We start from the raw sequence: 57,208 nt of genomic DNA, 5'->3' as shown, positions 1-57,208 counted from the left end.
GGCGCTGCGCACTAGCTTGTGGTTGGCGGCCTGCGCCTGCGGGCGGATGACAATTTCATCCAGATTCACGTGGGCCGGGGCGCTGACCGCATAGCGGATGACTTCGGCAACGTCTTCACCGGTCAAGGGATTCTCCACACCGGCGTAGACGTTGTCGGCGGCGCTCTGGCTTCCCAGGCGACGGAGCGCGAACTCTTCTGTCTGCACCAGGCCGGGCAGGATCTCGATTACCCGCAGCCCGTTCTCGACTTCTTCAAGACGAAGCGCCTGGGTCATGGCACGTTCAGCGGCCTTTGCCGCGTTGTAGCCGCTGCCGCCTTCGTAGCTGGCCAGTGCGGCGGTGGAGGTAACGTTCAAGACGGTGCCTCGCGCCTCGCGAAGCTGGGGCAGCAGTGCACGGGTCAAGCGCATGGTTCCCATGACATTGGCTTGCCACATGAAGTCCCAGTTTTCATCGACCGCGTCGGCCCAGGTTTCGGTTCCACGCGCACCGCCGGCGCAATTGACCAGCGTATCTGCGCCGCCTTGCGCGGTGACCGTTTCTACCAGTGCGTCGACATCTGCCTGCACGCTGACATCTGCTGGCACCGCGATCGCACCGCATTCAGCGGCGAGCTTTTCCAAGCGGTCGGCCCGGCGGGCTACTGCGAAGACGGTCCATCCTTGTGCGCGCAACGCATGGACTGTTGCCTGGCCGATTCCGCTGGAAGCTCCGGTAACAACGGCCGAACGGGAAGAAGTCTTATCTGTAATTGTCATACGTCAACTGTAGAACCAGATCATTACCAGTTGGTAAGGCATGAATTTCTCTTACATTTCATGCGGCAAGATTTTCTTCCGGGCCAGGGCCTGGAATCCAGGGCGGCGAGCGTCGGCGGTGCCGCCAGGGCCATGGCCGATGCTGTCCCGCCTGCGCCTACTGCGCGGCGGCAACGTGCAGCTGGCGCGGCTGCCGGAGGAATGCAATCGGAGGGAATATCTTGCGTAAGCGGAGCCATGCAGGAATGCGCCAACGCCAGACGGCGCTGCTATGCCCGGGTGCACCGTGCCGCTGGTGCGGGCGACAAGGCGATTCGGCGTTCGCGGCAGGACGGCTGAGCCAAGGGCCGCCGGTCCGGCACAGGCTTTTGATCCAGCTGGTCCCGGCTGGACAGCGGCGTGGTGCAAGCCATGGGCAACAATGACTGTGCGCCGGGCAAAACATGGAAGAATAGACGTATGGCAGAAGAAAACTTGGGCACAGACACGCCCGCAACGGTTTCCGTTCCTGACAAGCCCGCTTTGGAAGGCTTGGAAGAACGTCTTTCGTCCCGGTGGCGCACCGAGGGCACCTATCACTTCAATGAGGACACGACTCGCGAAGCCGTGTACTCCATCGACACTCCCCCGCCAACCGCTTCGGGTTCGCTGCACGTAGGACACATGTTCTCGTACACGCAGACCGACGTGTTGGCTCGCTACCAGCGCATGATCGGCAAGAACGTGTTCTACCCACTTGGTTGGGATGACAACGGCTTGCCTACCGAGCGCCGCGTGCAGAACTACTTCGGCGTCCGTTGCGACCCGACCAAGCCGTACATCGAGGGCTACCGTCCACCGGAAAAGCCTGCGAAGAACCAGCGCGACTGGGATGTCATCAGCCGCAAGAACTTCATCGAGATCTGTGAAGAGCTGGCGGTCGAAGACGAAAAGGTCTTCGAGCAGCTGTTCACCACCCTGGGCCTTTCGGTGGACTGGCGCATGACCTACCGCACGATCGACGACAATTCGCGTGCAACTTCGCAGCGCGCCTTCCTGGACAACCTGGCAAAGGGCGACGCCTACATGGCTGAAGCTCCAACCCTGTGGGACGTGACCTTCCGTACCGCAGTGGCCCAGGCCGAACTCGAAGACCGGGAAATGCCCGGCGCCTACTACCGTTATGCATTCGACGCTGAAAACGGCGAGCAGGTCTTCATCGAGACCACCCGCCCGGAACTGCTCGCTGCTTGCGCCGCGCTAGTGGCCCACCCGGATGACGAGCGCTACCAGCACTTGTTCGGCAAGACCGTGACCTCGCCGATCTTCGGAGTTCCCGTCACCGTCCACCCGCACCCATTGGCCCAGGCCGACAAGGGTTCTGGCATTGCCATGGTGTGCACGTTTGGCGACTTGACCGACGTGACCTGGTGGCGCGAACTGCAGCTGCCAACCCGTCCGATCATTGGACGCGACGGCCGCATCCTTGCAGACACCCCCGAGTGGATCACCACCGAGGCCGGCAAGGAAGCGTACGCCCAGATTTCGGCAAAGACCGTGTTCTCCGCCAAGGAAACCGTCGTCGAGATGCTTTCCGACGCGGGCCTGCTTGATGGCGAGCCGAAGAAGATTTCCCGTCCGGTGAACTTCTTCGAAAAGGGCGACAAGCCGCTGGAAATCGTGACCTCGCGCCAGTGGTACATCCGCAACGGCGGCCGTGATGAAGAACGCCGCAACCAGATGATCGCACGCGGCCAGGAAATTGATTTCCACCCGTCGTTCATGCGCTCGCGCTACGAAAACTGGGTTTCGGGCCTGAACGGCGACTGGCTCGTTTCCCGCCAGCGCTTCTTCGGCGTACCAGTGCCAGTGTGGTACCAGGTCAACGAGCACGGCGAACCGAACTACGATGCGCCGCTGTTGCCGACCATCGACCAGCTTCCGGTTGACCCGGCAGCAGACGCGCCGACCGGCTACACCGAGGACCAGCGCGGCTCCGCTAACGGCTTCATTGGCGATGCCGATGTCCTGGACACCTGGGCAACCAGCTCGCTGACCCCGCAAATCGCTGGCCGTTGGGGCCGTGACGACGAGTTCTTCTCGAAGGTCTACCCCTTCGACCTGCGCCCGCAGGGCCACGACATCATCCGTACTTGGCTGTTCTCCACCGCGGTTCGCGCAGATTCCCTGCACGGCAACGCTCCGTGGAAGCACGCTGCGATTTCGGGCTGGATCCTGGATCCGGACCGCAAGAAGATGTCCAAGTCCAAGGGCAACGTGGTTGTACCTAACGAAGTCCTGGATAAGTTCGGCGCGGACGCCGTACGCTACTGGGCGGCCAGTGCCAAGCTGGGTGCCGATACCGCGTATGAAATCAACCAGATGAAGATCGGCCGCCGCCTGGCCATCAAGATCCTCAACGCCTCGAAGTTCGTGCTGAACTTGGGCGCGACCGACGCCAACGTCTTGACCGATGACGCTTCGGTAGTCACCAACGGGCTGGATCGTTCGCTGCTCGCTCGCCTGTCGACCGTTATCGAAGACGCCCAGCGCGCTTTCGACAACTACGACTATGCTCGCGCGCTGGATATCACCGAGTCGTTCTTCTGGTCGTTCACCGACGACTACGTCGAATTGGTCAAGGACCGCGCCTACGGCGGCCACGGCGAAGCCGAGCAGGCGTCGGTTCTGGCTACCCTGGCCACCACCCTTGATTCCGTGCTGCGGCTGTTCGCGCCATTCCTGCCATTCGCTACCGAAGAGGTTTGGGGTTGGTGGCGCACCGGGTCGGTGCACCTGACCCAGTGGCCAAGCACCGGGCACTTGTCCGCTGCAGTGGAGGGCTCCGACCCGGCGGTACTGCCACTGGTTGGCGTCGCTCTCTCGGGCATCCGCAAGGCCAAGTCCGATGCGAAGGTCAAGCAGCGTACCGAAGTGCTCTCGGGCGAGATCCACGCTCCAGCGTCTCAGGTTGCGCAGCTCAAGGCAGGATTCGAGGACTTGAAGTCCGCGGCGAACGCCCGTGAGCTGACCCTGGTTGAAGCCGACGGTGAAATGACTGTCACCAACGTTGAATTGGCTCCGGCTGAAGAAACCGAATAGCAGTTGAACCAGAAAAACCGGTTGCCATCCCGTCATCGGGATGGCAACCGGTTTTGCTATTTCTGCCCTTGCTCCTCCCCCGCATCAGGGTCATCCGTCTCGGGTGGAGACTGGACGGTTTTCTCCATGGGCCGAGCCGCGCGTCGACGTTCGCCGGTGAAGTGTTCCAGTTGGTCTTCCGCGCTGGACTCAAGACGATGCTTCTGGACCGAGTCTTCTGACCCGGCAGCTGGCGAATTTCCGTCGGTCATCTTCTCTTCCCATCTACTTGCAGCCAGCAGCTGGATCCCCATCGATGTCCAGCTGCTGGGTTATTAGTGCTTAGTTCTGCGCGCTCTGGTATGCCTGCTGGATCACCGAGCCCCAGTACGGTCCGAACATGGTGTCGCGCACCGAGCTGTAGCCGAAGCTGTTCACAGAGTTCTGGTAGCCGTTAGATCCACTCCCCAGGAACCATGGGCCACCGGACGAGCCGCCGGTCATGTTGCATGGAATGCCTTGGGACTGGGACTGGCCAAACGGATCGTCGCTGGAGTATCCGCTGCACGATTGCAAGGTCTCGCCGTTGAATGGCGAAGCAGCTGGGTAGCCGTAAGCAGTGTAGTACTCTCCGCGCGCCTGGTTGAAGGCGACCCCCGAAGCGCCAACAGCATCAGTCAAGGACGCACCACCGCTGGAGCTGACCACGGCGAAGCCTGTGTCATAGGTGATGTCCCCGCCATTTGACCATTCAGTTGGTGCCACCAGCTCGGTCGCTGCGAAGGAACCGTAGGGTGCTTTGCCGTTTTCATAGGCTGGAACGAAGACCCAACGGGTTGCGAATGAACCGGGTCCTTCATTCAGGCAGTGGCCAGCGGTGGAGACCGTCGACTCGTTGGCGGAGACGACAGCGTTGCCAGAGCACACGTAGTCTGATCCGCCGAGAGTGAAGAACACCTTGCCGATGTGCGAAACCGGTGTTTCCTGGGTAGCGCGAGTCTTGCCACCCTTCGTTTGGGCCTGCTTTCCGGCTGCCGCCTGCGCGCCATGACCGGCGACCTTGGCCGGCTTGCCGGCTTCAACCTTGGCAGCCGAACCCGACTTGCCAGCTACGAGTGAATCTGCGTTCTTTGCGGCTTTCATCCGATCCGCGGTCCAGTAGGATACCGCTGCGTCAGCCTTCTGTTCCGAGATCGTGATTGACTCGACGTCGCCACCAGTGGTCGTCGGCGCTGCCGAGGCCATCGGTGCCACGCCGAGCATCAGCGCGCCTGCAAGAACCGCGGCGCTTGCCAGCTTGCGGCGCCCCTTGCCCTTGGATGAATCCGTAATTAGAGAACGAATCTGCACGATTTAACTCCTTGTCCAGTGGCTTCTTTGCCACTATCGATGGGGGTGCTGTTGCACTCGTGGGAAACAGTCAAACACACACTTCAAGCATTTTCTACAGGAATATTTTCCTCCGCCCGCCGCGTCACCGACCTGCAACGGCCACCAAGTTGTGAAGCGAAATAGTTTTGAAACAGATACTTTCAATCGATTCCCCGGCGCCACGACTCCCCTTCGAACGAGCCCGTGCATTTCTGGTGATTTCAAACCAGCCCCTGAATACCAGTGAGCCGAATCACACGCCCAGAGTCCGGCCTTGCCGCGCGAGACCGGAGAAGCGTGTCTGAATATATGAAATAGAAGCTTCGGTAACAGATACTTTCCCGGCTCCGCGATGTCTGCCCTGTAGGAAAAAATATGCATTAATTAGGCTTTAAAATTGGACTTATTCGACACCCAATAGAGCCGGTTGCCGATGCCGACGGCCTACCTCCACGACTTGCCTTGCAATCCGATGACGCCTGCGCACTCTGCAAAGGCAGCTTGAACTGTCCGCCCGCCGCGCGCCGTTGCCCTGGATTGATGAGTCATCATCCGAGCCTAAGAAACGGAGGTTCGAACGACGCACCAATTGGACTGCGGAACCGTCCCTGGCCAATATGAACCGCGTGCTCCGCGATCCGACGAGAAGGTGAAGCACCGGTGCAACGAATGGCGGATGCACAGAATACTGGTCCGGCCCATGCGGATCGGCGCCTTGATGGCGCACCTTCCTCCGTCGGCGGATAGCCAATCGTCCCGTGGATTAGTGGCATCGGAGGGCGAACACCCGGCCCTCCATGCCAAGCGCCTTCACTGATTAAAAACCAAGGACGCTGCCTCGCAATGAGACAACGTCCTTGGAACAGAAAATTCCCGCTTAGTCGAAAACCGGGCTTTCGGTACGAGTGCGCTTCATTTCGAAGAAGTACGGGAAGGATGCGAGCTGCGCCGCAGCGTCAAACATCTTTCCTGCATCTTCCCCAGTTGGAATACGGGTAATGACCGGACCGAAGAAAGCAACGCCATCAACGGCGACGATTGGCGTGCCTACATCCTGCCCCACCAAGTTGATGCCTGCCTCGTGGCTCGAGCGCAGCACGTCATCGTTGGCATCGGTATTCGCAGCTTCAGCGAGTTCCGCCGGCAATCCCGCCTTCTTCAGCGCCTTGGCGATGACTTCATCACGATCTTCGATCTTCTCGTAATGGAATAGTTCACCCATGGCGGTGTACAAGCTGTCCTTGACTCCCTCGCCGTGTTCCTGGGCAGCACGCGTGACCACCCGCACCGGACCCCATGAGATGTCCATCTTGGCGCGGTAGTCAGCTGGAAGGTCGCGGCCTTCGTTAAGCATCGAGAGGCTCATGACGTTCCAGTTCACGTCGATGTCGCGGACCTTCTCCACTTCCTTGATCCAGCGGCTCGTCGCCCAAGCGAACGGGCAGATTGGATCGAACCAAAAATCTACTTGCTGACGTTCAGCCATGAACTACCAACTTTCTTCCGAAGAGAATTTTTGAATACGGCTAGGCGGACTTCATATCGCGCTTGGCCACCATCGCGTGAGAGAGCAACGTGGGATCTTCACGGTCAATGACGGTTGCCCGAGTAATGACCACCTCGGCAACATCGTCGCGGCTTGGAAGGTCGAACATTACGCCGCCAAGGGTTTCCTCAAGAATCGACCGCAAACCACGCGCGCCGGTCTCGCGCGCAATAGCCTGTTCTGCGATTGCTTCCAGTGCCGACTGGTCGAAGCTCAAAGCTACGCCATCCATCTGGAACATCTTCTGGTACTGCTTGAGAAGTGCGTTCTTTGGTTCGGTCAGTACGCGCACTAGCGCGTCCTTATCCAGATGCTCCACCGTGGTGATCACCGGCAGGCGACCAATGAATTCTGGAATCAGGCCGAACTTGAGCAAGTCTTCCGGCCGAACATCCGAGTAGGAAGCGGTCTCCGACTTCAGCGCTTTCAGCGGAGCACCGAAACCGATGCCTTTCTGCCCTGCCCGTGAAGAAATAATTTCTTCCAGTCCGGCAAAGGCGCCGGCAACGATGAACAGGATATTGGTGGTGTCGAGCTGAATGAAATCCTGGTGAGGGTGCTTGCGGCCACCCTGGGGCGGCACCGCAGCGACAGTGCCTTCAAGGATCTTCAGAAGCGCCTGCTGGACGCCTTCACCGGAAACGTCCCGGGTGATCGAAGGGTTCTCGCTCTTGCGGGAAATCTTGTCGATCTCGTCAATATAGATGATGCCGGTCTCGGCCTTCTTGACGTCATAGTCGGCAGCTTGAAGCAGCTTGAGAAGAATATTTTCCACATCTTCACCCACGTAGCCTGCTTCAGTCAGGCTTGTAGCGTCGGCGACAGCGAAAGGAACATTCAGCTTCTTCGCCAGCGACTGCGCCAGGTACGTCTTACCGCATCCGGTAGGACCAATAAGCATGATGTTGGACTTCGAGACTTCCACATCATCCAGCGGGTCATCGTTAGTCAGCGCCGCAACAGGACCGTGGTCCTGGTTGCCGTGGATACGCTTGTAGTGGTTATAGACAGCGACCGAGAGAGCACGCTTGGCGTTCTCCTGGCCGATGACGTATTCCTGCAGCGAGTTGAAGATCTCGCGTGGCTTAGCCAAGGAGAACTCTTCGTGCACCTGCTCTTCGGCGAACTCTTCAGCGATGATTTCGTTGCAGAGTTCGATGCATTCAGTACAAATGTAGACACCATGGCCTGCAATTAGCTTCTTAACCTGCTTCTGGCTCTTCCCGCAGAAAGAGCATTTCAACAGATCCGAGCCTTCACCCATGCGTCCCATCGCACCATTCTCCCGTTTACTTGAGTAGCTGTGGACTTACTCAATTCTAGGCTAGTAGTCCCCCAAATTAGATGAATATGGCGGTTTACCTGTGTTGTGCCGTCTGCCTTTGGACAGACCAGCAACTAGGTAAACCGCCATTCATCATGGATTATTCCAAGTATGCGCTAGCTTCCCAGCTGAGCACGGTTCAGCTTACGAGGAGTCAATACCTCGTCTACGATGCCGTACACCTTGGCTTCGCTAGCAGTCATGAACAAGTCACGCTCCACGTCGCCGCGCACCTTCTCAACGTCCTGGCCGGAGTGGGAGGCAATGGTCTCTTCCAGCCAGCTGCGCATGCGCATAACTTCCTCGGCCTGGATCTGCAGGTCAGTCGCGGTGCCGCGTTCGCCGCCACCCATTGCTGGCTGGTGGATCAATACGCGCGCGTTAGGCAGGGCCAAACGCTTGCCCGGGGTACCAGCTGCGAGCAGTACTGCTGCTGCGGACGCCGCCTGGCCAAGGCACACGGTCTGGACCTCTGGGCGGATGAACTGAATCGTGTCGTAGATTGCAGTCATCGCGGTGAAGGAACCACCTGGCGAATTGATGTACAGGGTAACGTCGCGCTCGGGGTCCATGGATTCCAGGACCAGCAGCTGGGCCATCACGTCATCGGCCGATGCGTCATCAACCTGGGCGCCGAGGAAGATGATGCGATCTTCGAATAGCTTTGCGTATGGGTCCTGGCGCTTGAAGCCGTATGGGGTGCGCTCTTCGAACTGTGGCAGGATGTAGCGGGCCGACGGCATTTGACCGCTAACGGCTTCCGGATTGAAGTTCATGGTTTTCTCCTAGGACAAATCTTTGGGTATCAAGCGATGCGTGCGACTATTTGTTGTCGTCGCCTACGAAACCGTTGACCGAGCCTGCGTGGGTTGCGATCTGATCGAAGAAGCCGTACTTCAAGCCATCTTCTGCGGTGAACCACTTATCACGCTGGTTGTCGATGAGGATCTGCTCCACGGTCTGACCGGTCTGTTCTGCAGTCAACTCGCTCATGACCTTCTTCATGTGCATGATCAGTTCAGCCTGGATCTTGATATCCGAGGCGGTACCGCCGATGCCGCCCGATGGCTGGTGCATCAGGATGCGGGCGTTCGGCGTAGCGAAACGCTTGCCCGGGGTGCCCGAGGACAGCAGGAACTGGCCCATCGATGCGGCCAGACCGGTTGCTACGGTCACGACGTCATTCGGGATGAAGTTCATGGTGTCGTAGATGGCCATGCCAGCGGTGATCGATCCACCTGGCGAGTTGATGTACAGGTAGATGTCCTTCTCAGGATCCTCTGCCGAGAGCAGCAGCAACTGCGAGCAAATGGCATTCGCATTGTCGTCGCGGACGTCGGAGCCCAGCCAGATGATGCGCTCCTTGAGCAGGCGGTTGTAGATGTAGTCATCACGGCCGGCCGGCTCTGCGGCTGCCATAGTGGGAGTGCGCGAATCATTTGACATGTTCTCTACCTCTTCCAAACGTGTAGATCAGTTTCTGGAATCTCTGTTTCTAATCCCATAGCTACAACTGGTTACTTTGAGATTACTTACTTCAAGCCATTCTTGGGCCGTTTCATGCCCCTGTTTCGCTCACGGCGCATGATGCACGCCCGCAGCGAACAAAAATGGCCATCGGCGGCTTGTTTTGAACAAGCGGCCGATGGCCATCAGAGTTTAGTGAAGACTACTTGGCCTCTTCGGCCTCAACCTCAGCAGCTTCTTCTTCACCGGCTGGCTTGACGAAGGAGGTCAGGTCAACTGCGGCACCGTTGGAATCGGTAACCTTAGCGAACTCGAGAACCTTTGCAAGTGCCTTGCGGCGGCGAACTTCGCCCATGAGCATTGGAACCTGGCCTGCGCCGTCCAGCATCTGTGCAAACTGGTTTGGCTCCATGCCGTACTGGCCTGCGGTCTGAACGATGTAGTCGATCAGCTCGGACTGCTCGACGCCAACTTCTTCAGCATCTGCAACAGCGTCGAGGATGATCTCGTTCTTGAAAGCACGCTCGGTGTTCTCGCGAACCTCTGCGCGGTGCTCTTCGGTGTCGTGGTCTGCTTCAGCGTCTGGTGCGTTGAAGTGCTGCTCGATCTGCTCATCGATAACCGATACAGGAACAGGAACCTCAACCAGTTCAACCAGCTTGTCCAGAACCAGCTCGCGAGCCTCTACGCCCTGCTCGACAACCTTGCCCTCTGCAGCGTCCTTCGACAGGTTCTCGCGCAGCTCGGCGATGGTGTCGAATTCCGAAGCCAGCTGAGCGAAGTCATCGTTAGCTTCTGGCAGTTCGCGCTGCTTCACAGCGTTGACGACAACCTTGACGGTTGCGGTCTTGCCGGCGTGCTCGCCGCCAGCCAGGGTGGTCTCGAAGGTTGCGTCTTCGCCGGCAGACAGGCCGGTAACAGCCTCGTCCATGCCCTCAAGCATGTTGCCGGAACCGATCTGGTAGGACAGGCCCTGTGCGGAGTCGACTTCTTCGCCTTCTACAGCAGCGGTCAGGTCGATGGTCACGAAGGAGTCTGCAGCTGCTGGAGCTTCAACTTCCTTCAGGGTGCCGAAGCGGCCGCGCAGATCGTCGAGAGCCTTCTCGATGTCCTCGTCAGCAACTTCCTTGGCCTCAACAGAAACTTCGATGCCCTTGTAGTCCGGAAGTTCAACCTTCGGACGTACGTCTACCTCGAGGGTGAAGACCAGCTGGCCTTCGCCTTCCTTTTCGAGGGATGGCAATTCGGTGATGTCTACCTCTGGGCGGGACAGCGGGGTGAGTTCGTTCTCAACCATTGCCTTCTGGTAGTACTCGTTCAGACCTTCGTTGACGGCAGTCTCGATGACATGGCCGCGACCGACGCGCTGGTCGATCATCTTTGCAGGAACTTTGCCCTTGCGGAAGCCTGGGATCTGAATCTGCTGAGCGATGGTCTTGTACGCCTCATCGACGCGGGGCTTCAGTTCCTCGTAAGGAACTTCAACGGTCAGCTTAACCCGGGTCGGGTTGACGTTTTCGACGGCGCTCTTCACAGCGTTGTACTCCTGAGTTGTCTAATATTAGGTCTAATCTGCAAAAAACCCCGCAACATGGTGGCGTTGCGGGGTTGTTCGACAGAGTCGGGGTGACAGGATTCGAACCTGCGACCTCACGCTCCCAAAGCGCGCGCTCTAGCCAAGCTGAGCTACACCCCGATTAGCAGTGAACAGTCTAACCCGAGTTATCCTGTATCCACTAATCGTTTGTGATGCTTACTAGTTACTTTTTACGGTTCTTAGTGATCACAAGATCTAAATTATATTTAGCTCTCAAATTTCACGAGCTGAATCCGAAGATTTTTCACTCGTAAAGTCGGGGTGACAGGATTCGAACCTGCGACCTCACGCTCCCAAAGCGCGCGCTCTAGCCAAGCTGAGCTACACCCCGATTAGCCAGGAAGCCGCATCAAGCGATGCTTTGCTCCAACTAACCGTTTTGCTTGAATACCGAGAATTTTTCAATTTCCGCCACTCACGAGGACTGATCTCTCAGTTCTCAATTCTACGGCTGAATAGCTTCAGCCATAAAGTCGGGGTGACAGGATTCGAACCTGCGACCTCACGCTCCCAAAGCGCGCGCTCTAGCCAAGCTGAGCTACACCCCGGTAAAGTTCAGAAGAAAGCTTGTTTCATCTGGACTAACCGTTTTGCAATCGGTCCGGGAATGTTTTGTTTCCCGTGCTGATCACAAGAAACTAAGTTACACGGGTTCGGACCAAAAGCAAAATCGAGGATTTTGCATGTTGCAGAAAGACATCCGCATGATTTAGCGGTTTTCCTCGTTTCACAAGCCAGAATTTAGCCAAAACTCGCTTTTTCGTGAGTTGAATTACAGGTGGATTTTCGAACGACCGCAACACCAGTGCCGCCGGCCGACTGGAAGACAAGAACCACCCATTCTCCTTTGAAGCATTGACTGGGACCCAGATGCGGCCGATTATTTTTTCCAGGTGTTCAAGCAGCGACTGTTGCTTTGCTCGGCGACCCGGCACATAATCCGTGGCTGCTGGACTAAACCCCGGTCGAAACCAAGCGTCACGCTTGCAAACCTGACGCCATGCCAACAGCTCCCAGGCAGGCGTGAGGAGGGTGCGAGTTTGGCATATTTGAAAGCGGGAAATCGCCAATTCCCGAAGCTGCACCCCGGAACGCGAGGCTCATCGAATCAATTAGCGACGTTCGGCGACGACTCTTCTCCGCCGCTGACGAAGTGAAGGGGCCTGGGAAAAACGCTCCCCGCCGATGCATAAGAATGCGATTTGACGTCCAGGAGCAGAAAAAAATGGAAGCCGCAAACATTATCGGAGCCTCATTTCTGCAGTGACCCGAAATGGCTGCACTACGCAGAGGAGGCCAGGAAAAGAGCGGCCTTCGTCCAGATACGCGAAAAGGCCCCGCACGGCGAGACCTTTTCATTTGGAGGGGATGACGGGAATCGAACCCGCATCATTAGTTTGGAAGACTAAGGCTTTACCACTAAGCTACATCCCCATTTCGAAGCTTCTGCGCTTCGAACAAGATTCAGTCTAGACCATAAAACTCTTGCTTTGCAAATCGGGGATTCCATGTCTCACTTGGCACCTCTCCCTTATCACTGCCGTACGGTGATGGTTAGCAAAACACGCCGACGAGCCTGAACGAAAAGAACTCCGCTCGTCCCATCGACGAATCTGCAGCTTATGCCTTCACATGTTTGCGCGGAAGCTTCTGGCAACGAGGGCACCAGTACAGCTTGCGAGCCGCGATTTCGGCCAGGGAAATCTGCGCCGAACATTTCCGGCACCCCATTCCCTGCCGCTGATAAACGTAGTACGCGTTATCGGGCCAAACCACGCCCTGTGGGTCGCGGTCTTCGGGCAAGGTAGTGATGATCTTGCCATCGCGAACGCCGTCTTCCATTACCGATACGATGTCCCACCAAAGTGATTTGGCCTTTTGAGCACTGAGTTCATTCGCCGGCAATTCCGGAGCGATTCGATTCCGGAATAGGGCTTCCGCTCGGTAGATATTGCCGACACCAGAAATGAGCGCCTGGTTCATGAGCACGATGCCAATGGCTGTCTTGGTCTTCATCAGGTTCGCCCGGAATTCCTTGAAGCCCGCTTCAAGCCGAATATCTGCGTCCGCTAAATCAGCCTGGCCTTTGGCTGCCCTGAAACGCACTGCGGACCCAATCAATGGATCCGGGCCGAGCTTATCCAGATGAATCTGGACCTGTTCGTATTCCAGAACCTCGCATGCAGTTGGCCCGCGCAAATCAGCCCAGCCGTGTTCGGAAACGATCCGCGCTCTAACTGCTCCTACCGGTGCGGGCGGGCCGGTGTACTTCTCAGCATCCGTACTGGCACTGGCTTCGATTTCACCAATCTTCCGAGGGGCGCCAATCGAGGAAGCACCCGTAAAGTAGCTGTCTCCCCCGAAATTGAACGCGCCATAGAGCCCCAGATGCACTCGCAGATAGAGATCGTTGGAAAAGCGGCAGAAGAGCTGCTTGCCCTTGGCAAAGGCCTGTTCCAGCTGATGGCCGTCGATGCGCGCGGCATCGGAGCTGAAACGGCCCTGCGGAGAAGTAACCAGGACCGTTTGCCCGCCAAAGACATCGTCGAACTGGCGGGCAAGTCGGTGAAGGGAATGACCTTCAGGCACGACTAGTCGATGACCTCGCCGGTCGTTTCATACGTGGCGATCTTGCCGATGCGGCGTACGTGGCGCTCCGCTTCGCTAAATGGTTCAGCGAGGAAGGCCTCGATAAGTTCCGCAGCTTCTTCTACTGAGTGCTGGCGCCCGCCAACGGCTATGACGTTGGCGTTGTTGTGCTCACGGGCCAATTTCGCGGTATCCATGTTCCACGCCAGTGCGGCGCGAATCCCTTCGACCTTGTTGGCAGCAATTTGTTCGCCGTTGCCGGAGCCGCCCAAGACGATACCCAGTGCGTCCACGCCCGCGCGCTGGTCATCAACAACAGCTTGTGCCGCGTTGATGCAGAATGCCGGGTAATCATCCTCCGGGTCATAGGACTTCGGGCCGTGGTTGACCATTTCGTAGCCCTTGGCGGTCAGGTGCTTTACCAGGTAGTCGCTGAGCTCAAGTCCTGCATGGTCAGTAGCGATATGCACGCGCATAGTCGATTGCCTCATTTACTAGGGAGGGTTCTTTTACTTTCCTATCTAGGATAGCGACCGCGGCACGCGCTCCGGCTACTTCTCAGCTGCGCATCACGGAGTATGAACCGAATAAGTCTCCGAGGCGTCCCAAAGCGTGCAATTTCGGGACGCTATTGGAAAATTGAGTAAATTGTTCGGCCCGATGACTTGCGCAATGCCCGGTCAAAGGTGACACAATAGACAGATATTCAATATTCATTTCACAACTTCCACCGGTGGATAGCCATCGCCAAGAATTGGAGAACCCATGCCAGGAATGAACCTCACTCGCGCCGAGGCCAGCGAACGCGCAAATCTGCTCAACGTTGACAGCTATGAGGTAAGCCTGGATCTTACTCGCGGTGAGCGCGTCTTCACTTCCAAGACTACGGTGCGGTTCTCCGCCACCGCCGGCGCTTCGACATTCATTGATGCAGTCACCGACTCGGTACGCTCCATCAATCTCAATGGCGTCGAGCTGGACCCAGCGCAGCATTCAGATGGCATCCGTATCCAGTTGCCGAACCTCGCCGCAGAAAACCTACTCGTGATCGACGCGGACGCGCTGTACATGAACACCGGCGAAGGCCTGCATCGATTCGTAGACCCAGTGGACCAGGAAGTCTACTTGTACACCCAGTTCGAGGTCGCGGACTGCCGGCGCATGTTCGCCGTCTTCGAGCAGCCTGATTTGAAGGCCACCTTCCAGTTCTCGGTCACCGCGCCAAAATACTGGAACGTTGTTTCCAACGCCCCGACTCCTGCGCCAGAGGAAAACGGGAATTCAGCAACTTGGGCCTTTGCCCCAACCCAGCGGATCTCGTGCTACATCACTGCCCTGATCGCAGGCCCCTACCAGGTCGCCCGCGATTCGCTGGTTTCCTCCAGCGGCCGCACCATCGAGCTGGGTGTCTTCGCCCGCGCATCCATGATGCAGTACCTGGACGTCGAGAACATCGTCACCGTGACCCGTCAGGGTTTCGAATTCTACGAGAAGAACTTCGGCACCCCATACCCATTCGAGAAGTACGATCAGTTGTTCGTTCCCGAATTCAACGCAGGCGCCATGGAAAACGCTGGAGCGGTGACCTTCCTCGAGGAATACATCTTCCGTTCCCGTCCAACCGGTGCCATGATTGAGCGCCGCGCGATCACCATCCTGCATGAGCTGGCACACATGTGGTTCGGTGACCTGGTCACCATGAAGTGGTGGAACGATCTGTGGCTCAATGAGTCCTTCGCAGAATTCATGTCCACTCTGGCGGCCGCGCAGAACACCGAGTTCACCAGCGCTTGGACCACCTTCAATACGTTGGAGAAGAACTGGGCCTACCGCCAGGACCAGTTGCCTTCCACCCACCCCATTGTCGCGGAGATCAATGACCTTGAAGACGTAGAGGTCAACTTCGATGGAATCACCTATGCCAAGGGGGCCAGCGTTCTGCGCCAGCTGGTAGCTTTCGTAGGCCAGGAAGAATTCATGGCTGGCGTACGCGAGTACTTCGCCAAGCATGCCTGGAAGAACACCGAGCTGCCAGACCTGCTCAAGGAACTGGAAGCCGCCAGCGGCCGCGATCTCAGCGGCTGGGGCGCATCCTGGCTGGAAACCGCTGGTGTGAACACCCTCAAAGCCGAAATTGAAACCGGCAATGACGGTGCTATTACGTCCTTTGCCATTCGCCAGTCCGCCGTTGCCCAGTTCCCGACTTTGCGCCAGCACCGACTTGCTGTTGGCTTCTACTCGCTCGATGAGGCCGGAACGCTGCAGCGCGTGCACCGCGAAGAACTTGATATCGATGGCGAGCTCACCTTCGTTCCCGCGCTGGCCGGCATGAAGCGCCCGGATTTGGTTCTGCTCAATGACGATGACCTGACCTACGCGAAGATCCGCCTGGATGAAGTTTCCTTGGCGACTGCCACCGAGCATCTGAAGGACTTCCAGGAGTCGCTGCCGCGCACTCTTGTTTGGTCAGCCGCGTGGGACTCTGTACGTGATGCCGAAGCCCCTGCAAGCACCTACGTCCAGTTGCTGCTGAACAATATTGGCCACGAGGTGGATTCCACGGTGATCATGGTGCTGTTGCGCCAGCTGAACACCTCGCTGGATCTTTTTGTTGCTGCAGAACGCAGCGAAGAACTTTCGGTGCAGGCTGCCGACCAGCTGTGGCAGCTGGCTTCCAATGCTGAAGCAGGCTCCGACGCGCAGCTGCAGTTCGTCAAGGCCTTCGCGCACCGCTCGCGCGCCGCCGCCCAGTTGGATCGCGTCAGGAACTTGTTCGACGGCTCGGCAAGCTTGCCAGGCCTGGCCGTTGACACCGATTTGCGCTGGTCCTTCGCAATCGCGCTGAGTGCCGGCGGCTACCTGAGCGATGCTGATCTCGACGCAGTTCTGGCCAGCGACGACACGGCCAAGGGCAAGGCGTCGTGGTACACCGCGCGAGCTTCCCGCCCAACTGCAGAAGCAAAGGCAGAGGCATTCGGGGCGGCAACCGCTGCTACCTTGTCCAACGATCAGCAAAGCGCCGTCATTTCCGGTTTCAACAACGTGCACCAGAACGCGTTGATCTCCGGATACGCCGAGGACTACTTCGGGCTGCTCGTCAACGCGTGGGAATCCTACTCGCATGAGATGGCCAAGCAGATTGTGATCGGCTTCTACCCCAGCTCCAACGTCTCGCAGGAAACTTTGGACCAGACGGATGCATTCCTGGAATCCCTGGGATCCAAGCACGCGGCGATGCGCCGTCTGCTGGTGGAATCGCGTGCCGACGTGGTCCGGGCTCTCGCTGCGCGTCGGGCGGACGCCGAGGCACTAGAAATCTAGGGTCGCTCGGATGGTGGCGGCGGCTTCTGCTCAATGCGGAAGCCGCCGCCACCTTTCGGTTAAAAGTGGGAGAATAGACCTATGGACCTCTCGCAACATGAATATCGGGTAGGGCTCGAATGGACAGGCAATCGTGGAACCGGAACGGAAAGCTACCGCAGCTACGGCCGGGACCATGTATTGCGCGCATCGGGCTTGCCAGATTTGCCGGGCACCGCGGATCCAACATTCCATGGGGATCGCGATCGCTGGAATCCAGAACAACTCCTGCTTGCTGCCCTGAGCCAATGCCACATGCTCTCGTATCTGCATGTAGCAGTTACCCACGGCGTGAATATCACGGGTTATACGGACGATGCTTCTGGAACACTGCGTCTCAATCGGGATAACAGCGGTGAATTCACCCAAGCCATCTTGCGGCCCGTCGTTTACCTTGCCGATGAATCCCAACGAGAACTTGCCGATTCGCTCCACTCCCAGGCGAACAAGGTTTGCTTCATCGCCCGGTCCGTCAACTTCCCGGTTCTCCACGAGCCGGTATCCCCTAGCTCCTCCTGAGGATTTTTACGAATGACTGAAAACCTGCCACTTGCACATGACCCGAAAAAGGATCCCTTCAGCAATCCCCTGGTTCTAGGCCGATCCAGCCAAGAATTCTTGGATGCCGCCGAAACGCCGATCGACGTTGCCAACTATCCCGGTACCTTCTACGCAGAGGTTGGCGGTCGCGAGATTTTCGCTCAGCTGACCAAGAATTTCTACAGTTCCGTTGCCGAAGACGAGGATTTCCGTCGGATGTATCCAGAGAAGGAGCTTCGGGCTGCCCAAGTTCGCCTCCAGCTGTTCCTGGAACAATACTGGGGTGGTCCGACAACGTTCTCCGAGCATCGTGGCCACCCTCGGCTCCGCATGCGTCATGCAAATTACCCGGTGAACGGCCACTACCGTGATGTCTGGCTGGGCCATATGAACAAGGCTATCGACCAGCTAGAGCTGCCAATGCTGCAGGCCGAAACCCTTCGGGACTACTTTGAGCGTGCGGCTCACTCGTTGCTGAACACTCCGGATGAACACCGGAATCTGCTCTAAGAATTTATGGACTAGAACCGCCACGGGCGAGTTCTAGTCCATATCCTTATTACTGCTTAGCCGAGCAAAGAGGCTTTGCGGACAAGGACATGCCCTCGCTCGTTACTCAGTCGAGTCCAACTGCCATTGCGGAATACTCGGCTTTGCCCGCCAGGCGCCAGGAAACCCAAGGCATGCATGGCAAATGCGGAGCCCATAGGAATCTTCAAATCTTCTCCTTGCACATCCGCAGCCCAAATTCGCTGCCGTATCTGCACAAGCACAGGCAATCCCGGGTTTTCCGGCAATGCTTGGGCGACGGCGTCGATGCCGTTTTGAGCTGAGGAAGTTAGCATGTCGTTCGCTACGGCTCCTGCATCTTCCCAGCCTGAGACCGGCACGGAGATCCCAGCCCATTTAGGATTCTCTTCAACCGGTGGGAGCGCGAAGTCGACGGTTGACTCCCCCATGCGAGCAAGGCGATCCTGGATCGATGCCAAGGAATAGCTGGCCTTGAGATCTGCAGGCTGCGCCAAGCGATGAACTCGCATTCCGAGGATGGTATAGCCGCCTTGACCGAGGTCGGAAGGGACCAAAACAGGTACATAGACAGCCAAGGCCGTATTTCGAGCGACGAATTGGGCCGCATCATCTTCAATTGTTTTCGCCCGGCTAATAAAGTTCGCTAAGTCGCTTACTGAATTACTGTCGTCGAAAATCACCGCATCACTAGCCATATATTTATCGTCTCACGGAGCGGCAACTACGCGTGGCGACTTTGCTCATGGCGTGATGCTGCTCCGTGAAACGTATAGTTTTCCTATGAGCCCGAATCTCAACTGAAAATATTACTTTCGAGTAGCATTAAATTTGGTTTTGTTCCGCTATCGCATTCCAAGGAGCCCGCACAGTGACCGAAGACCTAGGCACCACCCAGATCCTGCTGGATCTGTTGAATCTGGATGGAGAAGACCAGGCGCGCACGGATGAGGATATCTTCATCGGCCATACCCCTGGGCAGACTCGACCTCGCGTCTTTGGCGGGCAGGTTCTGGCCCAATCGATCATGGCCGCCACGCGTACAGTTGAAGCGACCCGTGCGATCCATTCCCTGCACGGTTACTTCCTGCGTCCGGGAGACCCGAACCAGAACATCACTTTCGGCGTACAGCGCCTGCGCGATGGCCGCTCATTTTCCGCACGTCGAGTGCACGCCTACCAAAATGGCGAACCGATCCTGTCAATGATCACCTCATTCCAGGAACCGGCAAACGGCCTCGAACACCATGATCCAATGCCTGCCGGAATCCCGGATCCCGAGTCGCTTCCGACTACCGCAGATCTCGTGGGGCACCTGGACCATCCAGTGGCAAAGGAATGGGCTTTCGAACGGCCTTTCGACGTCCGGCATGTTTCGGAACCGATCTACCTTCCAGGAAATTCGGCCAAGCTTGCCGATAGTGCGGTTTGGCTGCGCACCACCTCGGCAATGCCCAATGAGCCCGCCCTGCACCGAGCTGCCTTGGCTTACGCGAGCGACTACATGCTACTTGAGCCTGCCCTGCGAGCCCATGGAGTGCCATGGGTACATCGCGGCTTGAGCATCGCCAGCCTCGATCACGCAATGTGGTGGCACCGGGATTTCCGAGTCGATGAATGGCTGCTCTACGTACTTCATTCGCCATCGGCCTCGTCGGCCCGCGGACTTGGTGCGGGAAAGTTCTACAACAAGGCAGGCGAGCTCGTCGCGACCGTCGCCCAGGAAGGCATGATCCGCCTGCCTGAGTTCGCAGAGGGGCACTAGCCCTCAATCGATAGCGCACCGCCCGCGTGGTTCATGCGTCCAGTTCAATATCGCCTGCTGGTACGGCCATACAGGCGAGGATCTGGCCCGGTGCTACGCGGGCGCTCGGCTCCAACGGGTAGGAAATCCTGCCCCTGAGCAGGCTAACGGCGCATTCGCCGCAAGAACCCGAGCGGCAAAGACTAGCCGGTTCAAGCCCTTGCTCTTCCAGCGCATCAAGCAACACTCCATTCTCCGCACTCCAGGTGAAATTCTTTTCGCTCCCACGACAAGAGACTTCTGCGGGCGGATAGTTCTCAAAAAGGCGTTCCAGATCGGTCGCTGGTGATGCGAAGGTTTCGCTGTAAATCTGCGAAGCAGAAATTCCCGCTTGCTCGCACGCCTCGAATACCATCTTGGTGAACTCTTCAGGCCCGCACACCACCACCCTGCTGCAACCGCGTAGTCGTGCTGCGATCGCAGCAGCCGCTGGCCGCCCCTCGGAGGTGTCGATGCGATCCAAGCTGATTGGCGCCTTCAGCCCGGCAGCCATCTGTTCCAGCCGGCAGTACAAGGCACTGGCTCCGCCACGTTCGACATGGATGAACCTCAGATCTTGGCTGCCATTCACCGCTGCAGCATCCCCGAGCAGCCCCAAAGCAGGAGTGATGCCAATTCCAGCGCTGACGATGGCAGTGCTGGAGCCTAGTACATTAGCCGAGGTCAGCACACCGTACGGCCCTGAGACAAGAAGTTGCTCGTCCTCCTGCAGCTGTGCTATTTTCGCTGAAGCTTCACCTTGGATGCGAACGGCGATACTAATGCCCCGGTCGCTCACCGAGGTGATGGTGTAATTTCTCCACAGCGGATCTGGCAAGTGAACCCTTAGATGCATGCCCGGTTCATACTCAGACTTAATCCATCCGTAAGGATCGTGAAGCAGCAGTTCGACTACTCCTGAGCCCAAGTCCTCGTTTCGAAGTATGGTCATGAACCGTGGAGAGATCTTCACTGGAACCAGTTCTTCGGCTTCTGTTGCTTCGTTTTCTATTTCAATTGAGGCGCCAGTCTCCAAGACCCCGGATTCCAGAACGGTTCCATAAATGCCACAGTGAACGTGGCCAAAGTGCGTTGCCAGCAAACGGGGTCCGTTGGTATCGACTTCGGTAGTATCCGGATTTACCGAGGTTGCTGAGCAACGGGCGATTGATTTGGTAATGGCAATACGGGTTTCGCCTATGCGCAGCACTTTGCCAATAAGCCCATATTCCGAGTATGCGGGCAGGCCTTCCACCACAAGGTTGCCTCGATACCGCCGGGGATCCAAGTGCACCCCGGATACTCGCGACAGCTCCGCAACCGTATTGGGGTTAATAATCGAAATGCCCGACAGTCGCGAATCGAACATTCCTTGCGGTGCAGACACCAATCTTCGCGGTTTTGGCCCCTGCGCCGGCAAGTGATTCGACAGATAGGCGCTGGCGGCATCCCTGCCATGCTGGCTACTGGCATCAAAGGTCAATGGTGCCGCACCTGTAGATGCTGGCGCGGTCATGGTGATAAGTGGAAAACTGGATTCAACTTGCCACTTTTGCAGGCTCTTGTTGTTCTTGAGAATAGTGAAGCTTAGGCAGCTCTGCCACTGCCCGTCTTGGTGCTCAATTGTGCCGTTTCCGAAGGCGACACAGCGATCGCCCTCTAGCCCGCTTCCCTTTTTGGCTGCGACCGAACTGACTGCTTCGCCTGGTAGCCCTTTAACAGGAAAGCGATATATTTGAGCAATTTTCATGATTACATTCTAGTAAGTGCCGAGTTCAGTACGGGAGTTCCAGGCGGCGCCAATCGAAGGCGCCAGAGGATATCGGAATTTCAAAACAGGTAATGTTCTGCCCCTCCGGCTACATGGACTGCTCCCCGGCATCTGCGGGTGCTTCCAATCGCCGCGCGCCCACACCTTCACGCGCCAATTGGTCTTCCGGATTCAGGAGGCTGCAGGCCTGCATCGACAGGCAGCCGCATCCAATGCATCCCATAAGCCGATCTTCTAATTCCTCGATGGCACGCCGCCTCGCTTCGAGTACTTTCTTCCATTCCTCTGTCGCGCGAAGCCAGTCTCTTTCCTCGGGGATTTTTCCCATCGGCACTGGTGCCAAAGCACGCTTGATGTCGCTGAGTGGGATGCCCAACTTCCGGCCGACACTGATCAACGAGATACGACGCAGCAAGTGGCGAGGATAGCGTCGCTGATTCCCCGCTGTCCGCATGGAAACGATCAGCCCAATATCTTCGTAATAATGCAGTGCAGATCTGGCCACACCAGTGCGTTCGCTAACCTGCCCGATGCTTAGCAGCTCACGCCCGGGAAAATCTTTTTCGCAATCCCCAGATTCCGCTGTGTGAAGCATCACCACCCCTTTCCTTGACCTCAAGTTTACTTGAGGTCTTAGGGTGGAAGTATTCAAAGTTGTTGGCAAAAGCTCGGGCTTTTGCATCAGTTACTGGAGTTTTATTCCAACTCCAGGCAAAGGAGCGGCTCAGTGAGCGAATTATCAGATGGATTCCGTACAGCCTTCCGTCACCATCCTGCTGGAGTAGCAGTGATTACTGCAGCGGTCGACGGGGCATTCTACGGTTTAACTATCTCTTCCCTCGCTTCACTTTCCATTGATCCCGTTGCCGTTTCGTTCTCGCTGGCCAAAGAATCCGGCGCTGCCGGCGCTGTGCTAGCAGCACCGAGTTTCGTGATCCATATGCTCGGCGAAGACCAGCACGAGCTGGCAAATAATTTCGCGCGCCCGGGTGCCCCACGATTTACCAGCGATCAACATTTCCGGGTCTTGCCCACCGGCGAGCCACATTTCATCGAGGCTCCCGTTGCTTTCCGCGCCAGTATCCACTCCTCCATCAGCGTTGGAGGCTCCCGCCTGATTGCTGCTGAAGTCCATGCGGTACTCTTCGGGCATGCGCAACAGCAACACCTGCTTTACCAGGATCGCGAGTATCTGAAATTGTCCGGATTGCGTGCCGATTCGACGACGAGCTAATTGAACGATGCCTCCTGCGGCATAAAAATAGCCGCCACAAATGTGGCGGCTATTTTCATGCCCGTGGATTAGTCGCGGGTCAGGCGACGGTGGGTAACACGGTGCGGCTTAGCCGCGTCGGCACCCAATCGTTCAACCTTGTTGCTCTCGTAAGAGTCGAAGTTGCCTTCGAACCAGTACCAGTTCGATGGGTTCTCCTCAGTGCCCTCGTACGACAAGATGTGGGTCGCGACTCGGTCCAGGAACCAACGGTCGTGGGAGACCACTACAGCGCAACCCGGGAACTCAAGCAGCGCGTTTTCCAACGACGACAGGGTTTCAACGTCCAAGTCGTTAGTAGGCTCATCGAGCAGCAACAGGTTGCCACCCTGCTTGAGGGTCAGTGCCAGGTTCAGACGGTTGCGCTCACCACCGGAGAGAACACCTGCCTTCTTCTGCTGGTCTGGGCCCTTGAACCCGAACGCCGAAACGTAGGCACGCGATGGCATCTCAACTTGACCGACGTTGATGTAATCGAGGCCGTCAGAAACGACCTCCCACAACGACTTCTCTGGGTCGATATTTTCGCGATTCTGGTCGACATAGGAAATCTTGACCGTGTCGCCGACCTTCAGGGTGCCACCGTCAAGCTCTTCCATGCCAACGATGGTCTTGAACAGGGTCGACTTGCCGACGCCGTTGGGACCAATGACACCCACGATGCCGTTGCGCGGTAGCGAGAAGGACAGACCATCGATCAATACACGATCGCCGAATCCCTTCTTCAAGTTTTCGGCTTCGATTACCAGCTGGCCCAGGCGCGGGCCTGGCGGAATCTGGATTTCTTCGAAGTCCAGCTTGCGGGTGCGCTCGGCTTCCGCAGCCATTTCCTCGTAGCGCGCCAGACGAGCCTTCGACTTAGTCTGACGGCCCTTGGCGTTCGAACGAACCCACTCGAGTTCTTCTGCCAGACGCTTAGCAAGCTTCTGGTCTTTCTTGCCCTGAACTTCCATGCGCTCGCGCTTCTTCTCCAGGTAAGTGGAGTAGTTGCCCTCGTATGGGTGCAGGCGACCGCGGTCAACTTCACAGATCCATTCGGCGACATGGTCCAGGAAGTAGCGGTCGTGGGTTACGGCCAGCACGGCGCCCGGGTAAGATGCCAGGTGCTGTTCCAGCCACAGTACGGACTCTGCGTCCAAGTGGTTAGTAGGCTCATCGAGCAGCAGCAAGTCCGGCTTCTGCAGGAGAAGCTTGCACAGTGCTACACGTCGACGTTCACCACCGGAGAGGTGGGTAACTTTCTCGTCGCCTGGTGGGCAGCGCAGCGCGTCCATTGCCTGTTCGAGCTGATTGTCAATGTCCCAAGCGTCGGCAGCGTCAATCGCTTCCTGCAGCTTGCCCATTTCTTCCAGGAGCGTGTCGAAGTCGGCACCGTCCTGTGCCATCTCTTCCGAGATTTCGTTGAAGCGAGTGATCTTTTCATAGATCTCGCCAACACCTTCCTGGACGTTGCCCAGGACGGTCTTTTCTTCATTCAGTGGGGGTTCCTGCAGCAGGATGCCTACCGAGTAGCCCGGTGAAAGACGCGCTTCACCGTTGGAGGGAGTATCGATCCCCGCCATGATCTTTAGGATCGTTGACTTACCAGCACCGTTGGGTCCCACGACGCCAATTTTGGCACCGGGGAAGAACGACATGCTGACATTGTCAAGGATGACTTTGTCGCCAACGGCCTTGCGAGCCTTGGTCATCGTGTAAATGAATTCCGCCATGTTCTTAAGGCTAGTCTGTTGCGGGGGTCATTTCCGAATCCACACACCACTATTTTGGGTTGGTGGTGCCCGGATTCACACGAAACCCTCAAACACCACCAGAACACGCGTCTTCAGGCCGCTTCCCCATCCTCGCTTTGCCAGCTCGCTTCAGTGTCGGACGAACGTGACGGGTGCTGCACACGCTCCATTTCGCCGGTATCTGTCCGTACACGGTTGAAGGAACTCGTTCCAAAACGCAGATCGTGACCAATTGAATAAGCCTCGATATCTGCGCTATTCCCTCGCGAGCCATCTGCTCGTTCGAATTCTCGGATCTGCAACTTTCCGAAAATCATTACATGGTCGCCTTGCCCCAGGGATTCCATGGAATTCTCTCCCAGGGTACGGAACGCCGAAACCGCATACCAATTGGTCGGCCCGTCGACCCACTGCCCTGTTTCAAGATCGCGTTTTCGCTCATGCGTCGCTACTCGGAATTTCAAGATAGAAACGCCCTTGGGCGTAATGCTGAGTTGAGGTTCCGTTCCGACAATTCCGCGGATTGTCACAAGATCGCTCATTGGACTGCCTCCTATTGGATACAAATGGCAGAAGCCTTTTCTGCCATTGAATCCGATGATGGCGCACCGCAAGATCCGGTCGGACGCAAAGTCAACGGCCTGTGGATAAATCTTTAGCCCATTGAGGTTTGAATGCGCCTTTCAATAGCATGGCGGCTATGACGATTCCTGGCAAGATCCAGCCGGACCAACCCATGATTGATGCTTTTGTTGCGTCCAAAGGAACTCCCATCACCATAAACAGTGAAACCAATCCCACGCTGGCGTTGAAGGCTCCATGCGCCAAAGCCGCTGGCCATACGGAATCACTGTAGGTACGCAACCAGCCAAGGAAGGCGCCAAATACGGTACACATGCCGCACATAGCCATGACTCCCCACGCGCCCGCAGCCATCGGATAGTTGTAGCCCAGAAGCACCAATGGTGCATGCCAGATCCCCCAGACGACGCCGGATACAAGAATTGATACAAGTTGCCCATAAGGCTGCAGGCGAATCCAAAGCCATCCCCGCCAACCAATCTCCTCTCCTAAAGCAAACAAGGAATTCATGAGGCCAGCGACAACTATCAACCCCGCCTGTCCGAGAAGGTAGATTGTCGGGCCTTCCTGGCCGGAGACAACGCGCAGTACGGTGAAATTCTGCAGATCACCAGGGAAGACCCCTAGCCATGTTCCGATGAAGGGCGCTTGAAGTATGAGCCCGAGCGGAATCACATAGGACAGCACCAGTGCGATGGCAAACTTCCCCGGACGCTTGATTGGCCAGAGCCCAACCTCGGAGGTGAAGCTCGTTAGCCGGCGTTCGACAATGGCAATCACTAGAGCAGCGATGGTCGGGGTAAACATCATTGCCATGGCGATTCCTGGAAGCTTGGCATCATTTATGCCTTCTCCCATCCAAAGCGGCAACGCTACGGCCCAAGCTAAAACCACGCTTAGCACACAGAAGCACACGATGCTCAACACGCTACCGATTCTCAATTTCGGCAACTTAACTACTCCTAATCAGATGATGATCTACATTCGTTTCTCCAGCCTATCGGCCTCAAGTCGTATTTTTGGTGATCAATGAGCTAAACTATTTTCGGTTATGCCTCCGTAGCTCAGCTGGATAGAGCAAGAGCCTTCTAATCTCTAGGTCGCCGGTTCGAATCCGGCCGGGGGTACGAAATAAACCGCCGTTCACTTGGTAATACAAGTGAACGGCGGTTTTCGCATCTATCCAGATCTAGGAATTTGACCAGTGTTAGGCCTCATTTCTAGCTTGAGGCCCTTTCCGGCCGAGCCTGTCAGCCAGCCCTCGTCCTATTTGCCGGCCACTAAATAAGCACCCGCCCAAGAAAGTTCCTTCCAGCGCGTTGTACCCATGCATCCCGCCGCCCCCGAATCCAGAAGCTTCACCGGCCGCATAAAGCCCGTCAAGAACTGTTCCGTCGTATTTGAGGACTTGCCCAGATAGGTCTGTCTGCAGTCCGCCTAATGACTTTCGCGTCAGAATGTGCAGCTTCACAGCTATCAATGGCCCCGCCGCAGGATCGAGTATCCTGTGCGGAGCAACTGCTCGGGTCAAACGGTCTCCGATGTACTTTCGGGCATTGCGGATAGATTGAATTTGGCGATCTTTGCTAAATGGATTTTCAGTTTGCGAATCACGAACCATTAGTTGCTGGTGAAGCCGCATCGGATCAATATGTGCTTCCGGCGCGATTGCATTCATCTTCGTCACGAGCTCCTCGACGGTAGTCGCTGAAACGAAATCCGCACCTTTGTTCAAGAAATCCGTGACCGGCCCCGGAGCACCCTTGCCAAAGAACCGGTCCTTGATAACTCCGGCTTTATCCCGATTAGTCAGATCTGGATTTTGCTCCGACCCTGACAGCGCAAACTCCTTCTCGATAATTCGCTGATTTAGCACGAACCATGAATAGTCGTACTTTCGCGCAGTGGGATCGGTGCGCAGGTATTTCAACGTGCCCAAAGTGTCGTGCCCCGGAAGGCAAGGAGGACGAAGGCGGTTCCCTTCGGCATCGAACCACATCGGGCTTGGACCGGGCAAAATTCTAATTCCATGAGCGGGCCAAATTGGGTTCCAATTCTGGATTCCCTCTGTGTAATGCCACATTCGATCGCGGTTAACAAGACGCGCCCCCACCTCCTGCGAGAGTTCAATGCCGCTGCCGTCAACATAATTCGGAACGCCGGTAATCATGCGCCCCGGCGCGATGCCGAGCCTGTCGGGCCAGAGTTTCCGAACCAGGTCCTGATTTCCGCCTATTCCCCCGGTTGCAATCACCACTGCTTCAGCCGAAAACTCGAACTCCGAAACCACGTTTCTTGACGACTGTTGCCCGCGTGGAGCGTCATCAGGCGACAAGACCTCACCGCGAACGCCGGTAACTGAACCGTCAGTGGTCACCAATCCAGTAACCCTGTGGCGGTTGAGCAACTCGGCATGTCCCGTTTGCAGTCCGTCGAGCACCCTATTCACAAATGGCATCGATACCCCGGTGCCAGTTCCCCAGGCGATGTGAAATCTGGGTACAGAATTCCCATGCCCTTCGGCGCGACCATCGCCGCGCTCTGCCCAGCCCACAACTGGAGTCAGATCTATGCCTTTTTGCTTGATCCAGGACCGTTTTTCAGTAGCTGCGAACTCCACGTAGGCTTTGGCCCAACGTTGCGCCCACAGGTCCTCATCGTCCAACCGGTCAAATTGTGCACTATGCTGCCAATCCGACCAGGCAAGGTCAAAAGAATCACGAACTCCCAAGCGGCGCTGTTCAGGAGTATCAACGAGAAACAGTCCCCCAAAAGACCAGTAAGCCTGGCCGCCGAGATTACCCCTGTTTTCCTGATCCAGGATTCGGACTCTCAGTCCTGCATCAAGTGCCTCGGACGCTGCAACCAGCCCGGCCAATCCAGCACCCACGATGATCACTCCGCATTGTTCGGAACTCAACTTCACGATCCCACCTCTGCACGCAAGAAATTTACGAGTTTTCATCTCAAGCGTACTTCCCGGTGGGCAATGCCACCATACCCGTATTTTCCGCAAAGAAATTTGCTGACTAGCGAGAACTTTCGTTCTTCACCACCGTTTCTCTTCCTGGTCCGGCCGTCGAATCTGTGAATGTCATGATCGTGAGCCGTGCAGCGGCGCATAATCACTCAGAATCCCGACTGAACAGTAACTTATCCCCCTAATTTGAGATAAACTCTAGGAATTGTAGAAATCGAAAGGGACAGTGCCCGATGACCCAACTGGTCGCCCACCTCGCGCGACAGAGAATCACGGAACGCACCAGCATCAATCTAATATTCCTTCTTGCAGGATTATCTTTTGCGACTTGGGCAGGCCGCCTCTCCATTATCGACGCTGTTTTCGATTTCTCTGGCTTGAACCTCGGATCGTTCTTGATTTGCAGCACCATCGGAACTTTGCTCGGAATCTCCCTTATTCCGTCGGTGAGCAAATTCGTTCCAACACGCCGCCTGTTGTGCTGTTTGCCCATCGGATTAGCAGCATGTTTGGTCGTACTGGGCATAGCCATTTCGATAACCGAGGAAGCCACTCTTGCCTACGTAGCCCTGTTCTTTTACGGGCTTACTTTTGGCTGTTTGGACATCATGATGAACGTCAGCGGCGCACAGGTTGAACGTCGTGTCGGCCGCAGCATCATGCCTTCCCTTCATGGGTTCTTCAGCCTGGGAACCCTAATTGGCGCCGGGGTGGCAACAGCAACCATTTCCTTGAATATCTCGAGCCTTTGGCACTTCTCGTTTGTCGCGGTCATCATTCTTCTTCTCGCTTACGTTGCCCATCGAGGTATTACCTGCTGGGAAAACGAAAATTTGGTTCCAATCAACAAGGATGTCCCCCAGAACCGAATTCAATCAACGCACAAAATGGGACTCTTGCTGCTGCTTGGCATAATGGTCGCCGGTTTAAGTTTCAGCGAGGGTGCGGCCAATGATTGGATTGCCGTTACTTCGGTTGACGGGCACGGTTTCAAGCATCAAATTGGCGCGCTCATGTTCACCTTGTTCGTCGCAGCAATGACGCTGGGACGCTTTGTCGGCGGTCGCCTTGTGGACCGCTTCGGCACGAAAAATACACTCCTGATCATGGGAATTATCGGCCTTCTCGGCGTCGGCTTGTTCATCACCGGCACAAGTCCCTCCCTAGTAGGCCTCGGTGCAGCATTGTGGGGCCTCGGTAGCTCGCTCGGCTTCCCCTTGGGCATGAGCATCGCTGCTTCCCGCGGAGAACGCCTGGGTCCAAAAGCGGTGAGCATCGTCAGTGCGTTTGGATATGGAGCAATGCTTGGCGGTCCACCATTTATTGGTTTCGTCGTCGATACCTTGAAGTTGCCTCAGGCCTTATGGATTTGCGCGGTAGTTCTGATTATTTCGTTGTCCTTGACGCCGGCGGTAACCCGCAACCGGAAGCCGTCCGACAAGACGTCCTAGACGGGCAGAACCGCACGCTCCTTGATGTTTCGCATGACTATGGTGCTCGTCAATTTTTCCACGCCCGGTAGATCAACTAGGACCTCGTCGTATACACGCTGGTAATGCGGCAGATCCTTGGCAAAGACTCGCAATAGGAAGTCTGGCTCGCCGAAAAGGCGCTGCGCATCAACTATTAGCTCTTCCCTCTCTACTGCTAATTCAAAATGCTTAAGCTGCGCTCTGTCTTTCAACGTGACGAAAACCAGGGCCTCGAATCCCAGTCCAACCTTCTCCGGGTCAATCACCGCTTGGTAGCCGCTGATGACTCCCCTGCGCTCAAGATCTTTGATCCGGCGATGGCAGGGAGCCACCGATAGCCCAACTTTTGCAGCTACCGCGGTAGCGCTCATCCGTCCGTCATTCTGCAACTCGGCCAAGATCGCACGGTCTAGTTCATCCATGAAATCAGACTACAGCACAAATAATTTGCGCCATTTAACGCCAGAGCAATTTTTTCTTGCCGAAGGGCCGGGTATCCCCAAAGAATCGGCAAGCACATTTCACGATTTTTTCCTTACTGTTATCAGAGCACAGGTTTCTAGATTTGGAGAAGCAATGGATCTATCGCAGTTCACCGGGTTCCTCTTGGTATCGGTGACGTTGGCGTGCACGCCCGGCGCCGACTGGGCGTACATCATTTCCTCTGCACTGGGCAAAACCAGCTATCGCCCAGCCGTATGGGGATTGCTCTCGGGATACCTGGTTCATACTGCATTGCTGGTGTGCGGAATTGCGGCCCTGGTCGCGAGTTCCCCGTCACTTCTCCTCTGGCTCACGGCAGCCGGATCGGTCTATCTGCTGTGGCTAGGCATTGCGACCCTGCGTTCCTGCAGGAACGCCAGGTTCTTTGATGCCAATGCTCCATCTACCTCCGAAATTGAAGCACTCGATGGCGATTACCCTCGGAGCAATCCCGAACCTACCGATAGCACCGTCGCGCTGTTGGACAAGGTCCGTCATCGATCGCTACGCGGCCAATTCCTCAAGGGCCTGCTCACCAGCGGCACTAACCCCAAGGCACTACTGCTGTATGTGGCCCTCATCCCGCAGTACCTGGATTCATCCCTGGATCTTCCGCTCTCCCTGCAAACCGGCGCTCTTGGGCTTACTCATTTCGCGGTATCGATCCTCGTGTACTTCTCCGTTGCATTGGCTGCCAGGGTGCTGCTTCGCTCCCGGCCCATGGCGGCACGCATCGTAACCATGTGCTCCGGAACCATAATGATCCTCTTGGCCCTGGGCTTGGTCTACGAACAATTCTTCGTTGCATAAGAATTTATTGAACACTGATCAAGACAATTGAACGGTGATCAAGTATGCTCTTAATCGATGGCTCTTCGGTCATCTGTAACGCAAGCATGAATGGCTGTCCGATCATGGAGCCCGCCGTTCAAGCTACGAACCTTGCGCTGGAGCACTCGTGGAACTACCCCCAATTCGATTTGAGAATGTCACTGTCCGCTTTGAAGAGCGCGATGTCCTCAAGGATGTGCGATTGACTCTCAACGAACAGCGCATCGGCATTATCGGGGCAAACGGTGCTGGGAAGAGTACGCTCTCCCGGCTCATCAATGGCCTCGTTTTGCCTACTGAAGGATCCGTGCACGTTGGCGACCTGAACACTCGGAATCATGCAAAGCAGATCCGCCGCGATGTTGGTTTTGTCTTCCAGAATCCAGCAAATCAAATCATCATGCCGCTGGTCTCTGAAGACATTGCGTTCGGACTGAAGAATTTGCAAATTCCCAAAGCAGAGCGCCAATTGCGCGTGCATGAGACACTGGCAGAGCTCAACATCTCGCATCTGGCAGATCGCGAAAGCCACACTCTTTCCGGCGGCGAGCAGCAAATGGTCGCACTCGCTTCCGTCCTTGCCATGCGGCCACGAACCATTGTTTTCGATGAACCCACTACGATGCTGGATCTGCGCAATCGACTCGCGTTCCAACGCGAAATAGCCAAGCTGGCGCAACGTGCAATTGTGGTGACGCACGATTTGGAAATACTTGAAGATTTCGACCGCGTTCTCGTGGTCACCGACGGAGCTATCGCATTCGATGGCCGACCGGAAGAAGCAATCGCCCATTACCGCCAATGGAGCCACGCATGATCGCGGCCAAGAATACTTCGTATCTAGCGCGTGTTAAGCCGGGATGGAAATTCGGAACATTGCTGGTTCTGAGCATCGGGCTTTACTTGATTAGCTCGTGGCAGGTCTTGCTGCCCCTGTTCATTCTCAGTGCGATACTGCTGCTTTCGGCTAGGGTCGACCTCAAGCAACTGCGCATGCCACTGTTCTCATTGGCCATGATTCTCGGCATCGTCTTCATTCTTCTCGCCCTGCAAACCGATTGGGCCAACGCCGTGGTCTCGGTCCTGCGGCTGCTGACCATGTGCCTGATGGCCTACGCCGTCAGCCTCACCACAAGCTTTGACGCGATGCTCGAGCTCTTCCAACAGGTTGCCTCTCCATTACGATTCCTTGGAGCTAATCCAGCGCAAATCGCATTGGGATTGTCCATGACAATACGGTTCATTCCGGAATTGAAAAAGGTATACCTCGAAGTCCGCGAAGCCCAGCATGCTCGGGGTCTGGGCAACAATCCGTTGGCCGTGAGTGTCCCATTAGTTATCAGATCACTAAAAATCGCTGACGAGACAGCCGAAGCGTTAGACGCCCGCGGCTACGATTCAGCACCTTACCGACGCTAAGCGCGTCAGCTACTTCCATCTCGCTCGCACTTCCAAGGAAACACAATGCCAACTCGCACCGACTCAACTTCGCAAACTCGCAATACGGTATACGTCGCAGTCTTTGCCGCCATGATCGCGGCCATGGGGCTCCTTCCCCCTATTACATTGGGGATCATCCCGGTACCCATTACCCTGCAAACCCTGGGTGTCATGCTGGCCGGCGCCTTATTGGGACCTTGGCGAGGTTCATTGGCCTCACTGGTTGTCGTAGTCCTGTCTTTGGCAGGGCTGCCCTTGTTGGCTGGTGGGCGTGGTGGGCTTGGAGTCCTGTTCGGGCCGACCGGCGGATATCTCATTGGATGGATTTTCGGGTCACTCGTTATTGGAGCCCTCTTCAAATACTGGGTTCTGCGCTACGAAAACAAGGTCGCCCGATTCATGTCCGGACTGGCCTCGGCTCTCCTTGGCGGAATCGTCGTCATCTATCTGTTTGGCGTTCCGTGGACCGCTGCTGTTACCGGGCTTGCTCTGGGCACATCCTTGCTGGGGTCTCTCGGATTCCTGCCCGGGGACGTCCTCAAAGCCGTAGTCGCCACCCTGGTGGCCCTGACCGTGCACCGTAGCTACCGCGGGTTGATGAAGTAGCTCGATGGAACTGTGGCAGGCACTGGCAAGGTGGGCCAATCAACGACCGGATCATCTTGCCCTGCTCACGGTTGAAAGCCGGCTGACTTATGCGCAGTTGGCCAGCAGAAGCGGTGCTCTGGCCAAGCGGCTAGAATCCGTTCCAGGCAATCGGATCGCTGTGCACACCAGCGATCCGATTGAGATGGCCATCGCTTTTTATGCGATCGCGCGCAGTGGCAAGACATTGGTGGTGATTGACCCTGCTTGGCCCGGAAATCTGGCCACTTCCATGGCAGCAGTTCTTCTATGCGATTTTGTGCTTGAATCGACGGTTCCGCGGCCTTTGCCCGGCGTCCCAAGATTCGCCTTGCCGCCCGAGCCACCCGAGCCCGGTGAATACATTGTGCCCGCGACCAAGACTCATTGCGCTGAAGTCCTGCTGATCATTTGCACTTCTGGAAGCTCATCGCGTCCCAAGCCTGTGCTCCGGAGTGCTGCATCGTGGGAAGCGTCCCTGAGTGCCGGCGCCACGATTTTGGGCGCTTCGCCAGAGGATTCCACTCTTTGCCCGAGTCCCATTTCCCACGGTCTGGGCCTCTACGCGATGGTCGAGTCCCTGCATGCTGGCGGCACCTTCATGGCTTCCGGAAAATGGGATCAAAAGGGCGTTGCGTCTTTGCTGGCGCGCGTCAGCTGCACCCGTATCGTCAGCGTACCGACAATTCTTGGCAAGGTGCTGGCCCTGGATGACCCGGCACTGTTCTCCAGCCTGCGATTGGTCATCAGCGGCGGGGAATCCCTGGACCAGGCGACCGTTCAAGCGCTTCACCAGATGGCTCCGTCGGCGCGCTGCGTTGAATATTTCGGGAGCAGCGAGCACAGCCTCATCGCGTATCGCGAGCGACTGGCCAACCATCCGCGAACTCCCTATTTCGACGGTCAGCTGTTTCCCGGGGTGCAGGCTCACACCCATGAGGCAACGCCGGGTTCAGGCTTTGGCTCGCTCTATATCGATAGCCCGTTCAACGCCAAGGGGTACGACCTTAGCTCGGACTCTGTCATCGCTCGGTGCGGCACAGCAATCGGCATTGGTGATCAGGCGAAGCTCCTGGGTTCAAATCGCATCGTCCTGTCCCGTCGCAACGACGGGATGATGAATCTCAACGGAAACAATATCCACCCGGGCGAAGTGGGCGCAGCGCTTAATGCCGAGGGGCTGGCCAATGCCTTAGTGCGGATCGATGCATCGAGCGCACCAGCCAGGTTGCTGGCCTACACGGTTTCGCCACCCCGCAATCCGTCCGCTCTTCTCACAGGCCTGCAGAAGCATTTGCCCCAGTACAAGATCCCGCACCAAATCATCTACTTGCGATCGTGGCCCGAGACCTTCAGCGGAAAATTGAATGCCTCGGCTTTGGACTTCCAGGATCTGAACATTGAACGGAGCGACTGGCTCAGATGAATGACGCCTTCATTATCAATGCAGCACGCACGCCCATCGTCAGAGCAGGCAAGGAGTATTCCCGCATTACCGCAGACCAACTGCTGGCTCGGGTGATCAACGCGCTAATAGATCGAAGCGGCATCTCCCCTGCGGATGTAGACCACGTATTTGCCGGCAATGCGGCGGGACCGGGCGGAAATATAGCGCGAGTGTCTGCTTTGGCGTCGGTGCTGCCCAAGACCGTCAGCGCGACCAGCATCGATGCCCAATGTGCCAGTGGACTGGACGCAATTGCCGCCGCTGCGCGGATGATACGTTGCGGTGAAGCGCATGTCGTGGTGGCCGGTGGCGTGGAGTCGGTGAGTACCGCGCCATGGCGGGTTGAAAAGCAAACCTCCGTAATCCAGCCTCCGCGCCTCTACTCGCGTGCCCGATTCACTCCAAAGCGAGACCCGGACCCCGAAATGGGCGAAGCTGCGGAGAATATTGCCCAGTCCTACGGCATTGCACAAGAGCGGCAAGATTCTTTCGCATTGCAGAGCCACCAGCGTGCGCTGCGCGCTCAAGCGGCTGGACTCTTTGATCGCGAGCTTGTCACCGTGGATACAAGCAACGGGCAAGTAGCGGCCGACACCTGCCCCAGGCCCGGACTGACACTTCGCAAGCTCGCTGCGCTCAAGCCGGCATTCGTACCCGGTGGCACCGTGACTGCGGGAAACTCCTGCCCGATTAACGATGGTGCAGCTGCGGTAATCTTGGTGAGCGAACAAATGCGCCAGAGACTGAACCCAACCTTCGCAATGCGCTACCTTGCTTCTGCTTCAGGTGCTTGCGATCCCAGCATTCTCGGCATGGCGGCGGTACCGGCGTACCGCAAGCTCATCGGCCTGCTGCCATCCGCTGCTGCTTCCAGCACTCCACTGATCGAGTTCAACGAAGCCTTTGCGGTCCAGGCCCTGGCATGCCTCGATGAGCTAGGGATCACCGAGGTGACGGTGAACCAAGGTGGCGGGGCCTTGGCGTTGGGACACCCCTACGGTGCTAGCGGCGCGATTCTTGCGACTCGGCTGTTCTGGCAGGCCAACCAGGCTCGGATACCTGGGCAAAGGGCGATCGCGCTCATGGCCGCCGCGGGTGGCACCGGAAGCGCGTTTGCTTTCGAGTCAGTACCGCATTGAGCCCTTGGGGCATTGGCCTAGATGTTGAACCCCAAGGCCTGCATCTGATTCCGGCCGTCGACAAGGTTCTTCAGCACTTCATCAATCTGCGCTTCGAGTAGATCGGTCAGCGGGCAGGCAGGCGTCGTCAACGTCAAGTCGATTTCCAGGACTGAATCGCCGTCGAAACACCGTCCGTAAAGCAGGCCCAGGCCAACAATGTTGACTCCCAGCTCGAGGTCATTCACGTCCTTGGGTGCTTCGTCGATTTCTGCGATCGGCCACGTTGCGCTCTCATGTGCACCATTTGCGGCTTCGGACATGCGCTGCTCCCCGATTCTGCCCCGGGTACCCCTTTCCCTTTCGGCTCTTCCACGAGATACCAGAAGGAATGCAGGCCCCTCGGGCGTTAACGAACAGAACCGCTCACCCCCGTAGGGAGCAAGCGGTTCTGCTTGAAACAGCCTAAATTAGATGTTGAAGCCCAGGGCTCGCATCTGATCGCGACCGTCATCGGTGATTCGTTCTGGACCCCAAGGCGGCATCCAGACCCAGTTCAAACGGTGGTCGTCCACAACGCTCTCCAGCGCCTGGCCGACCTGCTCTTCGATAATATCGGTGAGCGGGCAAGCGGCGGTTGTCAGTGTGAGGTCCAGCAAAAGTACGCCGTCTTCTGCGTACTTCAGGCCATACAGCAAACCCAGGTCGACAATATTGACACCCAGTTCAGGGTCAATGACGTCCTTGAGCGCTTCCTCAACGTCTTCCAGAGGAGTCGTAGCGGCTCCCGTGCTCTGTTCGGTCGATTCGCTCATGATTGTAACCTTAGGCCTTGACGTTCAGGTAACGGTCGTAGCCTTCTTCTTCCAGACGGTCAGCCAGTTCCGGGCCGCCCTGTTCTGCAACTCGGCCATCCACGAACACGTGCACGAATTCTGGCTTGATGTAGCGCAGGATGCGGGTGTAGTGGGTGATGAGCAGGGTGCCCATTTCGTTCTCGTCCTGTGCGCGGTTAACGCCCTCGGAGACAACCTTCAGAGCGTCGACGTCCAGGCCGGAGTCGGTCTCGTCCAGCACTGCGAACTTGGGCTTGAACAGTTCCAGCTGCAGGATCTCGACGCGCTTCTTCTCGCCACCGGAGAAGCCTTCGTTGACGTTACGGCCAGCGAAGTCGGCATCGATCTTCAGCTTGCTCATAGCTTCCTTGACGTCCTTGGTCCAAGTACGAAGCTTTGGAGCTTCGCCGTCGATGGCGGTCTTGGCGGTACGCAGGAAGTTGGTCATGGTTACGCCTGGTACCTCTACCGGGTACTGCATAGCCAGGAACAGGCCAGCCTTGGCGCGCTCGTCGACGCTCATCTCCAGGACATCTTCACCATCGAGGGTGATGGAGCCGGAGGTGACGTTGTAGCGCGGGTGGCCAGCGATGGTCGAAGCCAAGGTCGACTTGCCCGAGCCGTTAGGGCCCATGATTGCGTGGGTTTCGCCGGTCTTGATGGTCAGGGTTACACCCTTGAGAATTTCCTTCTCGCCCTGCTCGGTGTCAATCGAGACGTGCAGGTCCTTGATTTCCAGAGTAGACATACGTCGTTCCGTTTCTTTCTAAAAAGCGCTAAGGCTAAAAAGCTGGTGAAGCGAGCACTACCTAGTTCTCGGTAGCAGCCAATTCTTCTTCGATGGTGTCGGTCAGTCGCTCCTGCAGAGCCTCATCGCCGATCTGCTGAACGATTTCGTTCAGGAATCCGCGAACTACCAAGCGGCGTGCGGTCTTTTCATCGATGCCGCGAGCCATCAGGTAGAAGAGGTGCTCATCGTCGAAGCGGCCGGTGGTCGATGCGTGGCCAGCACCATCGATCAGACCGGTTTCGATTTCAAGGTTCGGAACCGAATCAGCGCGGGCGCCATCGGTCAGAACCAGGTTGCGGTTGGCTTCGTAGGAGTCGGTACCAACAGCAGCCTTCTGGATCAGCACATCGCCAACCCACACGGTGTGTGCGTCCTTGCCCTGCAGCGCACCCTTGTACAGCACGTTCGACTTGCAGTTGGCCACAGCGTGGTCAACGAACAAGCGGTGCTCCAGGTGCTGGCCGGCATCTGCGAAGTACAAGCCGTAGAGCTCGATCTCAGCGCGTTCGCCGGTGAAGCGAGCCGACGGGTTCACGCGAACCAGGTCGCCACCGAAGGAAACAACAATGTGCTTGAACGAAGCGCCAGCAGCTACCAGCGCCTGCTGCGAGGAAGCGTGAACGGCGTCATCTTCCCAAGCCTGCAGGGAGATCACGGTCAAGCGGGCGTTGGCCTGGACGTCGAACTCGACGTTCTGTGCCAGCACTGCCGAACCGACGTGGTCCAGCACAACAGTAGCCTCGGAATTTTCCTCGGCAACAACGATGAGGTGCTGAGCCGCCGCTGCCAGCGACTCGCCGGTGATGCGCAGGGTTGCGTTGGCACCTTCGGCGTTCTTCGGGATCGTCACAACGTGGGTCTCGGAAGCGAACTTCCAAGCGTTGGCCGACACGCGGTCATCCGGGGTATGCGCAACACCGTTCAGCGCGTCGCCAGCCGGAACAACCGACAGCTTGGCGATTCCGTTGCCGGCGAGCTCTATCTTCGGAGCCGCGCCGGTGAGGTCATCGCTGTGCAGGCCCTTCAGGCGCTTGAGCGGGGTGAAGCGCCAGTCCTCTTCACGACCGGTCAGCTTGGCGAAGTCATCTACATTGGTGCTGGTCAGTCGACCGGCACGCGATGAATCGGGAACTCCAACTCCGCCGCCGTGGCTGTGCGCCTTGGTGGAGGCACCGGCCAGCGGCGAGCTGTCGTTGTCGTTGATCGGCGAAAGGTCTTCGCCCTCTTCGGTGAAACCAGGAATCGATGGTGCGCCGATGCGCGCCTTCTCTGCTGGGATATGGGTGGTGGTCTCCGACATTCTTAGCCGACCGATCCTTCCATCTGAAGTTCAATAAGGCGGTTCAGTTCCAGCGCGTACTCCATAGGCAGCTCGCGTGCGATTGGCTCAACGAAGCCGCGCACGATCATTGCCATGGCCTCGTCCTCGGCCATGCCGCGGGACATCAGGTAGAACAGCTGCTCTTCGGAAACGCGCGAGACGGTCGCCTCGTGGCCCATGGTTACGTCGTCCTCGCGGACGTCGATGTACGGGTAGGTATCCGAACGCGAGATCTGGTCGACCAGCAACGCGTCGCAGACCACCGAGTTCTTGGTGCCCTTGGCGCCTTCCTGGACCTGGACCAGGCCGCGGTAAGCCGAGCGGCCACCGTTACGAGCCACCGACTTGGCCACAATGGCCGAAGAGGTGTTCGGAGCGATGTGGACCATCTTGGATCCGGTGTCCTGGTGCTGGCCCTCGCCGGCGAAGGCGATGGACAGGGTCTCACCCTTGGCGCGTTCGCCAACGAGGTAAACGGCTGGGTACTTCATGGTGACCTTCGAGCCGATGTTGCCATCGACCCATTCCATGGTGGCGCCTTCTTCGCAGACGGCACGCTTGGTCACCAGGTTGTAGACGTTGTTCGACCAGTTCTGGATCGTGGTGTAGCGAACGCGGGCGTCCTTCTTCACGATGATTTCCACAACGGCAGAGTGCAGCGAATCCGACTGGTAGATCGGTGCGGTGCAACCCTCGATGTAGTGAACGTAGGAGCCCTCATCAGCGATGATCAGGGTGCGTTCGAACTGGCCCATGTTTTCCGTGTTGATGCGGAAGTAAGCCTGCAGCGGGATCTCCACATGTACGCCCTTCGGGACGTACACGAACGAGCCGCCGGACCACACGGCAGTGTTCAGCGAAGCGAACTTGTTGTCGCCCGCTGGAATGACCGAGCCGAAGTACTCCTGGAAGATCTCCGGGTGTTCCTTCAGTCCAGTGTCGGTGTCAAGGAAGATGACGCCCTGGGCTTCAAGGTCTTCACGCAGCTGGTGGTAAACAACCTCGGACTCGTACTGGGCGGCAACGCCAGACACCAGACGCTGCTTTTCAGCCTCTGGAATACCCAACTTGTCGTAGGTGTTCTTGATGTCTTCTGGAAGTTCTTCCCAGGAGGTCGCCTGCTTCTCGGTGGAACGCACGAAGTACTTGATGTTGTCGAAATCAATACCCGAGAGGTCTGGACCCCAGGTAGGCATTGGCTTGCGATCGAAGTACTTCAGCGCCTTCTGGCGACGCTCCAGCATCCATTCTGGCTCGGACTTCAGGGCGGAAATATTCGCCACTACGTCCTTGTCGACGCCACGGCGCGCATTTGCACCCGCGTCGTTCTTGTCTGACCAGCCGTATTCGTAATTGCCGATTCCGTGGAGTTCGGGGTTCTTCTCCAGAATTTCGGAAATTACACCCGGGTCGGCAGACTCCTGTGCAATCTGATCCGTCATCGCGGCCTCTCCTGCTTCGTGAACTGAATTCGAGTTCTTTTCTCAGCGCGCATTGGCGCCTTTTCACGCCCCACAGGGATGTGGGTCGTGCACACGTGTCCTCCACCGGCCAAGGTCGACAGTCGTCGGACGTCGACGCCTAGCAAGCGGGCGAACATTTCCGTTTCCATGTCGCAAAACACTGGAAACTCTCGTGCCAAGTCTTGTATCGGGCAGTGTCCCTGGCATAGCTGCACGCTATGCATCAGGGCAGTTGCCACTTTGGTATCCACTTTTCGGGTGTATCCCACGAATCCATCTGCACTGAGCAAATTGCCCAGCACCTCGGCTCGTGCTTCCAGCCCTTCAACGCCGACCAGCGCCTTGGCGTATCGGTCTTCCATTGATGCGAAGCGGTTACGCGCAAACTTGCGAATCGCGTCCTCTCCGGCCGCATCGCCGAGCATCTTCAATGCGTCGGAAGCAATCTCCAGGTAATCGTTGCCCAACTTCGTCTGCCCGCGGTGCGAAAGCACGTAGCGACGCGACGGACGTCCAGCACCGGTTTTCTGGTTGGCTACCAGTTTCACCTCTACGAGTCCCGATTTTGAGAGCGCGTCGAGGTGACGGCGGACCGCAGCAGGCGTGAAGCCCAGCTTGCTTCCAAGCTCGGCAGCACTGACCGGCCCGTCCTCGAGTACTGCGTACAGGACGCGGTCGCGCGTACGCTCCTCGGTATCCCCAACTGCGCCAACTGTCGCGGCAGTGGAGCCACTAGCTGATTCTGAATTTGATGAATACACAACACAATCATGCGTAAATTTTTGCTCTAGGTCTAGTAAGGAAGGACTTACTAAGGACATGCTTGCCCGACTAGTGCGTTACTTGAATCGAACCTCTGACACTCCCATTGTCCCGCCCACCTCAACGGAACTCGAGGGTTGGTGACAAAACACTCAGCTCAGCCAGTTCGACATGTCGTAGAATGTTTCAGTGTCTTCTGTAACTCCCAGCCTTGTCATCAACGAGCTGGCTAAAGATTTAGGTCCAGTCCCCGCCTTGGACAATCGCATGTTGCGAGTCCTGGAGTCGGTGTCCCTAAAAGCTTATCCGGGTCAGGTCACCACGCTTTTAGGAGCTAACGGAGCCGGCAAATCCACGACCCTCGCTTGTGCCCAGGGGCTGCTTCAGCCCGAAGGCGGAACCGTCGAACTCCTGGGCCAGAACCCCTTCGGCGACAATCCCGAATTGCGTTCCCGCGTCGGAGTCATGCTCCAAGACGGAGGGTTGCCACCCTCAATGCGACCGGTTCCGCTCTTGAGGCACGTCGCTTCCCTCTATCAGAAGCCCATTGATATTGATGCGTTGATCACACGGTTGGATCTCGAATCATTTGGCACCCGCACGATCCGCCGTCTCTCTGGTGGCCAGAAGCAGCGCGTCGCCTTGGCCCTGGCGCTGGCCGGAGATCCGGAAGTGCTCTTCCTCGATGAACCAAGTGCTGGGCTGGATCCGCAGTCCCGCCAGGTAGTCTTCGACCTCATTGCCGAACTTCGCGATGCAGGAAAGGCCATCATCCTCACCACCCACCTCATGGATGACGCGCAACGCCTCAGCGACTACGTCTACATCATCGACAAGGGCTGCACCGTGGCGCAAGGCACCGTGGCCGAGCTGACGGCCCGCGCTGCCGAAGACCAGGACACCCGCCCGGTGTCCTTCTCCGCCCCAGCAGGGCTGCGCCTACCTGAACCACCGGCAGGATTGCACCTGGAGGAGACCGGAGCCGGCCAATACCGGCTCGACGGGGTCAACTCCCCCGAACACTTGAACTGGCTAACCCATTGGTGGCTCCAGGAGGGCATTTTGCCAACCGAGCTCAACTTGCAGTCACGAAGCCTCGAAGACGTTTTCCTTGAAATCGCACAGAAGGAGGGAAGGGCATGAGCCAAACACAGGCACGCTCCAATGCTGTCTCGCCACTGCGCCGAATCCTGAACCAGGGTAAATACGAATCCATCCAGATGCTCAGCAATGGCGAACAGCTCATTCTCGCTGTTGTCATGCCGCTCATTGCGCTCTTCGTGCTCACCCTGACCGATCTGGTCAAGGATGTCGCAGACCGCAGCATTGATGCCGCCGTTCCTGGCGTCTTGGCCTTGTGCGTCATTTCGACGGCTTTCACCGGGCAGGGAATTGGCACCGGATTTGACCGCCGCTATGGCGTGCTGACCATGTTCTCCACTACGCCGCTGGGGAAAACCGGACTGATTTTCGGCAAGGTCATTGCCGTGCTGTCGGTCCTGCTGATCCAGGTCGTCTTAATCTGCTCTGTCTCCTTGTTGTTCCTGGACTGGCATCCGAACCCTTGGGGCATTGCTCCGGCTATACTCTTCCTGCTCTTGGGCGCAGCCGCGTTTACCGCGCTAGGCCTGCTGATTGCCGGCACCGTCCGCCCTGAAGCGACGTTGGCGATCACCAACCTTGCCTGGATCCTGCTGGCCGGTGCCGGCGGTGTCCTCTACCCCTTGAGCATGGCCCCTGATTGGGCCCAGCCAACCCTGAATGCGCTGCCATCGGCAGCGCTGGGCGATGCCATGCGCGATGCCCTGATCCACGGCCAGTTCAGCATTGCTGGCCTTATCTTCTTGATCCTTTGGTCAGCAGTTGGCTCCTTTGCAGCCATCAAGCTGTTCAAATGGAGCTGACCACCACCCAAATTCCGAAAAGGGAGATTTCAATGTCTTCAGCCCAAGCCACCCAGAGCTGGGCCGATAAACTGCCCACGAAGGTCACTCGCCTCGTGCATGGTCTCGCGATCGCATCCCTGATCTCGCAGATTGGCATTATCGTCACCGGTGGAGCCGTACGCTTGACGAATTCGGGCCTCGGCTGCTCCCACTGGCCCAATTGCGTTCCCGGTTCGATGACCCCTGTCCCGGAAATGGGCATCCATGGAATCATCGAGTTCGGCAACCGCCTGCTGACCTTTGTCCTGCTGGTCATCGCTGTCGCGTTCCTGATCTCCATCTGGAAGATGCGCCCTACCCACCGCACCCTGTTCAAGCTGTCCATCGGCTTGCTCGCCGGCATCGCGTTGCAGGCACTCATCGGAGCCATCACCGTGTGGACCGGACTGAACGCTTGGGTCGTTTCGGTGCACTTCCTGATTTCCGGCGCACTGGTCATCATGGCAACATTCCAGGTGAACCGCACCGCCAAGGAACTGAAGAACCGCAAGTTCGATCAGAGCAGCAAGTCGATCCGCCAGCTCTCCTTCGCCGCATGGATCTTCTCCCTGCTCGCAGTGGCATTCGGAACTATCGTGACCGGCACCGGACCGCATGCAGGCGATGCCGATGCCCCGCGCCACTTGTTCGATCCGCTGCTGGTAACCCGCATGCATACTGCTCCGGTGTACTTGCTCGTTGCCGCAACCATCGTGGTGCTGATTCTGGCCTACAAGCAGGGCGGAAACATCCAGCTTCGCATCGCCATCTGGTGGCTTGTCGCGGCAATTGCGGTCCAGGCAGCAATTGGCTACATCCAGCATTTCAATGGGCTGCCAGTCGCCCTGGTACTCTCCCACATGCTCGGCGCGAGCTTGCTGCTTGCCGCCTCCGCAAACGTCTGGGATCGGGCTGCCATCCTTCCGGAATACCAGCGCAACGATTCCTAGAATCCTGAGTAAATGACTGGGGGTTGCCCTGCACTCGATGTGCAAGGCAACCCCCAGTTGCTTAACGCTGTCCCCCGGCCGTTCCACGGCGCGTGAACCACATCAAACCATAAAGTCCAAAGAAGAAATAGACTGTTCCGGCTAGCCAGAATGCCGCAAGCAGCAGGCCTTGATCCACGGTGGAAACCGCAAGAAGGGCGGCGCCGTTAGCGCAGGTAGCCCATAGAGCAATCCGGGAATTGGACAAGAACCCGATGCCGCAGGCCAAGCCCAGGGCAAGGTATGCGTATACGGCGACGTTCGGCTCGATACTCGTGAACGATGCGGCTCCCAGGAGCACGACTGGCAATAGCAGAGCAGTGCCACCAATGATGCGGATCAACTTTGAACGCGGTTCTCGATTCACCGATTTGGACGAACGCCCATTGATTCCGACTAGCATCCATGCTGCGACCATTGACGGGATATAGAAGATTCCACTGCTGGTAATTAATCCGGCAACGAGCGCTGTCATGCACAAGGCCGCCGCGTAGCCGTAGATTCGTGCCGTTTTTCCCTTCATGACCGCGGTGGCCGCTACGCCAAGTCCGAATATTGCGAAGATCAGCAGTTGCAATGCGCCTTGCTCATATATCGAGTCGTAGCTACTGCCCTCACCTTCTGGCACAGAAGCGCCAAAAATCAGGTCACCCAGGGTATCTGCCAGAGTCGTATCGATGATGGAGACAAGGACACCGAGGACCAGTGCCACCGCACCGAGCACCAAGCTATTCCTGCGTAGAATGGCCCGCTCCTGCGGAGCCGCGTACTCGGCCATCAGAGGGGCTGCAACAGTTTCAGGACTGCCTAGCGCGGCGAGGATTTGGTCATCATCCCTGCCTAGGGCTCGGCCATCCTCGATATGCTGCGCCACATCCTCCAGAAGCTCTAAGCCCATATCCCTTGGAGCACCGCGCAGGAGCTTCCCCAATTCCCGCAAATACGCTTCCGCACTGTACTGCTCAGCTGTCGATGCCATGTTGCTCTCCAAGTAGATCGGTGACTTGCATTGAAATTGCTTCCCATACCCCGCGGAACTCGCCAACCATCAGATGCCCGTGCTCGGTAATGGTGTAGTACTTCCGTTTGCGTCCCGACGCGCCTTCTTCCCAGTAGGTTTCTACCAGCCCAGTGGCTTTCATGCGCGCCAGCAACGGATACAGGCTCCCCTCGCCGGCGGTAAGCTTCCGCGCGGTGAGCTCTTCTGCCAGCTCCAACCCGTATTTATCTCCGCTGGCTAACGAAGCCAGCACACAGTACTCAAGGACGCCCTTGCGTATATTCGTGGCGATTTTCTCGCGTTGATCGGACATGCGATAACCATACCTTGCGTAGCAAGACTTGCATAGCAAGATCTAGTCTTATTTCCCTCGATGAGAGTAATTTCTGCCTAAACGCATAGTGCGCATGCATTGGCCGATGCGAAGGGCAACTACGCTCGAACGCAGAAAAGCGCCCTTCCTGGAATCCATTTTCATTTGGATTCCAGGAAGGGCGCTAACCGACGCTCAGCTGCGGCGTTGAACCTAGCCGAACAGCGGGCTACCCACGAACGGGTCAATGGCCAAGGCCAGGAATACGATCGACAAGTAGGTAATGGAGATATGGAAGACCTTCATGGCCTTGCGGTTGATCTCAGCCGGCTTATGGTCGCTCTGCGCTTCGCGGTAGAGCACGTGCGATTCGTAGACGAACCAGATGCCCGCGCCACCAGCGATTGCGGTGTAAACGATTCCTGCGCTACCCAGTGGGACCAGCAGCATCGAGCAAACGACAGTGGCCCAAGCGTAGAGCACAACCTGTACCGAAACGCGGCGAGCGTTGGCGATCGCGCCCAGCATAGGCACTGAAGCCGCGTTGTAGTCATCCGCATACTTCATGGACAGCGGCCAGTAATGCGGCGGGGTCCAGAGGAAGATCACCAGGAACAGGATGATCGCTGGCCATTCAATTGTGTTGGTCACTGCGGCCCAAGCGATCAGCACAGGCATGCAGCCGGCGATGCCACCCCAGACAATGTTCTGAGCGGTACGGCGCTTGAGGATCAAAGTGTAGAACACGACGTAGAGGAGGATTGCAGCCAGGCCCAAGGCGGTCGTCAGCGGATTGGTGCCAACCCAGAGAACCACCAGGGAGGCTATGGCCAATACCCAAGAGAAGACCAGTGCTTCCCTCGGGGTGAGGTCCCCAGTGACTAAAGGGCGCCCCTTGGTACGCTTCATCAACTTATCCATATCGCGATCGATATAGCAGTTGAATGCACCAGAAGCACCTGCGGCCATAGCTCCACCAACAAGGGTGGAGATCATGAGCCAGACGGAGGGGAAACCCCGTTCGGCAAAGATCATGGTCGGAAGGGTGCTCACTAGCAGCAACTCGATTACGCGAGGCTTCGTCAACGCCACGTAGGCATTGGCCTTGCGCTTCAGAAAATCGCCGGCATTTTCATCAGGCTGACGCGATGCGCGGGGCACTGATGCTGCGGCGACACTTTGAGTCTTCAATTAAACGCACTCAGTTCTTCACGGGTACAAGACAGACACTGTCATTCTACGCTGGATAGAAATTGATTGAAACTCCCCAGGAGAGGATCACAGTTGAAAAATGGTGATTTGGCTCAATTCAAGACGCTGCAATCGCCTGCCCGGCGGCTAGCCATGCACCTTTGCGGCTTCACGCTCCCATCGGATTCTGCTCCTCGAACCGATCTTCCGCAGGCAGCCCCCGCCCCAACCAGCGTTTCCCGCGTACCGTTGCAGCACGCCAAAGTCGACAAGCCGGGAGCCTTCGATGGAATAACCCCGCGCGGCGGGAGAACTCATCCAGTTCCAAATGCCCAACAGCATTTCGGCAGATTGCGCGCGGTCCCCCGGACCCTGCTCCCAAATGAACAAAGATGGCAACTGATGGCCGCTAGTGGAACAAATCTTGTTCTTTGTAGCGTTGGCTGGTTGCCGTGCACCGGCTGGCAGAAGTGCCCGGCCACCCATATCCCCCGGCTGCCACCTGCGCACGAATGCGCAGAATGCCTGAGCAATTCGCTCACGCCGTGGCATGAATAGCCGTATCAAGTCCACCTTCTGCGCAAACCGAATAATTCTGTGTCATCTTGCTAAATCCAACGCCCCAATACGCCTTTTCGCGATAGAGTTGACTCAGATTGCGCCGTCGCGACCTGCATCCCTCTGAATAAAGCACAGCCGGAGGAAGCAGGAGGCGACGGCGTATTGCGTGTCAGCGGGAGATATCTCCCGTCCAAGCCTGAATGGAAGGAACGCCGCTGTGGCGACTGAATCCTTAGTAGAAGAATTCTCACTGACCGAGTTGGACCGTAAGGCCATCGACACCACCCGTGTCCTGGCAGCCGACGCCGTCGAAAAGGTTGGCAATGGCCACCCCGGTACCGCAATGAGCTTGGCTCCGGCCGCCTACTTGATTTTCCAGAAGCACCTGCGCCACGATCCGAAGGATCCGAACTGGATCGGCCGCGACCGTTTCGTGCTTTCCCCGGGCCACACCTCGCTGACCCTGTACCTGCAGCTGTTCCTCTCGGGCTACGGTCTGGAGATGGAAGACATCGAAGCGCTGCGCACCTGGGGCGCCAAGACCCCGGGCCACCCGGAGTTCGGCCACACCGCCGGCGTTGAGATCACCACCGGTCCGCTGGGCCAGGGCCTGGCTTCCGCCGTTGGTTTCGCCTACTCCCAGCGCCGCATGCGCGGCCTGCTGGATCCAGCTGCCGAGGCAGGGACCAGCCCGTTCGACCACACTGTCTACGTCATCGCTTCCGATGGCGACCTGCAGGAAGGCGTCACCTCCGAGGCCTCCTCGCTGGCCGGCCACCAGGAACTGGGCAACCTCGTTGTGATCTACGATGACAACAAGATCTCCATCGAGAACGACACCGACATCGCCTTCACCGAAGACGTGCTGGGCCGCTACGAGTCCTACGGCTGGCACACCCAGCGCGTGGACTGGACCGTCACCGGAGAATACGTCGAGGACATGGCCGCACTCGATGCTGCTGTGCGCGCCGCGAAGGCCGAGACCTCCCGCCCATCGATCATCAGCCTGCGCACCATCATCGGATGGCCATCGCCGACCAAGCAGAACACCGGCGGCATCCACGGCTCGAAGCTGGGTACCGAGGAAGTTTCCGGCCTGAAGACGATCCTGGGCTTCGACCCCGAGAAGAACTTCCAGATCGAGGACGATGTACTGGCTCACGCCCGCGAGGTCGTAACCCGCGGTGCGCAGCTGCACGCCTCGTGGAACGAGACCTTCGAGGCCTGGAAGTCAGCCAATCCGGAAGAAGCCGCCCTGCTTGAGCGCCTGCAGGCTGGCGAATTGCCAGAGGGCTGGACCGAGAAGATCCCGGCCTTCGAGCCAGGCTCCACCATGGCTACCCGCGCCGCGTCGGGCAAGGTCATCAACGCGATCGCCGATGAATTGCCAGAACTCTGGGGCGGCTCTGCCGACCTCGCCGGTTCGAACAACACCACCATCGAGACCGCGAAGTCCTTCGCTCCCGAGCGCCGCTCCACCGATTCCTGGTCCGCCAGCCCGTTCGGCCGCGTGCTGCACTTCGGCATCCGCGAGCACGCCGCCGCCTCGATCGTGAACGGCATCGTGCTCTCCAGCCCGACCCGTGCATTCTCCGGAACCTTCCTGATCTTCTCGGACTACCAGCGTCCGGCGATCCGCTTGGCCGCGCTGATGGGTGTCCCCTCGATCTTCGTGTGGACCCACGACTCCATCGGCCTGGGCGAAGACGGCCCGACCCACCAGCCAGTGGAGCAGCTCGCTTCGCTGCGCATCATCCCCAACTTCGACGTCGTCCGCCCAGCGGATGCCAACGAAGTCGCCTACGCATGGCGCGGCATCCTCGAGCTGACCGACACCCCGTCGGGCATCGTCCTCTCCCGTCAGAACCTGCCAATCTACGACCGCGCGGCCACCGGCTTCCGCGGCGCCGAAGGCACGCTGAAGGGCGGCTACATCCTCGCCGAGGCTGTGCGCGATGGCGCGGAGACCACTCCGGATGTCATCTTGCTGGCCACCGGCTCCGAGGTCGAGCTGGCTATCGAAGCCCGCGAAGCCCTGGCTGCCAAGAACGTCGCGGCCCGCGTCGTTTCGCTGCCGTCGCTGGAATGGTTCGCCAAGCAGGACGCGGCCTACCGCGAAGAGGTCCTGCCGGCAGCCATCACCGCCCGCGTTTCGGTTGAAGCCGGCGTGGCCCAGGGCTGGCGCGAGCTGGTCGGCGCGCACGGCGAAATCATTTCGCTGGATCACTTCGGCGCTTCCGCCGATTACAAGAAGCTGTACTCCGAGTTCGGCATCACCACCGAGGCTGTTGTAGCCGCTGCCGAAACCTCCATGCAGAACGCTGCCAAGTAAGGAACCGAAGTAAAGATTATGAGCAACCCGAATACCCAGGCCCTGTCCGATGCCGGCGTCTCCATCTGGCTGGACGACCTTTCGCGTGAACGGCTGACCAGCGGCTCGCTGGCCAAGCTGATCGAAGAGAAGAACGTGGTCGGCGTGACAACCAACCCGGCAATCTTCGCGGCATCGCTGTCCAAGGCAGAGGTGTACGGCGAGGCCATCGCCGAGCAGAAGCACCGCTCGGTGGAAGACGCGATCACCGAAATCACCAGCGACGACGTGGCAGCTGCCTGCGACCTGTTCAAGGGCGTCTACGAGTCCTCCCAGGGCTTCGACGGCCGCGTGTCCATCGAGGTCGATCCCCGCCTGGCTCACGAGACCGCACCAACCATCGCCCAGGCCAAGGCCCTGTACGAACGCGTGAACCGCGAGAATGTGCTGATCAAGATCCCGGCAACCGTCGAGGGCCTGGAAGCCATCACCGAAACCATTGCCGCCGGCATTTCGGTGAACGTCACCCTGATCTTCTCGCTGGAACGCTACCGCGAGGTCATCAACGCCTACCTGCTGGGCCTGGAGAAGGCCCACGCTGCCGGCGTGGACCTGTCCAAGATCCACTCGGTCGCTTCCTTCTTCGTTTCCCGCGTGGATTCGGAAATCGACAAGCGCCTGGACGCCATCGGCACCGATGCCGCGGCCGCCGTGCGCGGCCAGGCCGGCGTGGCCAATGCCCGCCTGGCTTACCAGGTCTTCGAAGAGTCCTTCGCTTCGGCACGCTACGAGGTGCTGGCAGCTGCCGGCGCCAACGTCCAGCGTCCGCTGTGGGCTTCGACCGGCGTGAAGGATCCTGCCTACCCATCGACCCTGTACGTGACCGAACTGGTCGCGCCGCAGACCGTGAACACCATGCCGGAGAAGACCCTGGACGCCACCGCGGCTGAAGCCGAGGTGCGCGGCAACGCGATCGCCGGCGGCTACGATGCGGCCAACCGCGTGCTGGACAAGCTCGCTGCACTGGGCATCGACTACAACGAGGTCGTGGACCTGCTCGAGGTCGAAGGCGTTCAGAAGTTCGACGTCGCATGGAACGAGCTGCTTGAGGACATGGCTGTGGCATTGAAGGGAGCCAAGTAGATGGAGCTTGGTCTGGTAACCTCCGGCGAGGCCCTGGCCTCCGTCGATGCGTTGCTCCCGAAGCTGATCGAAGCGAAGATCGGCAGCCGCATCGCCGCCCAGGACCCGACCATTTGGGGTCCTGAGGCAGAAGCTGAATCGGCCATCCGCCTCGGTTGGGTCAACCCCTTCGAGGCAGCTGGCAAACTGATCCCGCAGATCCTGGATCTGCGCGATGAGCTGCAAGAAGAGGGCCTGACCCGCATCGTGCTGTGCGGCATGGGCGGCTCCTCGCTGGCTCCTGAGGTCATCACCGCCCATGACGAGGTGGAACTGGTCATCTGCGACACCACCGATCCGTCGATGGTCAAGCAGATCGTGGAAACCGACCTGCAGCGCACCGTCGTGGTGGTTGCTTCCAAGTCGGGTTCCACCGTGGAAACCGATTCGCAGCGCCGTGCGTTCACCGCAGCTTTCCAGGCTGCCGGCATTGATCCGGCGACCCGCTTGGTGCTGGTCACCGATCCGGGCTCGCCCATGGATAATCCTGATGGCGTGCGCGCGGTATTCACTGCGGATCCGAATGTCGGCGGGCGCTACTCGGCGCTGACCGCTTTCGGCCTGGTCCCTTCGGGCCTGGCCGGCGCGGACATCGAAGCCCTGGTTGAAGAATCCGGGCTGATCAACGATGTGCTGGCTCTGGACGACGAGGACAACCTCGCGCTGCACCTGGGTGCCGCCATGGCTACCGCGGGCCGCGACAAGCTGCTGATTGCCTGTGTGGGCGATGCCCTGCCGGGCTTCGGCGATTGGGCCGAGCAGCTGATCGCCGAGTCCACCGGCAAGGAAGGCAAGGGCGTGCTGCCTGTTGCCGCGCATGTGGATGCACCGGAGCTGGCGAACCCGGCTCAGGACGTGCTGCCGCTGTTCGTCTACGACGCGCTGCCTGAGGATTTCGACGAGGACGCCACCGCCGTGCACTTCAGTGCACCGCTGGGCACCGCCTTCATGATCTTCGAGTACGCCACCGCCGTGGCCGGCTACCTGCTGGGCATCAGCCCCTTCGACCAGCCTGATGTCGAGGCCGCGAAGATCGCCGCCCGTTCCATGCTCGATGCTCCGGCGCAGAGCGCACCGGATGCAGTGGACGGACCAGTTGAGCTCTACGGCACCGGGGCCAAGACCTTGGAGGCGGCTGTGGAGCAGCTCGCCGCGCAGCTTCCGGCAGACGGCTACCTCGCCATCCAGGCATACCTGAACCGCAATGCGGACCAGGAGCTTGCCGCGCTGCGCGATCTGCTCGCCAAGAAGACCGGCCGTCCAGTCACCTTCGGCTGGGGTCCGCGCTTCTTGCACTCCACCGGCCAGTACCACAAGGGCGGCCCGGCACAGGGCGTGTTCTTGCAGGTCACCGCGGATCACAAGGAAGACCTTGGGATCCCGGAGCGTCCGTACACCTTCGGCGGCCTGATCACCGCCCAGGCGATCGGCGATGGCGCAGTACTGGCTGACGCCGAACATAACCGCCCAGTGCTGCGCGTGAACCTCACGGACCGCGCCGCCGGAATCGCTGCCCTGCTAGAGGCAGCGAAGTAAGGCACTATGAGCAACCCACTACGCGACGCCCGCGACCGGCGGCTTAACCGCATTGCCGGTCCGGGCGCGCTGGTGTTCTTCGGAATCACCGGCGACCTTGCCCGCAAGAAACTCATGCCAGCGGTCTACGACCTGGCTAACCGCGGACTGCTTCCCCCGAATTTTGCGATTGTCGGCTTCGGCCGCCGCGACTGGACGGCACAGGACTTCGCCGACCAGGCCCGCGAATGGATCCTCGCCAGCGCCCGCACCCCCTTCAACGAAACCGTGTTCGCCCAGCTGGCCGCCGGCATGCGCTTCATCTCCGGCGCCTTCGACGATGATGGCGCCTACGAGAAGCTGGCCGCGACCCTGGACGAACTGGCCGAATCCCGGTCCACCGGGCGCAACCACGCCTTCTACCTCTCGATCCCGCCGAGCTGGTTCGAGGTTGTCTGCCAGAAGCTCTCCGAGCACAAGCTGGCCAAGGACAAGAACCCGGGCTGGGAACGCGTGGTCATCGAGAAGCCCTTCGGCCACGACCTGCAAAGCGCCCGCGAACTGAACGAGATCGTGGAGTCCGTGTTCCCGCCGGACGCGGTGTTCCGCATCGACCACTATCTGGGCAAGGAAACCGTGCAGAACCTGCTGGCTCTGCGTTTCGGCAACCAGATGTTCGAGCCGCTGTGGAACAACAAGTACGTGGACCACGTGCAGATCACCATGGCCGAGGACATCGGCATTGGCGGCCGCGCCAGCTACTACGACGGTGTGGGCGCCGCCCGCGACGTCATCCAGAACCACCTGCTCCAGCTGCTGGCGCTGACCGCCATGGAGGAACCCATTTCCTTCGACGCGGACCACCTGCGCAGCGAAAAGGAGAAGGTGCTCACCGCCGTCCAGCTGCCCGAGGACCTGGGCGCGGCCAGTGCCCGCGGCCAGTACACCTCTGGCTGGCAGGGCGCCGAGGAGGTCGTCGGCTTCCTCGACGAGGAGGGCTTCAACCCGAAGTCCAAAACCGAGACCTACGCGGCGGTGCGCCTGAACATCAATACCCGCCGCTGGTCCGGGGTGCCGTTCTACCTGCGTGCCGGCAAGCGCCTGGGCCGCCGCGTCACCGAAATCGCGGTGGTCTTCAAGAAGGCGCCGAACCTGCTGTTCACCGACCACAAGGACGACGAATTCGGCCAGAACGCGTTCGTGATCCGCGTGCAGCCCGATGAAGGCGCGACCATCCGCTTCTCCTCCAAGGTGCCCGGCACCCAGATGGAGATCCGCGATGTGACCATGGACTTCGGCTACGGCAACGCCTTCACCGAATCCTCGCCCGAGGCCTACGAGCGGCTGATCCTCGATGTGCTGCTCGGTGAGCCGCCGCTGTTCCCGCGCCATGAGGAAGTCGAGCAGTCCTGGCGCATCCTGGATCCTTTTGAGGAGTTCTGGGCCTCGCAGCCCACCCAGCCCGATCCCTACGCTCCGGGCTCCTGGGGACCCGAAAGCAGCGATGAGCTGATGGCCAAGGATGGAAGGACCTGGAGACGACCATGATGATCGATCTTCCCAACACCACCACCTCCAAGGTGGCCAAGAAGCTGATCTCCTCGCGCCGCACCCACGGCGTGGTAGCGCTCTCCCGCGTGATGACCCTGGTGGTCATCACCCGCGAGGGGTTCGCCGAGAACGCGATCGAGGCGGCCAACCTGGCCAGCCGCGAGCACCCCTGCCGGATCATCGTGGTGGTCCGCGGCAACAAGTCCGAGGCCAACCGGCTGGACGTGCAAATCCGCGTGGGCGGGGACGCCGGCGCCTCCGAGGTGATCGTGATGCGCACCTACGGCCCGGATGTCGTGGCCGACGAGGCGCTGATCTCCGCACTGCTGCTGCCCGATGCGCCGATCGTAGCCTGGTGGCCGCATGGCGTGCCGCAGGATCCGGCCGGCACCGCGCTGGGCAAGCTGGCGCACCGCCGCATCACCGATTCGGCGGAAACCGAAGACCCCACCGCCGCGCTGTTCAGCCGCATCGAGACCTACCAGGCCGGCGACACCGACCTCGCCTGGACGCGGCTGACCCTGTGGCGTGCCCAGCTGGCGAGCATCATCGACCTGATCGGCACCGAGGGGCTCTCGGGCATCACCGTGAAGGGCTCGGATAATTCCCCGTCCACCACCTTGCTGGCCGCCTGGCTGACCCTGTGCCTGGACGTCCCGGTGACCATCGCCGCGGACAAGTCCAATGGCGGGCTCTCCAGCGTCCGGCTGGCACGCGAAGCCGGCGACGTGGAGCTTTCGCGCCCTTCCGGCGCGGTAGCCCACCTTTACCTGCCCGGATCGGCCCCGCAACGCATCTCCCTGCCACGGCGTTCGGTGGCCGAATGCCTGGCCGAAGAGATGCGCCGCCTGGACGCCGATGACGTCTTCGGCGAGGTCATCACCAAGGGCCTGAACCTGACCAACCTGAGGAGCATCAGATCCAGTGATCGCTAGGCAAATACTGATCCATGAGAACCCGGAAGCTACCGCCCACGCCATTGCGGCCCGGCTGATCACCGCGATCGCCGATGCACTGGCCGCCCGCGGAGTTGCCCACGTGGTGGTGACCGGCGGTTCGCTGGGCATCGCCGCCCTGGAAGCCGTCGCGGCCAACCCCGCCAAGGCCTCGGTCAACTGGTCGCAGGTGCACTTCTGGTGGGGCGACGAGCGCTTTGTCGCCACCGATTCAGCAGATCGCAACGTGCTGCAGGCCGCAGCCCTGTTCGACGCGCTGGATGAATTGGGCCTGGACCGCGCCACCGTGCACGCCATGGGCGCCAGCGACAAGTACGAGTCCGCCGAGCAGGCCGCCGCGGCCTACGCCGAGGAACTGGCCGGGGAAGCCGAAGACAGCGCCTTGAACCCCGCGTTCGATGTGCTGATGCTGGGCATGGGCCCGGACTCGCATGTCGCCTCGCTCTTCCCGAACCACACCCGGTCCGATGAGCCAGGAGTCATCGCGGTCCACGACTCCCCCAAGCCGCCTGCGCACCGCGTCACGCTCACCATGGGCACCATCAACACCGCCAAGGAGGTCTGGCTGATCGTGGCCGGTGCCGACAAGGCGCCGGCGCTGGCCAAGGCCCAGCACGAGGTCAACGAGACCGCTGTCCCGGCCTCCGCCGTGCACGGCACCCAAGCGACCCGCTGGATCATCGACCGCGCCGCGGCCACCTTGCTCTAGCCTGCACCGCATCGCCGGTGCCGCGATCCTGCACTCCAGGATCACGGCACCGGCCTTTGCTTTCCCCTCGCCACCTGCCCGAAAGGTTCCCATGCATTCCGCCCCGCTGCCCGATGCCGCGCAGCCATCCCGCAAGGTCACGGTGATCGGCGCCGGCGTCATCGGGCTCTCCACCGCCCATGAGCTGGCTGCCGCCGGCCACCAGGTCACCGTCATCGCCGACCAGCTGCCGCTGCAGACCGTCTCCGCGGTGGCCGCAGCCATCTGGTTCCCGTACCACTCGCAGAACTCCGCAGCCGCCGATCTGCTGCTCGCCCGTTCGCTGGCACGCTTCGAGGAGCTCTCCGGCATCAAGGAAACCGGCATCGACCTGCGCCGCGGCCTGAATCTGGAAGCGTCCCCGGAGGAAGACCGCTCTTGGGCACAGATCGTCGCCAACGCCGCCGAAGCCCCAGCAGAAGACATCCCGCGCATTGCCGCCGCCGGCATGCGTGCCACCGTCCCGGTGATCACTATGCCTCTCTACCTCTCCTGGCTGCATGAACAAGCCTTGGCCAAGGGCGTCAAGTTCATCCAGCGCACCATCGGATCCATCGACGAGTTGCAGGAAGAGGCCGACGCCGTCGTATTGGCCACGGGCCTGCGCGGCGGCGAACTCACCGGGGATGACGGCACTGTCTACCCCATCCGAGGCCAGGTGATTCGCCTGGCAAACACCGCAGGGTTGGTCCACTGGCTCTGCTATGACGAGCATCCCCAGGGCGTCACCTACATCATTCCGCGCCGCGATGACATCATTGTTGGCGGTACCGACGTGGCCAACGACTTCAACGCCGAGGTCGACCCGCAGACCGCCACCGACATGCTGCGCCGTGCCATCGGCCTGGTCCCCCAGCTGGCCGGCTGCGAGATCCTGGAGCACAAGGTGGGGCTGCGCCCGGCACGCGAGACGATCCGCTTGGAGCGCGTCGACGGGCACGCGGTGCCTGTCATTGCGGCCTACGGCCACGGCGGGGCTGGGGTCACCCTTTCCTGGGGTACCGCACAGCGGGTCGTGGAATTGCTCGAAACTTAGCAGTACCAGCGGCAAACCGGCAGCCACGCGTTTTCCGCGTGGCTGCCGGTCTGCTTTAACCGGCGGCGGGACTGTGGCAGAACGGACCAGGCGCTCCCGCAGGTCCGCTATCAACTACGGGCCAGGTGACGGGAATCACCATTGACACCGGCTTTTCCGAGCGTATTATTTCATTCGTACTACTCGTCCCACGGTTTCGCGAGACGTTATTTCGACCATTGCGATCTCCATGAATCTTCCCAATGCGCGGTCCGCCGCGCAGCACAGCGTGCTGGCCAAACCCGCACGCGCAGTAGCCTTCGCCTTTGCCGGCGCAATCCTCATTGGCGGATTGCTCCTGTCTTCACCGGCGGCCAACACGCAAGGCACCTTCACATCCTTGGTGGACGGGATCTTCACCGCGACGTCAGCGGTGTGCGTCACCGGCCTGACTGTCTTGGATACGGCAACCCACTACACCCTCTTCGGCAAGATCGTCATCCTGGTCCTGATTCAGGTCGGCGGCCTGGGTCTGATGCTCGTCGCATCATTGCTGAGCATGCTGGTCATGGGCCGAATCGGCTACCTCACCCGGCTCTCCACCCAGCGCGAAAGCTCCGCCGTTTCCGGCGCCGACGTGCGCACCTCGGCATTGATGATCATCAAGCTGTCACTGGCCATCGAATCCGCAGTGGCCTTCGTCTTGGCCCTCCGCTTCTGGCTGGCCTACGACTACGAACCCGCCAGGGCGATCTGGCATGGCCTGTTCCATGCGGTCTCTTCCTTCAATAACGCGGGATTCGCCCTCTACTCGAATAACCTGATGGATTTCGTCGCGGACCCGTGGCTATGCATCCCCATCAGCATCGCCATCATCCTCGGCGGCTTGGGCTTCCCGGTTCTGGTCCAGCTCAGGCATCACTGGCGGAATTCGCTGAAGTGGACGATGAACACTCGCCTGGTCCTGCTCATGACCGCATTGCTGCTGCTTGGCGGCACCATCTTCATCACCGCCATGGAATGGTCCAATCCGAAGACGCTGGGCGAGCTTGAACCTGCCCAGCGGATCCTGGCTGGATTCTTCCAATCGGTGCAGACACG

51 protein-coding genes and 5 tRNA genes (2 of these 56 running past the window's edge) are annotated in these 57,208 nt (G+C 58.7%); 25 read left to right on the top strand and 31 right to left on the bottom strand.

What is annotated here, in order from left to right:
- Positions 1–759: the 5' portion of an SDR family oxidoreductase gene (locus ACP3TE_RS15495; protein WP_133833253.1), read on the bottom strand. 6 nt of this gene lie to the left of the window's left edge; the window shows 759 of its 765 coding nt (coding positions 1–759); it begins with the start codon at positions 757–759; its stop codon lies off the left edge, out of view.
- A 459-nt stretch (positions 760–1,218) separates the two neighbouring features.
- On the opposite strand from ACP3TE_RS15495, the gene valS reads away from it, so the two are divergent.
- Complete coding sequence (gene valS, locus ACP3TE_RS15490) at positions 1,219–3,840, top strand: valine--tRNA ligase (protein WP_105658467.1); 2,622 nt, start codon at positions 1,219–1,221, stop codon at positions 3,838–3,840.
- 56 nt (positions 3,841–3,896) lie between these two features.
- On the opposite strand, the gene ACP3TE_RS15485 is transcribed toward valS, so the two are convergent.
- From ACP3TE_RS15485 to ACP3TE_RS15425, 13 genes are all read right to left on the bottom strand, one after another.
- Positions 3,897–4,091 carry a hypothetical protein gene (locus ACP3TE_RS15485; protein WP_146112904.1) on the bottom strand — a complete coding sequence of 65 codons (195 nt, stop codon included), beginning with the start codon at positions 4,089–4,091 and terminating at the stop codon, positions 3,897–3,899.
- Positions 4,092–4,161: 70 nt separating this feature from the next.
- Positions 4,162–5,169, bottom strand: a complete 1,008-nt coding sequence (locus tag ACP3TE_RS15480) for a trypsin-like serine peptidase (protein ID WP_402696083.1) — start codon at positions 5,167–5,169, stop codon at positions 4,162–4,164.
- Positions 5,170–6,067: 898 nt separating this feature from the next.
- The gene (locus tag ACP3TE_RS15475; RefSeq protein ID WP_105658465.1) at positions 6,068–6,676 is read right to left on the bottom strand and encodes a DsbA family protein; all 609 of its coding nucleotides are present in this window, start codon (positions 6,674–6,676) and stop codon (positions 6,068–6,070) included.
- A 40-nt stretch (positions 6,677–6,716) separates the two neighbouring features.
- A complete protein-coding gene (gene clpX, locus ACP3TE_RS15470; RefSeq protein ID WP_105658464.1) occupies positions 6,717–8,009 on the bottom strand; it encodes an ATP-dependent Clp protease ATP-binding subunit ClpX in 1,293 nt (430 codons plus the stop codon).
- Positions 8,010–8,176: 167 nt separating this feature from the next.
- Positions 8,177–8,836 carry an ATP-dependent Clp protease proteolytic subunit gene (locus ACP3TE_RS15465; protein ID WP_105658463.1) on the bottom strand — a complete coding sequence of 220 codons (660 nt, stop codon included), beginning with the start codon at positions 8,834–8,836 and terminating at the stop codon, positions 8,177–8,179.
- Between the two features lie 46 nt (positions 8,837–8,882).
- Entirely contained in the window at positions 8,883–9,506 is a 624-nt protein-coding gene (locus ACP3TE_RS15460; protein WP_286134321.1) for an ATP-dependent Clp protease proteolytic subunit, read from the bottom strand.
- A gap of 223 nt (positions 9,507–9,729) precedes the next feature.
- Positions 9,730–11,061: a trigger factor gene (gene tig, locus ACP3TE_RS15455; protein WP_426734119.1), complete on the bottom strand. Its 1,332-nt coding sequence runs from the start codon at positions 11,059–11,061 to the stop codon at positions 9,730–9,732.
- An 87-nt stretch (positions 11,062–11,148) separates the two neighbouring features.
- Positions 11,149–11,223, bottom strand: a tRNA-Pro gene (locus ACP3TE_RS15450).
- A 157-nt stretch (positions 11,224–11,380) separates the two neighbouring features.
- A tRNA-Pro gene (locus tag ACP3TE_RS15445) sits at positions 11,381–11,455 on the bottom strand.
- A 142-nt stretch (positions 11,456–11,597) separates the two neighbouring features.
- Positions 11,598–11,672 (bottom strand) — tRNA-Pro (locus ACP3TE_RS15440).
- A gap of 812 nt (positions 11,673–12,484) precedes the next feature.
- Positions 12,485–12,558 (bottom strand) — tRNA-Gly (locus ACP3TE_RS15435).
- Positions 12,559–12,744: 186 nt separating this feature from the next.
- A complete protein-coding gene (locus ACP3TE_RS15430; protein WP_105659203.1) occupies positions 12,745–13,713 on the bottom strand; it encodes an Fpg/Nei family DNA glycosylase in 969 nt (322 codons plus the stop codon).
- Positions 13,714–13,715: 2 nt separating this feature from the next.
- Positions 13,716–14,189, bottom strand: coding sequence for a ribose-5-phosphate isomerase (locus tag ACP3TE_RS15425; RefSeq protein ID WP_105659202.1), 474 nt, complete (start codon positions 14,187–14,189; stop codon positions 13,716–13,718).
- Between the two features lie 289 nt (positions 14,190–14,478).
- Here ACP3TE_RS15425 and pepN point away from each other — a divergent pair, with 289 nt between their 5' ends.
- From pepN to ACP3TE_RS15410, 3 genes are all read left to right on the top strand, one after another.
- Entirely contained in the window at positions 14,479–17,034 is a 2,556-nt protein-coding gene (pepN, locus tag ACP3TE_RS15420; protein WP_105659201.1) for an aminopeptidase N, read from the top strand.
- A gap of 81 nt (positions 17,035–17,115) precedes the next feature.
- Positions 17,116–17,592: an OsmC family protein gene (locus ACP3TE_RS15415; RefSeq protein ID WP_332486839.1), complete on the top strand. Its 477-nt coding sequence runs from the start codon at positions 17,116–17,118 to the stop codon at positions 17,590–17,592.
- Positions 17,593–17,604: 12 nt separating this feature from the next.
- Positions 17,605–18,123: a globin gene (locus ACP3TE_RS15410; RefSeq protein WP_105659199.1), complete on the top strand. Its 519-nt coding sequence runs from the start codon at positions 17,605–17,607 to the stop codon at positions 18,121–18,123.
- 56 nt (positions 18,124–18,179) lie between these two features.
- On the opposite strand, the gene ACP3TE_RS15405 is transcribed toward ACP3TE_RS15410, so the two are convergent.
- Positions 18,180–18,839 (bottom strand): hypothetical protein, encoded by a 660-nt coding sequence (locus ACP3TE_RS15405; protein ID WP_332486837.1) that lies wholly within the window; start codon positions 18,837–18,839, stop codon positions 18,180–18,182.
- Positions 18,840–19,012: 173 nt separating this feature from the next.
- Between ACP3TE_RS15405 and ACP3TE_RS15400 the strand changes: the two genes are divergently transcribed.
- Positions 19,013–19,906: an acyl-CoA thioesterase gene (locus ACP3TE_RS15400; RefSeq protein WP_105659197.1), complete on the top strand. Its 894-nt coding sequence runs from the start codon at positions 19,013–19,015 to the stop codon at positions 19,904–19,906.
- Positions 19,907–19,937: 31 nt separating this feature from the next.
- Here the strand turns inward: ACP3TE_RS15400 and ACP3TE_RS15395 are convergent, their stop codons facing one another.
- Positions 19,938–21,674 (bottom strand): MOSC domain-containing protein, encoded by a 1,737-nt coding sequence (locus tag ACP3TE_RS15395; protein ID WP_332486833.1) that lies wholly within the window; start codon positions 21,672–21,674, stop codon positions 19,938–19,940.
- Positions 21,675–21,783: 109 nt separating this feature from the next.
- Positions 21,784–22,290, bottom strand: a complete 507-nt coding sequence (soxR, locus tag ACP3TE_RS15390) for a redox-sensitive transcriptional activator SoxR (protein WP_400342489.1) — start codon at positions 22,288–22,290, stop codon at positions 21,784–21,786.
- A gap of 132 nt (positions 22,291–22,422) precedes the next feature.
- Here soxR and ACP3TE_RS15385 point away from each other — a divergent pair, with 132 nt between their 5' ends.
- Positions 22,423–22,929 carry a flavin reductase family protein gene (locus tag ACP3TE_RS15385; RefSeq protein WP_166650788.1) on the top strand — a complete coding sequence of 169 codons (507 nt, stop codon included), beginning with the start codon at positions 22,423–22,425 and terminating at the stop codon, positions 22,927–22,929.
- A 68-nt stretch (positions 22,930–22,997) separates the two neighbouring features.
- Here the strand turns inward: ACP3TE_RS15385 and ettA are convergent, their stop codons facing one another.
- The 3 genes from ettA to ACP3TE_RS15370 form a co-directional block, all read right to left on the bottom strand.
- Positions 22,998–24,680: an energy-dependent translational throttle protein EttA gene (gene ettA, locus ACP3TE_RS15380; protein WP_105661447.1), complete on the bottom strand. Its 1,683-nt coding sequence runs from the start codon at positions 24,678–24,680 to the stop codon at positions 22,998–23,000.
- A 113-nt stretch (positions 24,681–24,793) separates the two neighbouring features.
- Complete coding sequence (locus ACP3TE_RS15375; RefSeq protein ID WP_400342453.1) at positions 24,794–25,243, bottom strand: single-stranded DNA-binding protein; 450 nt, start codon at positions 25,241–25,243, stop codon at positions 24,794–24,796.
- A gap of 91 nt (positions 25,244–25,334) precedes the next feature.
- Positions 25,335–26,210: a CPBP family intramembrane glutamic endopeptidase gene (locus ACP3TE_RS15370; protein ID WP_400342454.1), complete on the bottom strand. Its 876-nt coding sequence runs from the start codon at positions 26,208–26,210 to the stop codon at positions 25,335–25,337.
- A gap of 126 nt (positions 26,211–26,336) precedes the next feature.
- Between ACP3TE_RS15370 and ACP3TE_RS15365 the strand changes: the two genes are divergently transcribed.
- A tRNA-Arg gene (locus ACP3TE_RS15365) sits at positions 26,337–26,410 on the top strand.
- Between the two features lie 80 nt (positions 26,411–26,490).
- On the opposite strand, the gene ACP3TE_RS15360 is transcribed toward ACP3TE_RS15365, so the two are convergent.
- Positions 26,491–28,203 carry an FAD-binding dehydrogenase gene (locus ACP3TE_RS15360; RefSeq protein ID WP_426736238.1) on the bottom strand — a complete coding sequence of 571 codons (1,713 nt, stop codon included), beginning with the start codon at positions 28,201–28,203 and terminating at the stop codon, positions 26,491–26,493.
- Between the two features lie 293 nt (positions 28,204–28,496).
- Between ACP3TE_RS15360 and ACP3TE_RS15355 the strand changes: the two genes are divergently transcribed.
- Complete coding sequence (locus ACP3TE_RS15355; protein WP_105659215.1) at positions 28,497–29,714, top strand: MFS transporter; 1,218 nt, start codon at positions 28,497–28,499, stop codon at positions 29,712–29,714.
- Here the strand turns inward: ACP3TE_RS15355 and ACP3TE_RS15350 are convergent.
- Positions 29,711–30,157 carry an Lrp/AsnC family transcriptional regulator gene (locus ACP3TE_RS15350; RefSeq protein WP_105659214.1) on the bottom strand — a complete coding sequence of 149 codons (447 nt, stop codon included), beginning with the start codon at positions 30,155–30,157 and terminating at the stop codon, positions 29,711–29,713. The genes ACP3TE_RS15355 and ACP3TE_RS15350 overlap by 4 nt on opposite strands.
- Positions 30,158–30,311: 154 nt before the next feature.
- On the opposite strand from ACP3TE_RS15350, the gene ACP3TE_RS15345 reads away from it, so the two are divergent.
- The 6 genes from ACP3TE_RS15345 (at position 30,312) to ACP3TE_RS15320 (ending at position 35,699) form a co-directional block, all read left to right on the top strand.
- Positions 30,312–31,028: a LysE family translocator gene (locus ACP3TE_RS15345; protein WP_105661450.1), complete on the top strand. Its 717-nt coding sequence runs from the start codon at positions 30,312–30,314 to the stop codon at positions 31,026–31,028.
- 148 nt (positions 31,029–31,176) lie between these two features.
- Complete coding sequence (locus ACP3TE_RS15340; protein WP_105656637.1) at positions 31,177–31,866, top strand: energy-coupling factor ABC transporter ATP-binding protein; 690 nt, start codon at positions 31,177–31,179, stop codon at positions 31,864–31,866.
- Positions 31,863–32,468 carry an energy-coupling factor transporter transmembrane component T family protein gene (locus ACP3TE_RS15335; RefSeq protein ID WP_166650789.1) on the top strand — a complete coding sequence of 202 codons (606 nt, stop codon included), beginning with the start codon at positions 31,863–31,865 and terminating at the stop codon, positions 32,466–32,468. The genes ACP3TE_RS15340 and ACP3TE_RS15335 overlap by 4 nt, the downstream gene beginning before the upstream one ends.
- Before the next feature lie 45 nt (positions 32,469–32,513).
- A complete protein-coding gene (locus ACP3TE_RS15330) occupies positions 32,514–33,095 on the top strand; it encodes a biotin transporter BioY (RefSeq protein WP_105656639.1) in 582 nt (193 codons plus the stop codon).
- 4 nt (positions 33,096–33,099) lie between these two features.
- Positions 33,100–34,539: a class I adenylate-forming enzyme family protein gene (locus tag ACP3TE_RS15325; RefSeq protein WP_426734112.1), complete on the top strand. Its 1,440-nt coding sequence runs from the start codon at positions 33,100–33,102 to the stop codon at positions 34,537–34,539.
- The gene (locus tag ACP3TE_RS15320; protein ID WP_105656641.1) at positions 34,536–35,699 is read left to right on the top strand and encodes a thiolase family protein; all 1,164 of its coding nucleotides are present in this window, start codon (positions 34,536–34,538) and stop codon (positions 35,697–35,699) included. The genes ACP3TE_RS15325 and ACP3TE_RS15320 overlap by 4 nt, the downstream gene beginning before the upstream one ends.
- A gap of 17 nt (positions 35,700–35,716) precedes the next feature.
- Here the strand turns inward: ACP3TE_RS15320 and ACP3TE_RS15315 are convergent, their stop codons facing one another.
- From ACP3TE_RS15315 to ACP3TE_RS15290, 6 genes are all read right to left on the bottom strand, one after another.
- Positions 35,717–36,001 carry a metal-sulfur cluster assembly factor gene (locus tag ACP3TE_RS15315; protein WP_105656642.1) on the bottom strand — a complete coding sequence of 95 codons (285 nt, stop codon included), beginning with the start codon at positions 35,999–36,001 and terminating at the stop codon, positions 35,717–35,719.
- A gap of 147 nt (positions 36,002–36,148) precedes the next feature.
- On the bottom strand, positions 36,149–36,493 hold the full coding sequence (locus tag ACP3TE_RS15310) for a metal-sulfur cluster assembly factor (protein WP_105656643.1): 345 nt from the start codon (positions 36,491–36,493) through the stop codon (positions 36,149–36,151).
- A 10-nt stretch (positions 36,494–36,503) separates the two neighbouring features.
- Positions 36,504–37,262, bottom strand: a complete 759-nt coding sequence (sufC, locus tag ACP3TE_RS15305) for a Fe-S cluster assembly ATPase SufC (protein ID WP_105656644.1) — start codon at positions 37,260–37,262, stop codon at positions 36,504–36,506.
- 61 nt (positions 37,263–37,323) lie between these two features.
- Complete coding sequence (gene sufD, locus ACP3TE_RS15300) at positions 37,324–38,604, bottom strand: Fe-S cluster assembly protein SufD (protein WP_133834194.1); 1,281 nt, start codon at positions 38,602–38,604, stop codon at positions 37,324–37,326.
- A 2-nt stretch (positions 38,605–38,606) separates the two neighbouring features.
- Positions 38,607–40,067: a Fe-S cluster assembly protein SufB gene (gene sufB, locus ACP3TE_RS15295; RefSeq protein ID WP_133834195.1), complete on the bottom strand. Its 1,461-nt coding sequence runs from the start codon at positions 40,065–40,067 to the stop codon at positions 38,607–38,609.
- Positions 40,064–40,849, bottom strand: coding sequence for a helix-turn-helix transcriptional regulator (locus ACP3TE_RS15290; protein ID WP_105656647.1), 786 nt, complete (start codon positions 40,847–40,849; stop codon positions 40,064–40,066). The genes sufB and ACP3TE_RS15290 overlap by 4 nt, the downstream gene beginning before the upstream one ends.
- A 190-nt stretch (positions 40,850–41,039) precedes the next feature.
- Between ACP3TE_RS15290 and ACP3TE_RS15285 the strand changes: the two genes are divergently transcribed.
- The 3 genes from ACP3TE_RS15285 to ACP3TE_RS15275 are packed head-to-tail and all read left to right on the top strand — an operon-like array spanning position 41,040 to position 43,725.
- Positions 41,040–41,993, top strand: a complete 954-nt coding sequence (locus ACP3TE_RS15285; RefSeq protein ID WP_133834196.1) for an ABC transporter ATP-binding protein — start codon at positions 41,040–41,042, stop codon at positions 41,991–41,993.
- The gene (locus ACP3TE_RS15280) at positions 41,990–42,754 is read left to right on the top strand and encodes an ABC transporter permease (RefSeq protein WP_105656649.1); all 765 of its coding nucleotides are present in this window, start codon (positions 41,990–41,992) and stop codon (positions 42,752–42,754) included. The genes ACP3TE_RS15285 and ACP3TE_RS15280 overlap by 4 nt, the downstream gene beginning before the upstream one ends.
- A gap of 32 nt (positions 42,755–42,786) precedes the next feature.
- Positions 42,787–43,725, top strand: a complete 939-nt coding sequence (locus tag ACP3TE_RS15275) for a COX15/CtaA family protein (protein ID WP_105656845.1) — start codon at positions 42,787–42,789, stop codon at positions 43,723–43,725.
- Positions 43,726–43,786: 61 nt separating this feature from the next.
- Here ACP3TE_RS15275 and ACP3TE_RS15270 read toward each other — a convergent pair whose 3' ends face one another.
- The 3 genes from ACP3TE_RS15270 to ACP3TE_RS15260 form a co-directional block, all read right to left on the bottom strand.
- Positions 43,787–44,743 (bottom strand): DUF1700 domain-containing protein, encoded by a 957-nt coding sequence (locus ACP3TE_RS15270; RefSeq protein WP_332727184.1) that lies wholly within the window; start codon positions 44,741–44,743, stop codon positions 43,787–43,789.
- A complete protein-coding gene (locus ACP3TE_RS15265) occupies positions 44,727–45,077 on the bottom strand; it encodes a PadR family transcriptional regulator (RefSeq protein WP_105656651.1) in 351 nt (116 codons plus the stop codon). Before ACP3TE_RS15265 ends, ACP3TE_RS15270 begins: the two co-directional genes overlap by 17 nt.
- A gap of 213 nt (positions 45,078–45,290) precedes the next feature.
- A complete protein-coding gene (locus tag ACP3TE_RS15260) occupies positions 45,291–46,238 on the bottom strand; it encodes a heme o synthase (protein WP_105656652.1) in 948 nt (315 codons plus the stop codon).
- A gap of 808 nt (positions 46,239–47,046) precedes the next feature.
- On the opposite strand from ACP3TE_RS15260, the gene tkt reads away from it, so the two are divergent.
- From tkt to ACP3TE_RS15220, 8 genes are all read left to right on the top strand, one after another.
- Complete coding sequence (gene tkt, locus ACP3TE_RS15255; RefSeq protein ID WP_402696068.1) at positions 47,047–49,161, top strand: transketolase; 2,115 nt, start codon at positions 47,047–47,049, stop codon at positions 49,159–49,161.
- Between the two features lie 18 nt (positions 49,162–49,179).
- Complete coding sequence (gene tal, locus ACP3TE_RS15250) at positions 49,180–50,283, top strand: transaldolase (protein ID WP_105656655.1); 1,104 nt, start codon at positions 49,180–49,182, stop codon at positions 50,281–50,283.
- Entirely contained in the window at positions 50,284–51,858 is a 1,575-nt protein-coding gene (locus ACP3TE_RS15245) for a glucose-6-phosphate isomerase (RefSeq protein ID WP_133834202.1), read from the top strand.
- 6 nt (positions 51,859–51,864) lie between these two features.
- The gene (gene zwf / locus ACP3TE_RS15240) at positions 51,865–53,385 is read left to right on the top strand and encodes a glucose-6-phosphate dehydrogenase (RefSeq protein WP_105656657.1); all 1,521 of its coding nucleotides are present in this window, start codon (positions 51,865–51,867) and stop codon (positions 53,383–53,385) included.
- Complete coding sequence (locus tag ACP3TE_RS15235) at positions 53,382–54,323, top strand: glucose-6-phosphate dehydrogenase assembly protein OpcA (RefSeq protein WP_105656658.1); 942 nt, start codon at positions 53,382–53,384, stop codon at positions 54,321–54,323. The genes zwf and ACP3TE_RS15235 overlap by 4 nt, the downstream gene beginning before the upstream one ends.
- Entirely contained in the window at positions 54,313–55,053 is a 741-nt protein-coding gene (pgl, locus tag ACP3TE_RS15230; RefSeq protein WP_105656659.1) for a 6-phosphogluconolactonase, read from the top strand. Before ACP3TE_RS15235 ends, pgl begins: the two co-directional genes overlap by 11 nt.
- A gap of 91 nt (positions 55,054–55,144) precedes the next feature.
- Entirely contained in the window at positions 55,145–56,128 is a 984-nt protein-coding gene (locus tag ACP3TE_RS15225; protein ID WP_402696064.1) for an NAD(P)/FAD-dependent oxidoreductase, read from the top strand.
- 229 nt (positions 56,129–56,357) lie between these two features.
- Positions 56,358–57,208 carry the 5' portion of a TrkH family potassium uptake protein gene (locus ACP3TE_RS15220; protein ID WP_105656661.1) on the top strand. It continues 511 nt past the right edge of the window, so only the first 851 of its 1,362 coding nucleotides appear in the window; the start codon lies at positions 56,358–56,360; the stop codon falls past the right edge of the window.

It is taken from the genome of Glutamicibacter sp. 2E12, from assembly GCF_050030965.1.
Taxonomy (GTDB): Bacteria; Actinomycetota; Actinomycetes; order Actinomycetales; family Micrococcaceae; genus Glutamicibacter.
This window is presented reverse-complemented; position numbering and strand designations above follow the sequence as displayed.

What these genes read in the sequence shown, in the direction of transcription:
- soxR (WP_400342489.1), bottom strand. Translation starts at nt 22,290, where the DNA reads ATGCTTCACACAGCGGAATCTGGGGATTGCGAAAAAGATTTTCCCGGG.
- ACP3TE_RS15475 (WP_105658465.1), bottom strand. Translation starts at nt 6,676, where the DNA reads ATGGCTGAACGTCAGCAAGTAGATTTTTGGTTCGATCCAATCTGCCCG.
- ACP3TE_RS15310 (WP_105656643.1), bottom strand. Translation starts at nt 36,493, where the DNA reads ATGAGCGAATCGACCGAACAGAGCACGGGAGCCGCTACGACTCCTCTG.
- ACP3TE_RS15320 (WP_105656641.1), top strand. Translation starts at nt 34,536, where the DNA reads ATGAATGACGCCTTCATTATCAATGCAGCACGCACGCCCATCGTCAGA.
- ACP3TE_RS15410 (WP_105659199.1), top strand. Translation starts at nt 17,605, where the DNA reads ATGACTGAAAACCTGCCACTTGCACATGACCCGAAAAAGGATCCCTTC.
- ACP3TE_RS15415 (WP_332486839.1), top strand. Translation starts at nt 17,116, where the DNA reads ATGGACCTCTCGCAACATGAATATCGGGTAGGGCTCGAATGGACAGGC.
- ACP3TE_RS15280 (WP_105656649.1), top strand. Translation starts at nt 41,990, where the DNA reads ATGAGCCAAACACAGGCACGCTCCAATGCTGTCTCGCCACTGCGCCGA.
- ACP3TE_RS15225 (WP_402696064.1), top strand. Translation starts at nt 55,145, where the DNA reads ATGCATTCCGCCCCGCTGCCCGATGCCGCGCAGCCATCCCGCAAGGTC.
- ACP3TE_RS15485 (WP_146112904.1), bottom strand. Translation starts at nt 4,091, where the DNA reads ATGACCGACGGAAATTCGCCAGCTGCCGGGTCAGAAGACTCGGTCCAG.
- ACP3TE_RS15335 (WP_166650789.1), top strand. Translation starts at nt 31,863, where the DNA reads ATGATCGCGGCCAAGAATACTTCGTATCTAGCGCGTGTTAAGCCGGGA.
- ACP3TE_RS15345 (WP_105661450.1), top strand. Translation starts at nt 30,312, where the DNA reads ATGGATCTATCGCAGTTCACCGGGTTCCTCTTGGTATCGGTGACGTTG.
- ettA (WP_105661447.1), bottom strand. Translation starts at nt 24,680, where the DNA reads ATGGCGGAATTCATTTACACGATGACCAAGGCTCGCAAGGCCGTTGGC.
- ACP3TE_RS15315 (WP_105656642.1), bottom strand. Translation starts at nt 36,001, where the DNA reads ATGTCCGAAGCCGCAAATGGTGCACATGAGAGCGCAACGTGGCCGATC.
- ACP3TE_RS15265 (WP_105656651.1), bottom strand. Translation starts at nt 45,077, where the DNA reads ATGTCCGATCAACGCGAGAAAATCGCCACGAATATACGCAAGGGCGTC.
- valS (WP_105658467.1), top strand. Translation starts at nt 1,219, where the DNA reads ATGGCAGAAGAAAACTTGGGCACAGACACGCCCGCAACGGTTTCCGTT.
- ACP3TE_RS15355 (WP_105659215.1), top strand. Translation starts at nt 28,497, where the DNA reads ATGACCCAACTGGTCGCCCACCTCGCGCGACAGAGAATCACGGAACGC.
- sufC (WP_105656644.1), bottom strand. Translation starts at nt 37,262, where the DNA reads ATGTCTACTCTGGAAATCAAGGACCTGCACGTCTCGATTGACACCGAG.
- ACP3TE_RS15375 (WP_400342453.1), bottom strand. Translation starts at nt 25,243, where the DNA reads ATGAGCGATCTTGTGACAATCCGCGGAATTGTCGGAACGGAACCTCAA.
- sufB (WP_133834195.1), bottom strand. Translation starts at nt 40,067, where the DNA reads ATGACGGATCAGATTGCACAGGAGTCTGCCGACCCGGGTGTAATTTCC.
- ACP3TE_RS15245 (WP_133834202.1), top strand. Translation starts at nt 50,284, where the DNA reads ATGGAGCTTGGTCTGGTAACCTCCGGCGAGGCCCTGGCCTCCGTCGAT.
- ACP3TE_RS15425 (WP_105659202.1), bottom strand. Translation starts at nt 14,189, where the DNA reads ATGCGCGTGCATATCGCTACTGACCATGCAGGACTTGAGCTCAGCGAC.
- tal (WP_105656655.1), top strand. Translation starts at nt 49,180, where the DNA reads ATGAGCAACCCGAATACCCAGGCCCTGTCCGATGCCGGCGTCTCCATC.
- ACP3TE_RS15325 (WP_426734112.1), top strand. Translation starts at nt 33,100, where the DNA reads ATGGAACTGTGGCAGGCACTGGCAAGGTGGGCCAATCAACGACCGGAT.
- ACP3TE_RS15465 (WP_105658463.1), bottom strand. Translation starts at nt 8,836, where the DNA reads ATGAACTTCAATCCGGAAGCCGTTAGCGGTCAAATGCCGTCGGCCCGC.
- clpX (WP_105658464.1), bottom strand. Translation starts at nt 8,009, where the DNA reads ATGGGACGCATGGGTGAAGGCTCGGATCTGTTGAAATGCTCTTTCTGC.
- sufD (WP_133834194.1), bottom strand. Translation starts at nt 38,604, where the DNA reads ATGTCGGAGACCACCACCCATATCCCAGCAGAGAAGGCGCGCATCGGC.
- ACP3TE_RS15275 (WP_105656845.1), top strand. Translation starts at nt 42,787, where the DNA reads ATGTCTTCAGCCCAAGCCACCCAGAGCTGGGCCGATAAACTGCCCACG.
- pepN (WP_105659201.1), top strand. Translation starts at nt 14,479, where the DNA reads ATGCCAGGAATGAACCTCACTCGCGCCGAGGCCAGCGAACGCGCAAAT.
- zwf (WP_105656657.1), top strand. Translation starts at nt 51,865, where the DNA reads ATGAGCAACCCACTACGCGACGCCCGCGACCGGCGGCTTAACCGCATT.
- ACP3TE_RS15235 (WP_105656658.1), top strand. Translation starts at nt 53,382, where the DNA reads ATGATGATCGATCTTCCCAACACCACCACCTCCAAGGTGGCCAAGAAG.
- ACP3TE_RS15270 (WP_332727184.1), bottom strand. Translation starts at nt 44,743, where the DNA reads ATGGCATCGACAGCTGAGCAGTACAGTGCGGAAGCGTATTTGCGGGAA.
- ACP3TE_RS15460 (WP_286134321.1), bottom strand. Translation starts at nt 9,506, where the DNA reads ATGTCAAATGATTCGCGCACTCCCACTATGGCAGCCGCAGAGCCGGCC.
- ACP3TE_RS15350 (WP_105659214.1), bottom strand. Translation starts at nt 30,157, where the DNA reads ATGGATGAACTAGACCGTGCGATCTTGGCCGAGTTGCAGAATGACGGA.
- ACP3TE_RS15405 (WP_332486837.1), bottom strand. Translation starts at nt 18,839, where the DNA reads ATGGCTAGTGATGCGGTGATTTTCGACGACAGTAATTCAGTAAGCGAC.
- ACP3TE_RS15395 (WP_332486833.1), bottom strand. Translation starts at nt 21,674, where the DNA reads ATGAAAATTGCTCAAATATATCGCTTTCCTGTTAAAGGGCTACCAGGC.
- ACP3TE_RS15330 (WP_105656639.1), top strand. Translation starts at nt 32,514, where the DNA reads ATGCCAACTCGCACCGACTCAACTTCGCAAACTCGCAATACGGTATAC.